The sequence below is a fragment of the Kribbella antiqua genome, from assembly GCF_004345665.1.
Classification (GTDB): Bacteria; Actinomycetota; Actinomycetes; order Propionibacteriales; family Kribbellaceae; genus Kribbella; species Kribbella antiqua.
The window spans coordinates 1148411-1206081 of sequence record NZ_SLWR01000001.1; the positions used below are offsets into that span (position 1 = coordinate 1148411).

At 68.3% G+C, this 57671-nt stretch carries 50 protein-coding genes and 1 pseudogene (1 of these 51 cut by a window edge); 20 read left to right on the plus strand and 31 right to left on the minus strand.

The window, feature by feature from the left end; genetic code table 11:
* Positions 1–163 precede the first annotated feature (163 nt).
* The 4 genes from EV646_RS05450 to gcvT all read right to left on the minus strand — a co-directional run bounded on the left by EV646_RS05450 (position 164) and on the right by gcvT (position 7425).
* The gene (locus EV646_RS05450; protein WP_132144441.1) at positions 164–1921 is read right to left on the minus strand and encodes an ABC transporter substrate-binding protein; all 1758 of its coding nucleotides are present in this window, start codon (positions 1919–1921) and stop codon (positions 164–166) included.
* A 41-nt stretch (positions 1922–1962) separates the two neighbouring features.
* A complete protein-coding gene (locus tag EV646_RS05455) occupies positions 1963–2970 on the minus strand; it encodes an ABC transporter permease (protein WP_132144443.1) in 1008 nt (335 codons plus the stop codon).
* A 366-nt stretch (positions 2971–3336) separates the two neighbouring features.
* Positions 3337–6177: an AfsR/SARP family transcriptional regulator gene (locus EV646_RS05460; RefSeq protein ID WP_132144445.1), complete on the minus strand. Its 2841-nt coding sequence runs from the start codon at positions 6175–6177 to the stop codon at positions 3337–3339.
* A gap of 141 nt (positions 6178–6318) precedes the next feature.
* Positions 6319–7425, minus strand: coding sequence for a glycine cleavage system aminomethyltransferase GcvT (gcvT, locus tag EV646_RS05465; RefSeq protein WP_132144447.1), 1107 nt, complete (start codon positions 7423–7425; stop codon positions 6319–6321).
* A gap of 98 nt (positions 7426–7523) precedes the next feature.
* Here gcvT and EV646_RS05470 point away from each other — a divergent pair, with 98 nt between their 5' ends.
* Positions 7524–9023 carry a leucyl aminopeptidase gene (locus EV646_RS05470; protein WP_132144449.1) on the plus strand — a complete coding sequence of 500 codons (1500 nt, stop codon included), beginning with the start codon at positions 7524–7526 and terminating at the stop codon, positions 9021–9023.
* On the opposite strand, the gene EV646_RS05475 is transcribed toward EV646_RS05470, so the two are convergent.
* Both EV646_RS05475 and EV646_RS05480 read right to left on the minus strand, forming a co-directional pair.
* Entirely contained in the window at positions 9012–9344 is a 333-nt protein-coding gene (locus tag EV646_RS05475) for a cupin domain-containing protein (RefSeq protein ID WP_132144451.1), read from the minus strand. The two genes, EV646_RS05470 and EV646_RS05475, sit on opposite strands and share 12 nt — an antisense overlap.
* A gap of 4 nt (positions 9345–9348) precedes the next feature.
* Positions 9349–10026 (minus strand): DUF2848 domain-containing protein, encoded by a 678-nt coding sequence (locus tag EV646_RS05480; protein WP_132144453.1) that lies wholly within the window; start codon positions 10024–10026, stop codon positions 9349–9351.
* Positions 10027–10120: 94 nt separating this feature from the next.
* Here EV646_RS05480 and EV646_RS05485 point away from each other — a divergent pair, with 94 nt between their 5' ends.
* Positions 10121–11413, plus strand: coding sequence for an MFS transporter (locus EV646_RS05485; RefSeq protein ID WP_132144455.1), 1293 nt, complete (start codon positions 10121–10123; stop codon positions 11411–11413).
* On the opposite strand, the gene EV646_RS05490 is transcribed toward EV646_RS05485, so the two are convergent.
* Positions 11400–12038, minus strand: a complete 639-nt coding sequence (locus EV646_RS05490; protein ID WP_132144457.1) for a GntR family transcriptional regulator — start codon at positions 12036–12038, stop codon at positions 11400–11402. The two genes, EV646_RS05485 and EV646_RS05490, sit on opposite strands and share 14 nt — an antisense overlap.
* Before the next feature lie 28 nt (positions 12039–12066).
* On the opposite strand from EV646_RS05490, the gene EV646_RS05495 reads away from it, so the two are divergent.
* Positions 12067–12837, plus strand: a complete 771-nt coding sequence (locus EV646_RS05495; RefSeq protein ID WP_132144459.1) for a carbon-nitrogen hydrolase family protein — start codon at positions 12067–12069, stop codon at positions 12835–12837.
* A gap of 21 nt (positions 12838–12858) precedes the next feature.
* Here EV646_RS05495 and EV646_RS05500 read toward each other — a convergent pair whose 3' ends face one another.
* Positions 12859–13176 carry a hypothetical protein gene (locus tag EV646_RS05500; RefSeq protein ID WP_132144461.1) on the minus strand — a complete coding sequence of 106 codons (318 nt, stop codon included), beginning with the start codon at positions 13174–13176 and terminating at the stop codon, positions 12859–12861.
* A gap of 185 nt (positions 13177–13361) precedes the next feature.
* Between EV646_RS05500 and lpdA the strand changes: the two genes are divergently transcribed.
* The 3 genes from lpdA (at position 13362) to EV646_RS05515 (ending at position 17869) form a co-directional block, all read left to right on the plus strand.
* Positions 13362–14735, plus strand: coding sequence for a dihydrolipoyl dehydrogenase (lpdA, locus tag EV646_RS05505; RefSeq protein WP_199236790.1), 1374 nt, complete (start codon positions 13362–13364; stop codon positions 14733–14735).
* 129 nt (positions 14736–14864) lie between these two features.
* Positions 14865–16856 carry a 2-oxoglutarate dehydrogenase, E2 component, dihydrolipoamide succinyltransferase gene (sucB, locus tag EV646_RS05510; RefSeq protein ID WP_132144465.1) on the plus strand — a complete coding sequence of 664 codons (1992 nt, stop codon included), beginning with the start codon at positions 14865–14867 and terminating at the stop codon, positions 16854–16856.
* A 125-nt stretch (positions 16857–16981) separates the two neighbouring features.
* On the plus strand, positions 16982–17869 hold the full coding sequence (locus tag EV646_RS05515; RefSeq protein WP_132144467.1) for a TIGR01777 family oxidoreductase: 888 nt from the start codon (positions 16982–16984) through the stop codon (positions 17867–17869).
* Positions 17870–18093: 224 nt separating this feature from the next.
* Here the strand turns inward: EV646_RS05515 and EV646_RS39870 are convergent, their stop codons facing one another.
* Together EV646_RS39870 and EV646_RS40910 are read right to left on the minus strand one after the other, a co-directional pair.
* Positions 18094–18849 carry a hypothetical protein gene (locus EV646_RS39870; protein WP_241995318.1) on the minus strand — a complete coding sequence of 252 codons (756 nt, stop codon included), beginning with the start codon at positions 18847–18849 and terminating at the stop codon, positions 18094–18096.
* Between the two features lie 1755 nt (positions 18850–20604).
* Positions 20605–21009 (minus strand): annotated as a pseudogene (locus tag EV646_RS40910) (protein kinase domain-containing protein); the annotation flags it as partial.
* 141 nt (positions 21010–21150) lie between these two features.
* Between EV646_RS40910 and lipB the strand changes: the two are divergent.
* Positions 21151–21864, plus strand: coding sequence for a lipoyl(octanoyl) transferase LipB (gene lipB / locus EV646_RS05525; protein WP_199236791.1), 714 nt, complete (start codon positions 21151–21153; stop codon positions 21862–21864).
* Between the two features lie 97 nt (positions 21865–21961).
* A complete protein-coding gene (locus tag EV646_RS05530) occupies positions 21962–23464 on the plus strand; it encodes an MGR2/ROMO1 family protein (RefSeq protein ID WP_132144470.1) in 1503 nt (500 codons plus the stop codon).
* Between the two features lie 100 nt (positions 23465–23564).
* Here EV646_RS05530 and EV646_RS05535 read toward each other — a convergent pair whose 3' ends face one another.
* From EV646_RS05535 to EV646_RS05555, 5 genes are all read right to left on the minus strand, one after another.
* Entirely contained in the window at positions 23565–24527 is a 963-nt protein-coding gene (locus tag EV646_RS05535) for a LysR family transcriptional regulator (protein WP_132144472.1), read from the minus strand.
* Positions 24528–24636: 109 nt separating this feature from the next.
* A complete protein-coding gene (locus tag EV646_RS05540) occupies positions 24637–25791 on the minus strand; it encodes an ABC transporter permease (RefSeq protein ID WP_132144474.1) in 1155 nt (384 codons plus the stop codon).
* The gene (locus EV646_RS05545; RefSeq protein WP_132144476.1) at positions 25788–26669 is read right to left on the minus strand and encodes an ABC transporter ATP-binding protein; all 882 of its coding nucleotides are present in this window, start codon (positions 26667–26669) and stop codon (positions 25788–25790) included. Before EV646_RS05545 ends, EV646_RS05540 begins: the two co-directional genes overlap by 4 nt.
* 272 nt (positions 26670–26941) lie before the next feature.
* Positions 26942–27613 carry a response regulator gene (locus EV646_RS05550; RefSeq protein WP_132144478.1) on the minus strand — a complete coding sequence of 224 codons (672 nt, stop codon included), beginning with the start codon at positions 27611–27613 and terminating at the stop codon, positions 26942–26944.
* Between the two features lie 76 nt (positions 27614–27689).
* The gene (locus EV646_RS05555) at positions 27690–29054 is read right to left on the minus strand and encodes a sensor histidine kinase (protein WP_132144480.1); all 1365 of its coding nucleotides are present in this window, start codon (positions 29052–29054) and stop codon (positions 27690–27692) included.
* Between the two features lie 57 nt (positions 29055–29111).
* Here EV646_RS05555 and lipA point away from each other — a divergent pair, with 57 nt between their 5' ends.
* From lipA to EV646_RS05570, 3 genes are all read left to right on the plus strand, one after another.
* Complete coding sequence (gene lipA, locus EV646_RS05560) at positions 29112–30050, plus strand: lipoyl synthase (RefSeq protein WP_132144482.1); 939 nt, start codon at positions 29112–29114, stop codon at positions 30048–30050.
* A 21-nt stretch (positions 30051–30071) separates the two neighbouring features.
* Positions 30072–30767 (plus strand): DUF4191 domain-containing protein, encoded by a 696-nt coding sequence (locus EV646_RS05565; RefSeq protein ID WP_132144484.1) that lies wholly within the window; start codon positions 30072–30074, stop codon positions 30765–30767.
* 155 nt (positions 30768–30922) lie between these two features.
* On the plus strand, positions 30923–32206 hold the full coding sequence (locus tag EV646_RS05570) for an SAM-dependent methyltransferase (RefSeq protein ID WP_132144486.1): 1284 nt from the start codon (positions 30923–30925) through the stop codon (positions 32204–32206).
* A 13-nt stretch (positions 32207–32219) separates the two neighbouring features.
* Here EV646_RS05570 and EV646_RS05575 read toward each other — a convergent pair whose 3' ends face one another.
* Positions 32220–32687 carry an RDD family protein gene (locus tag EV646_RS05575; protein WP_132144488.1) on the minus strand — a complete coding sequence of 156 codons (468 nt, stop codon included), beginning with the start codon at positions 32685–32687 and terminating at the stop codon, positions 32220–32222.
* Between the two features lie 196 nt (positions 32688–32883).
* Here EV646_RS05575 and glnA point away from each other — a divergent pair, with 196 nt between their 5' ends.
* The 6 genes from glnA (at position 32884) to EV646_RS05605 (ending at position 38425) form a co-directional block, all read left to right on the plus strand.
* Positions 32884–34308, plus strand: a complete 1425-nt coding sequence (gene glnA, locus EV646_RS05580; protein WP_132144490.1) for a type I glutamate--ammonia ligase — start codon at positions 32884–32886, stop codon at positions 34306–34308.
* A 273-nt stretch (positions 34309–34581) separates the two neighbouring features.
* Positions 34582–35001 carry a helix-turn-helix domain-containing protein gene (locus EV646_RS05585; RefSeq protein ID WP_132144492.1) on the plus strand — a complete coding sequence of 140 codons (420 nt, stop codon included), beginning with the start codon at positions 34582–34584 and terminating at the stop codon, positions 34999–35001.
* Positions 35002–35139: 138 nt separating this feature from the next.
* Complete coding sequence (locus tag EV646_RS05590) at positions 35140–35631, plus strand: cupin domain-containing protein (RefSeq protein ID WP_132144494.1); 492 nt, start codon at positions 35140–35142, stop codon at positions 35629–35631.
* 201 nt (positions 35632–35832) lie between these two features.
* Positions 35833–36897 (plus strand): LLM class flavin-dependent oxidoreductase, encoded by a 1065-nt coding sequence (locus EV646_RS05595; protein ID WP_132144496.1) that lies wholly within the window; start codon positions 35833–35835, stop codon positions 36895–36897.
* Between the two features lie 88 nt (positions 36898–36985).
* Positions 36986–37621 carry a hypothetical protein gene (locus tag EV646_RS05600; RefSeq protein ID WP_132144498.1) on the plus strand — a complete coding sequence of 212 codons (636 nt, stop codon included), beginning with the start codon at positions 36986–36988 and terminating at the stop codon, positions 37619–37621.
* A 48-nt stretch (positions 37622–37669) separates the two neighbouring features.
* Positions 37670–38425 carry a peptidoglycan recognition protein family protein gene (locus EV646_RS05605; protein WP_132144500.1) on the plus strand — a complete coding sequence of 252 codons (756 nt, stop codon included), beginning with the start codon at positions 37670–37672 and terminating at the stop codon, positions 38423–38425.
* A gap of 8 nt (positions 38426–38433) precedes the next feature.
* Here EV646_RS05605 and EV646_RS05610 read toward each other — a convergent pair whose 3' ends face one another.
* Entirely contained in the window at positions 38434–39342 is a 909-nt protein-coding gene (locus tag EV646_RS05610) for a hypothetical protein (RefSeq protein WP_132144502.1), read from the minus strand.
* Positions 39343–39382: 40 nt separating this feature from the next.
* Here EV646_RS05610 and EV646_RS05615 point away from each other — a divergent pair, with 40 nt between their 5' ends.
* Positions 39383–39688: a nucleoside triphosphate pyrophosphohydrolase family protein gene (locus EV646_RS05615; protein WP_132144504.1), complete on the plus strand. Its 306-nt coding sequence runs from the start codon at positions 39383–39385 to the stop codon at positions 39686–39688.
* Here EV646_RS05615 and EV646_RS05620 read toward each other — a convergent pair.
* Genes EV646_RS05620 through EV646_RS05630 form a run of 3 tightly spaced genes read right to left on the minus strand, consistent with a single transcriptional unit; the run spans position 39685 to position 42498 of the window.
* Complete coding sequence (locus EV646_RS05620) at positions 39685–41232, minus strand: DUF6297 family protein (protein ID WP_132144506.1); 1548 nt, start codon at positions 41230–41232, stop codon at positions 39685–39687. The genes EV646_RS05615 and EV646_RS05620 overlap by 4 nt on opposite strands.
* Positions 41229–41870, minus strand: a complete 642-nt coding sequence (locus EV646_RS05625) for an ABC transporter ATP-binding protein (protein WP_132144508.1) — start codon at positions 41868–41870, stop codon at positions 41229–41231. Before EV646_RS05625 ends, EV646_RS05620 begins: the two co-directional genes overlap by 4 nt.
* A 10-nt stretch (positions 41871–41880) precedes the next feature.
* Entirely contained in the window at positions 41881–42498 is a 618-nt protein-coding gene (locus tag EV646_RS05630; protein ID WP_241995321.1) for an O-methyltransferase, read from the minus strand.
* 110 nt (positions 42499–42608) lie between these two features.
* On the opposite strand from EV646_RS05630, the gene EV646_RS05635 reads away from it, so the two are divergent.
* Positions 42609–43589, plus strand: a complete 981-nt coding sequence (locus EV646_RS05635; RefSeq protein ID WP_132144512.1) for a carbohydrate kinase family protein — start codon at positions 42609–42611, stop codon at positions 43587–43589.
* Here the strand turns inward: EV646_RS05635 and EV646_RS05640 are convergent.
* Positions 43586–44002 (minus strand): ester cyclase, encoded by a 417-nt coding sequence (locus EV646_RS05640; protein ID WP_132144514.1) that lies wholly within the window; start codon positions 44000–44002, stop codon positions 43586–43588. The genes EV646_RS05635 and EV646_RS05640 overlap by 4 nt on opposite strands.
* A gap of 74 nt (positions 44003–44076) precedes the next feature.
* Here EV646_RS05640 and EV646_RS05645 point away from each other — a divergent pair, with 74 nt between their 5' ends.
* A complete protein-coding gene (locus EV646_RS05645; protein ID WP_132144516.1) occupies positions 44077–44670 on the plus strand; it encodes a TetR/AcrR family transcriptional regulator in 594 nt (197 codons plus the stop codon).
* 1 nt (position 44671) lies between these two features.
* On the opposite strand, the gene EV646_RS05650 is transcribed toward EV646_RS05645, so the two are convergent.
* The 10 genes from EV646_RS05650 to EV646_RS05695 all read right to left on the minus strand — a co-directional run.
* Positions 44672–45346: a GntR family transcriptional regulator gene (locus EV646_RS05650; RefSeq protein WP_132144518.1), complete on the minus strand. Its 675-nt coding sequence runs from the start codon at positions 45344–45346 to the stop codon at positions 44672–44674.
* Positions 45347–45406: 60 nt separating this feature from the next.
* Positions 45407–46687 (minus strand): alpha/beta fold hydrolase, encoded by a 1281-nt coding sequence (locus EV646_RS05655; RefSeq protein ID WP_132144520.1) that lies wholly within the window; start codon positions 46685–46687, stop codon positions 45407–45409.
* Positions 46684–47520: an ABC transporter ATP-binding protein gene (locus EV646_RS40555; RefSeq protein ID WP_132144522.1), complete on the minus strand. Its 837-nt coding sequence runs from the start codon at positions 47518–47520 to the stop codon at positions 46684–46686. The genes EV646_RS05655 and EV646_RS40555 overlap by 4 nt, the downstream gene beginning before the upstream one ends.
* Positions 47517–48320 carry an ABC transporter ATP-binding protein gene (locus EV646_RS05665; protein WP_132144524.1) on the minus strand — a complete coding sequence of 268 codons (804 nt, stop codon included), beginning with the start codon at positions 48318–48320 and terminating at the stop codon, positions 47517–47519. Before EV646_RS05665 ends, EV646_RS40555 begins: the two co-directional genes overlap by 4 nt.
* Entirely contained in the window at positions 48317–49300 is a 984-nt protein-coding gene (locus EV646_RS05670; protein WP_132144526.1) for an ABC transporter permease, read from the minus strand. Before EV646_RS05670 ends, EV646_RS05665 begins: the two co-directional genes overlap by 4 nt.
* Entirely contained in the window at positions 49297–50253 is a 957-nt protein-coding gene (locus EV646_RS05675) for an ABC transporter permease (protein ID WP_132144528.1), read from the minus strand. The genes EV646_RS05670 and EV646_RS05675 overlap by 4 nt, the downstream gene beginning before the upstream one ends.
* A gap of 3 nt (positions 50254–50256) precedes the next feature.
* On the minus strand, positions 50257–51951 hold the full coding sequence (locus EV646_RS05680; RefSeq protein WP_241995322.1) for an ABC transporter substrate-binding protein: 1695 nt from the start codon (positions 51949–51951) through the stop codon (positions 50257–50259).
* Positions 51952–51961: 10 nt separating this feature from the next.
* Positions 51962–53827 (minus strand): glycoside hydrolase family 127 protein, encoded by a 1866-nt coding sequence (locus EV646_RS05685; protein WP_132144530.1) that lies wholly within the window; start codon positions 53825–53827, stop codon positions 51962–51964.
* 118 nt (positions 53828–53945) lie between these two features.
* A complete protein-coding gene (locus EV646_RS05690; RefSeq protein ID WP_132144532.1) occupies positions 53946–56471 on the minus strand; it encodes a polynucleotide kinase-phosphatase in 2526 nt (841 codons plus the stop codon).
* On the minus strand, positions 56471–57671 hold the 3' portion of the coding sequence (locus EV646_RS05695; RefSeq protein WP_132144534.1) for a 3' terminal RNA ribose 2'-O-methyltransferase Hen1. It continues 230 nt past the right edge of the window; 1201 of the gene's 1431 nt are visible here — the last part of the coding sequence; its start codon lies beyond the right edge, outside the window — the gene reads right to left on this strand; the stop codon is at positions 56471–56473. The genes EV646_RS05690 and EV646_RS05695 overlap by 1 nt, the downstream gene beginning before the upstream one ends.

Sequence of the window (57671 nt, forward strand, 5' to 3'; positions counted from 1 at the left end):
TTTGCCCAAACCAGCCCTACCTCAACTAATTTGCCCGCCCTCCCCGGGGGCCCCGCCATAATTTAGACCTTTTTTTTTACCAACACTTTTTTGGGGGGGGGCCGGCCCCCCCCCCGCCCACCACCCCTGCCTTCAGATCAACTCAGATCCGTCAGCGAACCGATCACGGCTGCTTCAGGTACAACGAGGTGAACTCGGGCATGCCCTGGGTCACGTCGTTGACCGCGTGGCCGATGTTCTTCCCGACCGGGAAGGCGCTGGCCGAGTAGTACAGCGGAATCGCCGGCAGGTAGTCCTGCAGGATCTTCTTGTCGACCTTCGACCATTCCTTCAGCTGCTGGTCCGGGCTCATGTCCGCGACCTTGTCGATCTCCGCGTCCAGCGACTTGTCCTGCAGCTGGCCGATGCTGTTGCCCAGCGCGATCGCGTCGGACTTGAACAGGACCGGGAACCAGCTGGTGCCGGACGGCCAGTCGGAGCACCAGCCCGCCGGGGTCTTGCCGATGTTGACCGGAGCGTTCTGGTCACCGGTCAGCGTCCGGATCTTGGCCTTCGGCACACCGGTCGCCTTGACCTTGAAGCCGGCCGCGGTGAAGACCTGGGTCCGCAGCTGGTTGACCTGCTGCGCGATCGGGTCGTCGTTGGAGTAGTACCAGCTGAGCTCGAAGTTCGACTTGCCCAGCTTGGCCAGCTCCGACTTGACCTCGGCCGCGACGGCCGGGTCCTCCGCACCCTTACCGGTGCCGACCAGGCCCGGCAGTTCGTACTTCTCGTAGCCCGGGACGGCCGGCGGCAGGATCGTCGAGGCCGGGATCGAGCTGTCCGGAGCCTGGCCGGAGACCTTGCGCCAGGAGTCGAACGGGTAGGCCTTGGCGATCAGCTTGCGGACCTCGAAGGGGATCTTCCGGGTGTCCAGCGGCCAGGTGATCGTGCACGGCGCGAAGCCCTTCACGATCTGGCTCTGGTCCTTGACCTCCGGGTAAAGGCTGACGTCCAGGTTGCTGTAGTTCAGCGCGTTGGCGTCCGGGCCGGAGCTGGCCAGGACCTGCCGCTGCACCTTCAGGGTGTCCTGGGCGAACTTGAAGTCGAAGGCGTCCGGGTACTGGTAGCGCACCGGGTCGGTGTTCGGGTCCCAGTTCGGGTTCTTCGTCAGCTTGAGCTCCGAACCCGGGGTGTACGACGCGACCTGGTACGGGCCGGTCGTCATCGGCTTCTGCTCGTAATTCTTCTTGGTGTCCTTCGCCTGCGGGATCGGCGTGAACATCGGGAACGCCGCGTAGAACGGAAGGTCGTTGAACTTCTTCGCCAGGTGAATCACCAGCGTCGAGTCGTCCGGCGTCTCGACCCCGGCGTAGTTCGCGCCGTTCGGGCCGTACGGGCCCTTGTAGGTCTCGCCGTCCTTGAAGAACTGGATCTGGTACGTCGGTCCGGCGTCGTACAGGTCGTGCGCGAAGGAGCGCTTGATCGCGTACGCGTAGTCGACCGCCTTCACCGGCGTGCCGTCCATGTACTTGATGTTCTTCTTGAGCTTGAACGTCCAGGTCAAGCCGTCCGCGGACGGTGTACCGAGGTCTTCGGCCAGGTCCGGAACCAGGATCGGCTTGAGCGTCTTCGGGTCCAGCTTGTACTGGGTCAGCGCCCGGTACATCAGCTTGCCGATCTGGTTACCGTCGACGTAGTAGATGTTGGTCGGGTCGAAGGTGTCCGGCGTGACGTCGGACAGCACGGTGATGGTGCCGCCCTTCTTCGCGCCCTCCAGCTCCGCCGCCGGGCCCTTCGCGGTTGCGTCGGTGGCCTTCTCCTGCGCGCCGCCCGCACCAGCGGTATTGGTGCCGCTACCGCTGTTCGACGACGGGCTGCCGCAGGCCACGGCGGCCAGCATGACCGTCGCCGCTACCGCGGTGATCCGTTTCCACTGCATTGTCGTGTATCTCCTTTTCTGCCGCTCGGGGCAACGCCGGCTTACCGGCGGGTCTTGGGGTCGAAGGCGTCTCGTACCGAGTCGCCCAGGAGGGCCAATGCCAGGACCAGGGCAGTGATCCCCAGCACCGGAAGCCACAGGTAGATGGGATCCGCCTTGAACCAGTTGGTCGCGTTCGAGATCGTCTGGCCCCAGGACGGGACCGGCTCGATCAGGCCGACGCCCAGGAAGGACAGTCCCGCTTCGGCGGTCACATAGGCCGGTAGTGCCAGCGAGGCCGAGATCACGATCGGCGCGACCAGGTTCGGCAGCAGTTCCTTGAACAGCACCTGCCGCGTCGGCACCCCGATCGCCTTGGCGGCCAGCACGAATTCACGTTCGCGCAGGGACAGCACCTCGCCCCGGATGATCCGGGCCAGGCCGGCCCAGCCGAAGAACGAGAGCACGAAGATCAGCACGTAGAACCGGGTCGAGGCCTGCTGGTCCGGGCTGAGGTTGAAGGAGCCGCCCCGGAGCTGCTCGACGATCGGAACCATCGCGATCGCGAACAGCAGGTACGGCAGGCTGAGGACGAAGTCGACCACCCAGGAGATGACCCGGTCGACCCAGCCGCCGAGGAAGCCGGCCAGCAGGCCCATCACGACCCCGACCACAGTGCCGAACAGGGTGGCGACGAACGCGACGATCAGCGACGGCCGCGCGCCGTACACCCAGCGGGCGAAGTTGTCCCGGCCGGTCTTCGGCTCGACGCCGAACCAGTGCGAGGCGGTCGGCCCGCTGACCGGGAACCCGTACGCGTCCACCAGGTCCGGGTGGAAGGTGCGGATATCGGACCCCTCGATCTTGGTCAGCACGCCCGCGAAGATCGCGATCAGAATGAAGAACAGCACGATGCAGGCGCACACCACGGCGACCTTGTCCTTGCGGAGCCGGTCCATCGCGATCCTGGTCGGCGACTTGCCGTGGGCGATCGTCCCCGCACGTGCCGGTTCCGCCGACGCCGGGTGTTCCTCGACGCCGACCGCGGCATCCGGTTGACCAATTGTCATTCGCGCTCCGTCAGCTCTGTCAGCCAGATTCGGTTCGTGTGGTCCGGCCACGATCGGGTAGATCGGGCCGGGCCTATTGCTGGGGTGGAGGGCTCGGGTCAAATTCCCCTTGACACCGCGATCCCCCATCAACCGCGCGCTAGCCTGCCTGACACTGTGACACCAAACCAGCGGTGCCCGGCACCAGTGCACAAATCGTTACCGGAACGGGTACCAGACCGGAACATTTGCCCCCAGTCATCACTGAATGCGATCAATCCTTCGCAAAACGCGTCGGCACAGCACCGTCAGTGGCCTTTTTGTGCCAACTTATGACACAGGGTGAGTAAGTGTCACGAATCGCGACCGTTACACTTCGTAGCGCATTCAGGCCAGGCCCAGCAATTTCTGCTGGTGCTTCAGCTCGTACCGGATGTAGTCGATCGGTGGGGAATCGCCGAGCGCCGTGGCCAGGATCCGCCGGGCTTCGTCCGGCTTTCCGGTCGCCGCGGCAAGCCGGGCCCGGCCGATCGCGTTGGCGGACGCGCCGGACGCGTCCGGACGCCGTCCGAGGATCTCGGCCGCGTGCTCCAGGAGCCGTTCGGCGTTGTCCAGCTGACGGGTGAGGATCAGCAGCTGGGCCTCGATGTTGTCGACGTGCGCGATGCCGAGCTCGTCACCGATCCGCTCGACGATCTCCCGGGCCTCGCCGAGGATCGCGGTCAGCTCGGGCACGTGCGAGGCGCCCAGATCGATGTCGGCCAGCAACGTCTCGGCCAGCAGCACCGACCGGATGGCCCGAATCCGGGTGCCGGCCGCACCCAGCGCGCGCGCCTCCCTGCGGCGCGCCTGGCTTTCCCGGATCCGGCCGAGGAAGATCAGCGCCCCGCCGATCACGTCCAGGGCCCTGGGCCGGGACTCCTCGTTGCCGGGGTTCGCATCGACCAGTGCGAGCATCTCCTCGCCGAGCCGCAGCTGCTGCTCGTAGTCGCCGGCCGCGCCCGCGGCGAACCCGGCCTGGTTGAGCGCCGAGATGCGCTGCGGCAACGAACCGGAGCGCCTCGCCGAATCGAGGCATCGGTCCGCTTGCACCGCCAGGTCCTCCGCCGCGGCTCCGCCCTGGGCCATCGCCCCGAACAGACAGCGGTTCAGCTCTGCCTCGAGTTCCACCTCGCCGGCCCGTACGGCGGCTTCGATGGCCGCTCGGAGGACGGATTCGCGGACCTCCCGCTCGTCGCGAACCGTCAGGTATCCGTTGAAGCGCACCGCCAGCATGCCGGCCAGGCGCGGGTTGCGCCGGACTGCCAGCTCGACGGCCCCGCGAACCACTGGCGCCTCCACATCGAGCCACGCCGCGCCTTCGGCGGCCGAGGCCGCGGCCACCGGCAGGTCGATGCCGCCGCCACTGTCGAGCTCCATGGTCGGGGGCATTTGGCCGATCTCCTCGTCGGCGATCGTCACCAGGCGCAGGACTGTGTCCAGGTAGCGGTGCTCGACGTCGGCTGTCTCGCTCTGGCCTGACAACTCAGCGGCGCGGGACCGGACCAGGCCGTGGAGGCCGTAGCGGGGTGGATGCAGTCGGCGTTGCTGGACCAGGCCCAGCGAGACGAGGCCCTCGAAGACGTGTGCGGCGGTCGACTCGTCGGTGTCGAGCAGCGGCGCCGAGACCCAGGCGCCGAACTCGTCGGCGCCGACCAGCGCCAGCCGGGCGAAGAGCTGTCGGGCGTCAGGTGAGGCGACGCTGAGGCTCAGGTCGAGACTCGCCCGTACGGCGCGATCGCCGGCCACCAGGTAGTCGAGCCGCCGTGACTCGTCGGCCAGCGTCCTGACCACATCGCCGACGTCCTCGCGGATCAGCGCCAGCCGGGCACCGACGATGCGCAACGCCAGCGGCAGCCCAGCACAGTGTGGGACGACCTCCGTCACCTTGTCTGCGCCCAGGCCCGAGAGCGCGCCCAGCAACTCCGCACTCGTCTCATCGGGCAACGGCCGAAGCTCGCGATGTACGGCGTCCTCGAGCCCCAGAAGCGGCTGCCGCGACGTCACGATGACTCCACAGCCGCCGCCGGCCGGTAGCAGCGGCCGGAGCTGTCCAGCGTCCAGAGCGTCGTCGAACACCAGCAGCACGTTCTTGTCCGCCAGGCGGCTCCGCAGCATCGCCGACCGCGCCTCCACGGACTCTGGGAGCTCCGACCCGTCGACACCGAGCGACCGCAGCAGCTGCCCGAGAACTGTCCGGGCCGCCAGCCCCTGCCCGTTGACGTCCTGCAGCCTGGCGAACAGCTGCCCGTCCGGGTACTTGCCGGCCAACTGATGCGCCAGCCGCACAGCCGCCGCCGACTTCCCCGTCCCGGCAGCGCCGTACAGACAGACAACTGCCGGCACACCGGGCGGCCGCACCTTGGTGAGCAGTTCCTCGGCCAGCTCGACCAGTACGTCGTCCCGTCCGACCAGGACGCTCACATCCGCCGGGAGCTCACGGGGCACCGGCGTCTCGGCTACGACGTCAAGAGAAGGGTCCTGCCGCAGGATCGCAACCTGGAGCTCGCGCACCTCAGCACCCGGCTCGACGCCAAGCTCCTCGTCGAGATGCCGGACCAGCTCGGCGTACGCCGTAAGTGCGTCCGCCTGGCGCCCGGACCGGTACAGGGCGAGCATCGAGGCGGCCGCGAACGTCTCCCGTGCCGGCTGTGCAGCGGTCAACCGGGCCAGGTCGGGCAGTAGGTCCAGATGGTGGCCAAGCGCCAGCTCGGTGGATACCCGCAGCTCCTCGGCCGCCCAGCGCGACTCCTCGAGCCCGGCGCACAACCGGCGTCGTACGTCCTCGGTCGTGACGTCCGCCAGGGCCGGGCCGCGCCACAGCGCCAGTGCGTCCGTGAGGAGCTTGGAGCGGTGCTCCAGGTCGTCCGTACGACGGGCCTGCGCGACGAGAGCGGTGAACTCCTCGATGTCGGTCCGCCCGAGTACGGCGTACCCCTCTGAACCGCTGGTGAGTCGTACATCCGGCGCGAGCACCGAGCGCAGCCGGGAGACATAGACCTGCAGAGCCCGCTTTGGGTTGTCCGGCATCGCCTCGGGCCACAGCAGGTCGACGAGGCGTTCGGCGGGCACCGCCTTACCCGGCTCCAGCAACAACACCGCGAGCAGCAGCCGCTCCTGCCGGCGCCGCAGCCCCACCGGCTTGCCGCCCGACCAGATCTGCACGGGACCCAGCAGCCGGAACTCCACGCACCGCAGCTTAGTGGTAGGCGCTGGGTAACAGGTCTCGTCCACGATCTGGTCTCCGCCCAACCTGAGCTGAGGAGTGCCGATGATCCGGACGTGGGACTGGGGTTAAGGCTGTGCTGGGCGGCGTCTGCCGCCCAGTCTTCAGCTTTCCCTGACGTGCACGGTGACGAACGGCGGCTTCACGACGTCGAACAGCTCCTGGCGGCCACGGATGTCGACAGCCACCTGCTCGCCTTCCTTCACGGTCGCGTCGAGCAGAGCCAGCGCGATGCCCTTCTTCAGCGTCGGCGAGAAGGTCCCGGAGGTGACCTCGCCGAGCGCCGTGCCGGACTGGTCCAGCACGGTCATGTGCGGCCGCGGAATGCCCCGGCCGGCAGCTCGCAGACCGCGCAGGATCCGGGCCGGGCCGCGCTCCTTCTCTGCCCGCAGCGCCTCGTCACCCCAGAAGTGCTCCTTCTTCCAGCCCACAGCCCAGCCGGACCGCGCCTGCACCGGCGTGATGTCCGGAGAGATGTCCTGACCATGCAGCGGGTACCCCATCTCGGTCCGCAGCGTGTCCCGTGCCCCCAGCCCGGCCGGGACGATCCCGTACGACGCTCCGGCCTCCAGCAACGCGTCGAACACCGCCACCGCGGCCTGGTTCGGTACGACGAGCTCGTACCCCCGCTCGCCGGTGTAGCCGGTGCGGCAGACCACTACCGGCGTACCGGCGAACTCGGCTGTGGCGAAGGCCATGTAGTCGTGCCCGGTCGGCAGGCCGATCGCTGCCACCACGTCGTCGCTGTTGGTGCCCTGGACCGCGAGAATCGCGTAGTCGTCGTGGGTGTTCGTCACCACCACGCCGTCGGGCGCCTGGGCCTGGAGCAGCCGGACCACCTCGGCCGTGTTGGCCGCGTTCGGGATCAGGAAGACGTCGTCGTCGGCGTGCAGGTAGGCGATCAAGTCGTCGACCACTCCCCCGCGCTCGTTGCAGCACAGCGTGTACTGCGCCTGGCCCGGGCCGATCTTGCCGAGGTCGTTGGTCAGGCAGGAGTTGACGTACGCCGCCGCGCCCGGACCCTTGACGGTCGCCTTGCCGAGGTGGCTGACGTCGAAGACGCCGACCGACGTCCGTACGGCGGTGTGCTCGGCGACGACGCCGCCGTACTCCAGGGGCATCTCCCAGCCGCCGAACTCGGCGAACTTGGCGCCAAGGGCGACGTGGCGCTCGTGCAGTGGCGACTTCTTCAGAACAGGCGACTCGGTCATGGAGCGGAACTTACCCGACGCGTAGCATGCGGAGGCAGCATTCACGTACTGTCACGACCGGCCGTGTGCCCTGCCGGTCAAGGAGGACTGAGGTTTTCGTGAGCACCATCACCCTGAGCAAGTCCGATGCGGCCGGTGTCAGGACCGACGCCGTGGTCATCGGCGTGGTCAAACTCGGCGGCGGCGTCACCCTGCCGGCCGGCACCGAGTCGCTGAACGCCGCGTACGGCGGGAAGCTGGTGGAGGTGCTGTCCGGCCTCGGCGCCACCGGGAAGACCGGTGAGGTGACCAAGGTGCCCGGGCCGAAGCCGGGCAAGTCGGCCAACCTGATCGCGGTCGGTCTCGGTGCGGCGCCCGACGGTGCGCTGAAGACCGAGGACCTGCGCACCGCGGCGGGCACCGGCGTCCGCGCCGCCAAGACCACGCAGTCGGTCGCCTTCGCGCTGCCGACTCCGGACGCCGAGTGCATCCGGGCGATCGCCGAGGGCGCCCTGCTCGGCCGCTACTCGTTCACGGCGTACAAGTCCTCCTCGGACGGCTCCACTGACGCGCCCGGCGACCTGGCGGTGCTGACCGACCTGGCCCGGACCAAGGAGGCCAAGGCCGCGCTCGAGCGGGCCGAGGTGACCGCCGACGCGGTGCGCCAGGTGCGGGACTGGGTGAACACGCCCCCGTCGGACCTGAACCCGGCCGACTTCGCCGCGCACGCGCTCAAGCTCGGCAAGGAGTACGGCGTCAAGGTCGAGGTGCTGGACGAGAAGGCCCTGACCAAGGGCGGGTACGGCGGCATCCTCGGCGTCGGGCAGGGGTCGTCGAACCCGCCGCGGCTGATCCGGATCAGCTACGCACCGAAGAAGCCGGTCACCCACCTGGCGTTCGTCGGCAAGGGCATCACCTTCGACTCCGGCGGTCTGTCGCTCAAGACTGCCAGCGGGATGATCAGCATGAAGGCCGACATGGCCGGCGCCGCCGCGGTGATCGGCGCGACCGTCGCCATCGCCCGGCTCGGCCTGCCGGTCCAGGTGACGACGTACGCCGCGATGGCCGAGAACATGCCGTCCGGCTCCGCGGCCCGCCCGTCCGACGTACTGACCATGTACGGCGGGAAGACGGTCGAGGTGCTGAACACGGACGCCGAGGGCCGGCTCGTCCTGGGTGACGCGCTGGTCCGGGCGTCGGAGGACCAGCCGGACCTGATCGTCGACGTGGCGACGCTGACCGGAGCGTGTGTCGTTGCCCTGGGCACCAAGGTGGCCGGCGCGTTCGCGAACACCGACACGGCCCGGGACCGGGTGGTCGACGCCGCCATCGCCGCGGGTGAGGCGATGTGGCCGCTGCCGATTCCGGCCGAAATGCTGGAGAAACTGCGCTCGCACTCGAAGGTCGCGGACCTGGCCAACATCACCGGTGAACCGTGGGGCGGCGCTCTGGCCGCGGCCGCGTTCCTCGGCGACTTCGTTGCTGACGGCATCGATTGGGTCCACCTCGACGTGGCCGGCCCGGCCTTCAACGAAGGCGGAGCCAGCGGCTACACCCCGGCCGGCGGTACCGGTTACGCCGTACGCACCCTGGTGGAGCTGGCCGCCTCAGCGAGCTGAGTAGCGAATCTCCAGCATCGTGCAGCCGCTGGTCGTGAGGTACGGACCGTGCGGCATGCCCGGCGGCCGGCACGCGTAGTCGCCGGGGCCGAACGTCTGCCCGAGGGTGAGATCGGTCAGCTCGCCCTCGAGCAGGTAGACCTCTTCGACGTACTCGTGCCGGATGACGTCGGGCGCTGTCGTGCCGGGCGCCCAGCGGGCGAGCCGGGTCAGCAGCGTGCCGTCGCCGGGATCCTGGCTCAGGATCTTTTCGGCGATCCCATCGCCGACCTCGGCCCACGGCAGACCTTCTGTGCCGATGAACTCTCTCTGCTGCTTCATGTTGTCAGTCCCACGCCGGCGCGAGTTGTTCGACATTGTAGACAATCCGACTGCTGACACCACGCGGATCCGTGAGCTCAACCCGCCACGCGTCGGCGAACTGGTCGACGCCTGGAATCATCGGGATCGTGCCGCTGAGGAGCACCGTGCCGGGGACGAGGCGCTCACCGAGTTGGGTGAGCCAGTACGACGGCGGCAGGAGCTGCGCGAGGGTGCCGTCCTGGATCAGCTGCTCGGTCTCGCCGTGCTGGACCCATGCCTTCAGCGTGAACTGGTCCAGCTCGTGCTCGATCTCGCTGAGCGGCCAGGCGACGTCGCCCAGCAGGTCCGGCGCGGATTGCTTGCTCCAGGCAACACCATGCACCTCGAGCGCGCGGTCGGTGTGATCGCACGCCGCGGTCAGCAACAAGTCGTCTGCGCCGACGACGAGCGCCCACTCCGCCTCACCCGACGTCTTGGCGTGCGCCACCTGGACGACCTCGGGCCGCCCGACGAGTGATGCGGACAGCGGGTAGAGCGTCGGGATCCGCTGCGGAGCCGCTACGCCGAGCTCGGCCAGCTCGTCCACGTGATGCTGCACCTGCTCGGTGTCGCGGCCTGCGTAGCCCGCGTTCAAGGCGTAGCGGACCGCGACCTCTCGCTCACTGCCGTCGGGAAGGGTGAAGCGCAGGGTCTGGGTCATCGGTGGGATTCCTCCGGATTTGTTCGAGTCAGCGCTTGCGTGAACACGTCGTATACAACGAGTATGGAGCATCCCCCCAAGGAGGTCCACCCCGATGTCCACGAATCCACCCGAACGCCGAGGGCTCTACAAGGCCTTCGCCGCCAGCCTGTCCGGCACGTCGCTGGAGTGGTACGACTTCGCCGTTTACAGCTCCGCGGCCGCGCTCGTCTTCGGCGATCTGTTCTTCCCCGGCAGCGATCCACTGACCGGCACGCTGCAGGCCTTCGCGACGTACGCCGTCGGGTACGTCGCCCGGCCCCTCGGCGGTATCTTCTTCGGCCGGCTCGGTGACGTGATCGGCCGCAAGCGCGTCCTGGTCGCCACGCTGCTGCTGATCGGTGTGGCCACGTTCTTCATCGGTCTCCTGCCCACGCACGCGTCCGCCGGTGCGCTCGCGCCGACGCTGCTGGTCGCACTCCGCTTCGCGCAGGGAGTCGGTGTTGGTGGCGAGTGGGGTGGAGCCGTGCTGCTGAGCAGTGAGTTCAGCAAGGAGGGTGAGCGAGGCTTCTGGGCTTCAGCCGCGCAGGTCGGGCCGCCCCTGGGCACGCTCATGGCGAACGGCGTACTGGCCGTGCTCGCCGGTGCGTTGTCCGAGGACGCGTTCCTGAGCTGGGGCTGGCGGGTCGCCTTCCTGCTGTCCGCCGTACTCGTGGCGTTCGGTCTGCTGATCCGGACGAAGCTCGAGGAGACGCCGGTGTTCCGGGAGCTGGAAGCGCGCGGCGATCGGCCGACGGCGCCGGTGTCGGAGGTGCTGCGGACGCAGACCCGGCCGCTGATCGCGGCGATCCTGGCTCGGGTCGGGCCGGATGTGCTGTACGCGATGTTCGCGGTGTTCGTGCTGACGTACGCGACCAAGGAGCTGGACATGAGCCGCGGCCAGGCGGTGACCGCCGTACTGGTCGGGTCTGCGTTCCAGGTCGGGCTGATTCCCTTGTCCGGTTGGCTTTCCGATCGGTACGGGCGCCGTACGGTCTATGCCATCGGTGCGGTCGGGGGCGCGGTGTGGAGCGTGGTGTTCTTCGCGATGGCGTCGTCGTTCGCGACCGTGTTGCCGGGCGTGATCATCGGGCTGGTGTTCCACTCGCTGATGTACGGGCCGCAGGCGGCGTTCGTGTCCGAGCAGTTCACCGCGCGGCTGCGGTACACCGGGTCGTCGCTGGCCTACACCTTCGCTGGGGTGATCGGTGGTGCGCTGGCTCCGTTGGCGTTCACGTACTTCCTGGCGAAGGCCGGGACGGGTTATGTGATCGCGGCGTACATCGTGGTGGCGTGCTCGATCACCTTGGTGGGCTTGCGACTTGGCCGCGCCGTTCGTGATGAGGCTCTTGCGGTCAGCCCTGCATGAGCAGCGAGCCGGTGGAGTCGAGGTGGCTGAGGATCGCTTTCTCGGCCACCTCCGGCCGTCCCGAACCGAGACCGTCGACGATGGCCTGGTGCTCGTCGAGGACCTCTTGCCGCCGGGTCGCGCTGCGCTGCAGAGCCACGACACCGAGGAGCACGTGCTTGGCCCGCAGGTTGTCGTACAGCCGGCCGAGCACCGAGTTGCCGGCCGCCTCGACCAGGAGCGCGTGGAACTGGCTGTCCAGCTCGATGAATTCCTTCGCGTCGCCCTTGTCGACAATCGACCGCTGCTGCTCCAGTACGGCGGACATCGCCTCGACCGGAGCATCGCCGGCGGCGAGAGAGGTGGTCGCGGCCCAGCACTCGATCACGCCGCGGGCCTGCATCATCTCCGCGATCTCCCGCCCCGGCACCGGCGCGACGAACGCACCCCGATGCGGCACCAACTGGACCAGGTCCTCCGCGGCGAGCATCAGCAGCGCCTCGCGGACCGGCGTCCGGGAGATCCCGACCTCGTTCGCGACCGCCTGCTCGTTGATGAACGTGCCCGACACCGCGGGATCGCTGAGTACAGTCCCCCGCAGGTATTGGTAGGCGCGATCCCGGCCGGAGTCCCCACTCAATCGCATACCTTATGTATACATCTTGGAGGCTGTGATGACACTTCTGCGAGTCGCCGCCGCGCAGCTCAGCGCCGGTCCTTCCCCTGACGCCAACCTTGCCGCCGCCGTGGACGCCGTACGACGTGCGGCCGAGGGCGGAGCCGAGTTGGTCGCGCTGCCCGAGGCAACGCTGGCTTGCTTCGGCAGCGACCTCCGCGCCGTGGCCGAACCGCTCGACGGGCCGTTCGCAACCGGGCTGCGCAAGGTCGCCGCGGATCTCGGCGTCGTCGTCATCGCTGGGCTGTTCGAGCCGGCTGACGATGGGCGGGTCCACAACACGTTGCTGGCGACCGGGCCGGGCGTCGAAGCGTCGTACCGGAAGATCCATCTGTACGACGCCTTCGGCTCGCGCGAATCGGATCTGGTTGCTCCCGGCAACGAGCTGGTCAGCTTCGGCTTCGGTGGGGTGACCGTCGGCTTGGCGACCTGTTACGACCTGCGGTTCGCCGATCAGTTCACGTCGCTGGGACGGCTCGGCGCGGAACTGGTCGTCGTACCGGCGTCATGGGGTGCCGGCCCCGGGAAGGAGGAGCAGTGGGATCTGCTGACGCGCGCACGGGCCGCGGACGCGCAGGCCTGGCTGCTGGCGTGCGACCAGGCCTATGTGCCGCCGGTCGGCACCGATCCGCTCGGCATCGGCCGGAGCAGCCTCACCACTCCCCTGGGCCAGACCCACACCAGGCTGTCGGCGCTGCCCGAGATCCTGCACGGCACGATCGACACCGAGCTCGTTGCCGCTGTCCGCGCCCGGGTGCCCATCCTTTAGATCACGCAGCCTCTAAGGCTCTTAGGCGAGGCCGTTCTTCTTCAGGCGGGCGTTGTACTCGCGCATGCGTGGCGGGTAGCCGACCACGGCGGCGTCGTACGAGGGGATGCCCAGGTTATTCGCGAACTTGTGCGCCCACGCGACCGAGGGGACGCGGCGGCGGGTCCATTCGCCGTCGATGGCGACCAGCAGCAGCGTGTAGTCCGTGACCGCTGTCTTCGGCTCGACGAACCCCTCGACGCCCTGGCGGGTCTGGGCGAACTCCCGCAGGTGCGCCTGGTCAGGAGTGTCCGACCGGCGCATCGTGCCCGGCTTCTGCCGGCTACCGAACCACTTCATGGAAGTAAGTGTCCCCTATGCGGGCAACTCCCGGCAGAAAGCGCTGATAACGAACGAGGCCGGGCCGAGGGGCCGCGTCCAACCGGCCCGGGGGCTTGCATCGCGCGGTGGCGGTGAAAAGATGACGCCGGGCCGGCACTCCGCGATCCGGAGCCGCCTACCGATCACTGTCCACGGAGGAACCTGTGACTGATACGACGTACGACCTGGTGATTCTTGGCGGCGGCAGCGGTGGATACGCCGCCGCGCTGCGAGCCGCGACCCTCGGCCTGTCCGTCGCCCTGGTGGAGAAGGACAAGGTCGGCGGGACCTGCCTGCACCGCGGCTGCATCCCGACCAAAGCGCTGCTGCACGCCGCCGAGGTGGCCGACTCGGCCCGCGAGGGTGAGCAGTTCGGCGTCCGTACGACGCTCGAGGGCGTCGACATGGGCGGGGTGAACAAGTACAAGGACGGCGTCGTCGACCGGCTGTTCAAAGGTCTGCAGGGCCAGCTCAAGGCACGCGGCATCACCGTGATCGAGGGCGAGGGCCGCCTCAGCTCTCCGACCACAGTGGACGTCGGCGGTACGTCGTACACCGGCAAGAACGTCATCCTTGCCTCCGGCTCGTACTCGCGGTCGCTGCCCGGGCTGGAGCTCGACGGGCACCGGGTGATCGCCAGCGAGCATGCGCTGACCCTGGACCGGGTGCCGGAGTCGGCCGTGGTTCTGGGCGGTGGCGTGATCGGCGTGGAGTTCGCCAGCGCGTGGACGTCGTTCGGCACCAAGGTGACCATCGTCGAGGCGCTGCCCCGGCTGGTGCCGTCCGAGGACGCGGACTGCAGCAAGACGCTGGAGCGGGCGTTCCGGAAGCGGAAGATCGCCTTCAAGACCGGTACGCCGTTCGAATCGGTCACTGCGACCGATTCCGGCGTGCGCGTCACTGTCGCCGGTGGTGAGGTGATCGAGGCCGAGGTGCTGCTGGTCGCGGTCGGCCGCGGCCCGAACACGACCGGTCTGGGCTACGAGGAGGTCGGGGTCGCACTCGACCGCGGGTTCGTCACCGTCGACTCGACGCTGCAGACCAGCGTGCCGGGGGTGTACGCCGTCGGCGACATCGTGCCGGGGCTGCAGCTCGCACACCGCGGGTTCCAGCAGGGCATCTTCGTCGCCGAACACCTCGCGGGTCTCAACCCGACCCCGATCGACGAGGCCGGGATCCCGCGGGTCACCTACTCCGAGCCGGAGGTCGCGTCCGTCGGTCTCACCGAGGAGCAGGCGCGGGCGAAGTACGGCGAGGTCGAGGTGTTGAATTACAACCTCGGCGGCAATGGGAAGAGCCAGATCTTGAAGACGGCCGGCTTCGTCAAGCTGGTCCGGGCCAAGGACGGCGCGGTGGTCGGGCTGCACATGGTCGGGTCGCGCGTCGGCGAGCTGATCGGCGAGGCGCAACTGATCTACAACTGGGAGGCGTACCCGGCCGACGTGGCGCCGCTGGTCCACGCCCACCCCACCCAGAACGAAGCCCTCGGCGAAGCCCACCTGGCCCTCGCCGGCAAGCCCTTGCACTTCCACGACTGAGACTGCCGGACCCACGGTGGTGGGTCCGAGTAAGTTTGAGCCGTCGGAGCGCTGTGACCCGCGTCCCGCTCGTTCCGGCGGCACCGTAGGCTGACACTCGACCGATCAGACGAAGGAGCAACGACCGTCATGCCGACCTCTGTATCCCTGCCGGCCCTCGGGGAGAGCGTCACCGAAGGAACCGTCACCCGCTGGCTCAAGCAGGTCGGTGACACGGTTGCCGTCGACGAGCCCCTGCTGGAGGTCTCGACCGACAAGGTCGACACCGAGATCCCATCGCCGGTCGCCGGCACCCTGCTGGAGATCAAGGCCGCCGAGGACGAAACCGTAGAGGTAGGCGCCGAACTGGCCGTCATCGGCGACGCCGGCGAATCCTCCGGCTCCGCCCCCGCCCAGGAAGCCCCCGCCGAACAGGCTCCCGCCGCCGAGGCCGCCCCAGCCCAGGAAGCACCTGCCCCGGCAGCCGCTGCTGAGACCCCCACCACTGCTCCGGCGCCTTCAGAACCTTCTCCGGCCGCCGCGGCCTCAGCCCCCGCAACCTCTCCGGCCGCATCCGAGCCGGCCCCAGCCGCGGACCAGGCTCAGGCTCCTTCCGACTCCTCTCCGGCCGCATCGGCACCTGCCGGCGGTGCATCTGGTACGCCGGTCACCCTCCCGGCTCTGGGCGAGAGCGTCACCGAGGGAACCGTCACCCGCTGGCTGAAGCAGGTAGGGGACGACGTAGCAGTAGACGAGCCTCTCCTCGAGGTCTCCACCGACAAGGTAGACACCGAGATCCCCTCCCCCGTCGCCGGCAAGCTCCTCGAAATCAAGGTCGCCGAAGACGAAACCGTCGAGGTAGGCGCCGAACTAGCCATCGTCGGCTCCGGCGACGCAGCCCCCGCTGCCTCCACCCCCGCCCCTTCCGCAGCCCCAGCTGAAGCACCCGCCGAGACCCCGGCGCCAGCCGCTCAGGCCCCGGCACCCGCCTCAGCTCCGGCGCAGGCCCCGGCCGCCGCCCCCGCACCGGCTGCAGCGCCAGCACCGGCAGCAGCTCCGGCGCCGGCCGCCGCGCCCGCCGCCTCGGCCGCTGCCCCAGCCCCCTCCACTCCGGCTCAGGCACCTTCCACTTCTTCTCCGGCCGCCGCGGCCCCAGCCCCCGCGACCTCTCCGGCCGCATCGGCACCCACCCAGGCTCCATCACCCAATGGCGCCTCCTCCGAGGGCCCGAACTACGTCACCCCGCTCGTCCGGAAGCTGGCCGCCGAGCACCAGGTCGACCTCAACGCCGTACAGGGAACCGGTGTAGGCGGCCGCATCCGCAAGCAGGACGTCATCGCCGCCGCCGAGGCCCAGAAGGCCGCCGCAGCAGCACCCGCGCAGGCCCCGGCAGCTGCCGCTCCCGCCGCGAAGGCCGCGACGATCAGCCCGCTGCGCGGCACCACCGAGAAGATGAGCCGGATCCGCAAGGCGATCGCGACCCACATGGTCAACTCGCTGAAGGTCTCGGCCCAGCTGACCACCGTGGTCGAGGTCGACGTCACCGAGATCGCCAAGCTGCGGAACGCGAAGAAGGCCGAGTTCGAGGCCCGCGAGGGCGTCAAGCTGTCCTTCCTGCCGTTCTTCGCGCAGGCCGCGGTCGACGCGCTGAAGCAGTACCCGAAGCTGAACGCGTCGATCGACGAGGAGGCCGGCGAGATCACGTACCACGCCGCCGAGCACCTCGGTATCGCCGTGGACGTGGAGAAGGGCCTGATGGTCCCGGTCGTGCACAACGCCGGCGACCTGAACATCGCCGGCCTGGCGAAGAAGATCGCCGACCTGGCCGAGCGAACCCGCACCAACAAGGTCCTCCCGGACGAGATGGCGGGCGGCACCTTCACCATCACCAACACCGGCAGCCGCGGGGCCCTGTTCGACACGCCGATCCTGAACCAGCCGCAGGTCGGCATGCTCGGCACCGGCGCGGTCGTGAAGCGCCCGGTCGTCATCACCCACCCCGAGCTCGGCGAGACGATCGCGATCCGGCAGATGGTCTACCTCGCGCTCACCTACGACCACCGCCTGGTCGACGGCGCCGACGCGGCCCGCTACCTGACGGCCGTCAAGCAGCGTCTGGAAGAAGCCCAGTTCGACGTCTGAGCCTGAGCTGATCCTGGTGTTCTGCCCCGTCCGGATCTCCGGCGGGGCAGAACTCTTTGTCGAGGTCCTTCGCGGGCACTGGCGGGATCGTCGTACGACCAAACCTTCTGTCAAGGAGTAGCTGGATGAAGTACGTGCTGGCCGGTGCCTCCGGCTTCCTCGGTACGGCGCTCGCGCGAGACCTCGAGGCGGACGGTCATGAGGTCCTGCGGCTGGTCCGTCGTGGGCCGACCCAGCCCGGCGAACTCCGCTGGGACCCGGCGCGTGGCGAACTCGACCTGTCCGCGCTCGGCGATCCTGACGTACTGGTCAACCTGGCCGGCGCTAACATCGGCCGCCCGTGGACCCCGTCGTACAAGAAGGTGCTCCGCGAAAGCCGCGTCAGTACGACGGCCACACTGGCGGCCGCGGCTGCGCAACTTGAGCGACGGCCGGTGCTGATCACGCAGAGCGGCATCGGCGGCTACGGGCTGGACTGCGGCGATCGCATCCTCACCGAGGACTCCGAACTCGGCGACGGCTTCCTCGCCGACGTCGTCCGCCTCTGGGAAGGCGCACTCGAACCGGCCCGCGCCGCCGGCTGCCGCGTCGCGTCCCTCCGCACCGGCGTCGTCTTGGCCCGCAAGGCCCCGGCCTTCCAGCTGCTGTCTCTCCCGTTCCGCCTCGGCGTCGGCGGGCGCTTTGGCTCTGGCACGCAGTACTTCCCTGTCGTCTCCCTCACCGACTGGCTCCGCGCCGTCCGCTTCGTCGCCGAAAACGACACCCTCAGCGGCCCGGTCAACGTCACCCTCCCCAACCCAGTCACCAACGCCGAGTTCGCCAAGCACCTCGCCACCGCCCTCCACCGCCCAGCCCTCATCCCCGTCCCCGCCTTCCTCATGAGGGCAGTCCTCGGCGAATTCGCCTGGGAACTCCTAGGCAGCAACCGAGCCCTCCCCACCCGCCTCCAATCCGCCAACTTCACCTTCCACCACCCCACCGCCCCCACAGCCCTAGCCGCCGCCCTCACCTGACCCCGGCCACCCCGACACCGCCAACACAGGCCGCCCGGGAGAGCCGTCGAGTTGCCCGCGCATCCCACAGCACCGTCAACTCAGCAGCCTCGCATCGCCGAGTCGTGGATTTTCGTCGATCGCCTCAACACCAATCCACGACTCGACGATCACCACGACGCACGACAGCGTGCTTGAGGGCTCGCACTGCCGGACCCCTCGGTACCGGCGTCGACGACGGCTGCTCAGGCTGAGGTGATGGTGGTGATGCGCCAGCTTGGGGTGGAGGGCGTGGTGCTCAGGGTGATGAGTCGGGTGGTGGCGGTGCCCGGCGGAAGTGGAGTTCGGTTGCCGTTGCGGTCGACTACCTCACCGCCGACGAGGTGATCGACTGTGCGAAGCGTGATGCTGCTCGCAGTGCGGCGCTCGATGGTCGTCGTCTCGATGCGAATCCGGAGGCCGTGCACCCGGACCTGTTGCCGGCGGTACGCCGCGACGAGCTCACGGTCCGCGGACCACGGCGCGCTCCCGGGCACGTAGATCCTGTCGAGCACACCGACATCGAGCGTCCAAAAAGCCTGTGCCCGTTGAGCATCCAGTGCCTGCAAAGTCCGCACCCACTCCTCCACCCCAGCCGAACCTTCCCCACCCGGAGTCCCCACGCCCGCGCTCGGCGTTCCCACTCCTGGCCCCCCGGTTGTTCCCGCGCCCGGCGTACGCGTGGTCGGAGCTTCGGCGGTCGGGCTGTGAGTGCTGAGGTTCTGGGCGGTCGGGTCAGCGGTCTCCGTGCGAGCTGGTGTCGCACCGGTGGATTGGTCGACGGCGGCCGCTTGGTTCACTGGGTCGTCGAGGGCACCGACCGCCACCAGGCCAACCACCAGCACAATCACCGCCGCAGCTCCGGCCGCAACCAGTACGCCGTACGCGGGGTGCCCGAACCTCCGCCCCCACCCACCTACCCGCGCCGAACCCCCAGCCCGCCCCGACTCTCGCCGCGACATGCCCCACCCATCCCTCCGCGACGAAATCCCCAGGCCCAACGACCCTCGCCGCGACAGTCTCCACCACCTGCTCGCCCCCGACGACGACCCCACGTCCGCCGACCCTCGCCGCGACAAGCTCCACCATCTGCTCGTCCCCGACGATGGCCCCGGGTCTGCCGGCTCTCGCTGGAACAGGGTCCGCCCTCCCGGCCGCGTGGATGAGCCGGGGTCTGTCGGCTCTCGCCACGACAGGCCCCACCCTTGGGCTTGCGACGATGATCCGGAGCCCGCTGGCTCTTGCTGCGATGGGCCTTGCCCGCTGGTCTGCGACGGCGACCCCGGGTGGGCTAGCTCCCGCTGCGTTGTGCTCCACCCGCTTGTCCGCGATGAAGACGACGCCCGGGCCTGCCTTCGTCGGGACAGCTTCCACATGAGGCTGCCCCGGCGACTCCGTCGGCGTCTGGAGCTCGGTTGGCCCCAGACCATGCGATCGCTTGCGGCTGCCCAGCCGCTGCGGGCGGGCTCGGCGGACGGCGGCGGGGAGTCCGATTGAGGTGGGGCGGTGCTCGATGCGGTCGCGACGAGTGTCGGGGTGGAGTCGAGCACATGAAGCTGCGCCTCCGGCTCCTGGCCGGTCGGGCGCGGGTCGGCGCCGAAGTCGATGGTGACTTCGCCTGACGAGTCGATGGTGATTTCGGGTCGCGAGGCGGGAGTGGCCGCTGGCGAGGTGGGGGTGGTGGCTGGCGAGGTGGGAGTGGTGGCTGGCGGGCTGAAGGATGTGGGCCTGGGGGTGAGGCGATCCAGTGGGTTGATGGGAGGCGTGGATGTACGGCGGGTGAGTTTGGCGCGGAGGGATTGGCGGCGCGGCTTGGGCTTGGTGGGCTTGCGGATCGGTTTCGGTGGGGGTGGAGGCGACAGGGTGTTTGCTTGCGGAGTTTCTGCGGGTGCCGGGTCCTTCGGGGCGGGGGCGAGCGGGCCGCGGGAGCGTTGTTGTGGATCGTCGGTGGTCGGCCTGGGCTTGGCGCGCGGACGAGTCGGCGGCGTACCTACGCCACCGGCGGCTGACCCCACCGCCCCAGATACGCCATCAGCTGGGTCGACCAACCCGGATGCCTCGTCGGCTGAACCAAGCGGCCCGGACGTGGCGTCGGCTGCGGCCGGAGCAGAAGCTGTGTCAGCGGTTCCAGCAGACTCCGGCGCGGCGTCGGTTGTAGCCGACCCCGGTGCGGCGTCGGTTGTAGCTGAGCCAGCGGCGGCACCGGTCGTAGCCGAGCCAGCAGCGGCACCGGACGTAACCGAGCCAGCAGCGGCACCGGACGTAACCGAGCCAGCAGCGGCACCGGACGTAACCGAGCCAGCAGCGGCACCGGACGAGCCAGCGGCGGCACCGGACGTAACCGAGCCAGCAGCGGCACCGGACGAGCCAGCGGCGGCACCGGACGTAACCGAGCCTGGGGCGGCGTCGGTCGTAGCCGAGTCTGGGGCGGCGTCGGCTGTGGCAGAGGGTGTGGCGGTGTCGGCTGAGGTGGGGCTGGATGTATTGGTCGGCGGGTCTTTTGTGAAGGCGAGGTTGATTGGGGTGGGGTCGGCGAGGGTCAGGAGGTGGCGGGATAGGCCTTTGGTGGTGGTGAACACGTCCGGGGCGAAGACGGAGGGATGGCCGCCGGATTGGTGGGCGAGGGTGCCGAGCGAGGTCAGGTCGTCGGCGGGGGTTGCGGATTGGTTGTAGAGGGCGGTGTCGGTCAGGACCGGGCGGCCGTCGGCGTCGAACATGACGTTGTCGGGGGTGACGCGGCCGTGGGTCAGGCCGCTGCGGTGGAGGTAGTCGAGGGCGTCCGCGAGAGGGCTCAGCAGGGTGACGAGCTCGCCGGGGGTGAGGGGGCCGCGGCGGTCTAGGAGGCCGCTGAGGGTTCCGGCGATGATGTGCTGGCTGAACAGGAGCCATTCGGTTCCGCTCTCGCGGATCTCGAGGAGGCGGGCGAGGTGGGGATGGTCGATGCGTTGCAGGACGGTGAGGTTTTCACGGAGCTCCTCGGTCAGTGGAATCGCGGCGGTGGGGACGCGTTTGAGCACGGCGTTGCGGCCGGAAGCGCGATTCCGGACCAGCCAGACGGTGCCGGCCGATCCGGACCCGAGCCTCCGGCGCAGGCTGTAGCCGGCGATGTCTTCGAGTGCCATGCCTTAAAGGTGCACGAATCGCCGCCTGCCCCGCGGAAGTTATCCACAGCCCCGGCGGTGCGACGGTCTGCGGATGACGTCGTACGGCAGCCTGTGGATGGCGGCGTACGGCGGGAAACGTGGCGGCATAGACTCGAGGGTGTGAGGGCTATCAGGTATGTGGAGGCCGGGTTCGGTGCCGGCGCGGTGGATTACGAGGCCGCGTGGGCCGAGCAGCGGCGCCTGCACGCGGAAGTTGCCGAGGGCACCGGTTCGGACACGGTCATCCTGCTCGAGCATCCGCCGGTGTACACGGCGGGCAAGCGGACCGAGCCGCATGAGCGGCCGCTGGACGGGACGCCGGTGGTCGACGTCGACCGCGGCGGGAAGATCACCTGGCACGGCCCGGGGCAACTCGTCGGGTATCCGATCGTCAAGCTGGCCTCACATGTGTACGTCGTGGACTACGTCCGGCGGCTGGAGGAGGCGCTGATCTCGGTCTGTGCCGAGCTCGGGGTGAAGACCGGGCGGGTCAAGGGGCGCAGCGGCGTCTGGGTGGCGGCGGATGACCGCGGCCGGGAGCGGAAGATCGCGGCGATCGGGATCCGGGTGGCGCAGGGCGTGACCATGCACGGGTTCGCGCTGAACTGCGACAACGACCTGGCCTGGTTCGACCGGATCGTGCCGTGCGGGATCTCCGACGCGGACGTGACCACGCTGTCGCGCGAACTCGGCCGGGATGTGGCGGTGACAGAGGTGCTCGAGCCGGTACGGCGGCACCTCGATCGGCTGCTGGCTTGGGAAGAGTACGAGCGGTCGCCAGACATCGGGCACGAGGAGTCGCCGACGGCTATCACCTATGGACTGACTGTCTGAGGTCCGCCGTTGTCGATGCAGGCAGGAAGCGTTTGCCCTTTGGGGTGTTGCGAAGTGTCTGCGGGGTGTGTGGCGGAAACGTCGCTACCTTGGTGGTGTGTCCAAGTTTCTAGGGTTCTTGCTCGGGGTAGCCGTCGCGCTGGCCGGGCCGGCCGTGTTCGGTGTGATGGCGGCGCCGGGCGGCATCGAGCTGAATGCGAAGGGGATGGCGCTTGCCTACGGCATCGGCGCGCTGATCTTCTGGACCGTGGTGTCGTACTTCTCCGGCGCCGGCGCGCTCGGTGCCTTTGTGGCCTTCGGCACCCTCATCTACTGCTGGCACTGGATCCCGAACCGGACGACGAACTTCCTGAACGACGTCCCCGGCGTGACCACCGGGATGATCGACGGGTCGAAGCAGTACACGCTGAACGGCGTCGTACCGATTCTGACCGTGATCTCCCTGGTCTATGCGATCCAGTTGATCGTGCGGAGTGTGCAGACCCGGCGGCGGGAGCGCACGGAGGCGGAGCGGCTGCAGCGCGAGCAGGAGGCGGCGCAGGCGCAGCAGGAGGCGGATGCCGCGGCCCTGTACCCGGTTGCCGGTAGCACCTATCCGGCGAGTGGCCAGTACGGCGGTTCGTTCGGGAACAGCAGCCGGTACGACGATCTGTTCGACGACGAGGAGCCGACACCGATGCCGCCGCGGAGTCAGGCGGACGAGCAGACGGCGATGTTCCCGACGTCCGGGCCGGACCAGACCGCGCAGTTCCCGGCCGCGGGTGACGATGCCGAGGGCAACGATGAGACAGTCTTGGTGCCGAGCGATCGCGATGAGACCACCCAGGTGCCCGTTGCCGACGAGCCGGAGGAGGAGCAGACAGTCGTAGCACCCGCTCCGGCTTCCGCACCCGTGGCGGAGGATGCGGGTCAGCCGCAGTCTCAGGAGCCCAAGGCAGCTCAGCAAGAGAAGCCGGACGGTGGGGCCGCCACACCGCAGGCGTCGGTCGCCGCGCCGGCGGACCCCAAGCCGCAGGTCACCCCAGCGGCCGCGGGTGCAACCGCAGCGGGGGTAGCAGCCGCCGCCGGTGGAGTAGCCGCCGAGACGATGCACCAGGTTGCGCCGGAGCCTCACCCGGCGGAGCAGGTCGCAGCGGAACCACAGTCGCAACCAGACCAGCAGGTCACGCCGCAGGCGGAGCCCGAGCACACTCAGCCCGTCGCGACGCAGCCGCAACCCACGCAGCAGGTCACGCCGGAGCAGGTGGAGGCGGAGCAGGTGCAGGCGGAGCCCGAGCAGGCGCAGCCCGAGGTGAAGGAGTCGCCGAGTGCGGAGGGCGCGCAAGGCGTGAGCGAGCAGGCGGCGCAGGGTGAGGTGAAGCCGTCTTTAACAGCTGAGCCGGAGCCGACGGTTCCGGTGTCTGAGGTGATGGAGCCGGCCAAGGTGAGCCAGCCGGTGTCTGAGGTGATGGAGCCGACTGCGGTGAGCCAGCCGGCGACAGTCATGCGGGAGCAGATGGGGCAGCAGTATCGGGAGCGGATGGAGGACCCTGAGGACACCGGGGAGCTCTACCTCAGTGCGTTCGAGACGCAGCCGATGCCCCGCCCCGCCGGAGCGTAGATCCCGACAACGAAAAGCCCGCGCCACCGGAGCGTAACGACGAAAAGCCCGGCCGGAGCCTGTCCAACAGGCACCCGGCCGGGCTTTCCCCTGAACATGATCACGCCACATGCATGCGGTGGGTCTCTCGCCGAGCGTGCTCGGTGAAGGCTTCGTCGTACGCCGCGGTCGCCATCTGAAGCACGTCAGGCGCCATCTGGGCGCGGGGCGATTCGGTGCTCCACGCCAGCAGCAGGCGGCGGTGGATGGGGTCGCCGGCCAGGGTGCGGGTGGTGACGTCGGTGGAGAGCATCCGGTACGACGTCGGTGAGATCAGCGCGACGCCCTGACCGCTCGTCACGAAGCCCATCAGCACCGAGGTGTCCACCGAGTGGTGCTCCACCTTCGGCTGGAACCCGGCCTGCTCGCACGCCGACCGGAAGAGCACGTGGAACCCGCTGTCGTCCGGCGGTTCCCCGATCCACTCCTCCCCCGACAACGCGGACAGCTCGATCTCGCCGCGGACTCGGGTCGCCACCGCCAATGGGTGGTCCGACGCCATCACGACGTACGCCGACTCCCGCTCGACCACGGTGCATGCTTCGACCCCGCTGGGCAGCCGCAGCTCGAACCCGGGGAACTCCCGCAACAGCGCGAAGTCGAGCCGCCCGCTCTCCAGCTGCTGCAACAGCACGCTGGTGGACCACTCGACCTCGATGCTCACCTGCTCGATCTCGCCGTGCTCGCGCAACCGCGAAGCGATCCCCGACATCGGCGCGGTCGGGAACCCGCCGAGCCGTACGGCGCTCGACTCGACCGCCGTCATAGCGGACACGGTTGCGGACAGGTGGTCCACGTCGACCAGGATCGCCCGGGCCCGGTCGACGGCGTACCGGCCGAGAGCTGTCGGGGTGACGCCGGTGCGGGAGCGCTCGAACAGCTCACCGCCGAACGCCGACTCGATCCGCTTGAGCTGCGCGGTCAGGCTGGGCTGGCTCACCTTCAGCCAGCGGGCCGCCCGTCCGACGGAACCCGCCTCAGCCACCAAGACGACCACCCGCAAGTGGCGCAGCTCGACGTTCATGCCCTGAGACCGTAGTCGAGGTCGAGGCGCAGCACACAGTTATCAACCATTGCGGTTTCGTCACAGCCCCCGCAATTCTTGTAACGCTGACCAGGGCCTCAACGATAGGTCATGCCCGCAGTGCCTCGCGATAGCTGAGCCGCCGCCCGGTCTGCAGCAGCGTCCGCTCGTAGAGCCGGGCTCCGAGCCGGATGATCAGCACGGTTGCGGCGAGCAGGATCGCGATCGCCAGCAGCGGCTGCCAGACCGGCACCTTCTCGGTCAGCATCCGCCCCGGCATCGCCATCGACGACGCGATCGGTACGAACGAGGCCACCGTCTTGGCCGACGACCCCGCGAACACCGAGAAGAAGAACGGGATCATCAGGATCATCTGCCCCGGCAGCGTGGTCGACCCGAGGTCCTCCTGCCGCGTCGCCAGCGAACCCGCGACCGCCCACAGCCCGGCCAGCGCGACGAACCCGAGCACGAAGAAGACCACGAACCACCCGGCCACCGGCGCGATCACGGAAAGGATGGCGAGCTGATCGGTCGCGGCCAGCCCGACCATCGAGGCACCCGCGATCACCACGATCTGCCCCAGCGCCAGCGCGGTGTTGCCGAGCACCTTCCCCCACAGCAGCGACCGGATCGGCACCGCGGCGGCGAGGATCTCGACGACCCGGCTCTCTTTCTCCTGTACGACGCTCTGCGCGATCATCATGCCGAAGCCGAGCGCGGTCATGTAGAACACCAGCGCCAGCCCGATGTTGACGAAGTCGGCGACGATGTCGGGCAACGGCCCCGGCTTCAGCAGCTCCAGCTTCACCGATGTCCCGGCATGCAGCTCCGACGGCGACAGACCGGCCCGCGCCGCGTTCGTCTCCATCCCGAGGGTCGCCGCGGCCTCCCGTAATGCTCCCTCGAGCCCGGAATCGACCCGGTCCTTGCCGAGTACGACGTACCCGTCGTCCCCCGGCAGCAGAGCCGCCTTCACCTCTCCCTCGGCCACGAGAGCCGACGCCGATGCCCGGTCCGCCGTACGGACGGCCTCGAAACCGTCATCGTGACGCGCTTGCTGGACGATCTTCGCGCCGGCGTCGTCCACCACCGCGATCTTGTCCGGGCCTCCGCTACCCGCCAGGAGCGCCGGCACGATCACCGCCACCAGGACGAGGAGCAGCATCACCGCGGTCGAGCCGATGAACGTCTTGTCCCGCAGCTTGGTGCTGATCTCGCGCTCGGCGATCAGCACCCACGGACGATCCAGGGTCCGGTCGTTCATCGGGTCGCCTCCCGGAAGACGTCGCTCAGCGCCACCCGCTCCGGCCCGAACTCGAGCACCCGCCCGCGCCCAACGGCCTGCTCCAAGACGCTTTGCTCCACGGCAGCGTCCTCGACGTCGAAGAGCGCCGTACCGCCGGCCACGTCGCGCACCCGGATCCCCTCGACATCACGCAACCAGCCCGCGTCGCCGTCCACCACCAGCCGGTACGTCATCGTCGGCCCGGCGGCAAGTTCCGCAACGGGGCCTGCGGCAACCACTTTTCCTCTGGACAGTACGACGAGGTCGTCGCAGAGCCGCTCGACCAAGTCCAGCTGGTGGCTCGAGAACAGCACCGGCACCTCCGGTGTCACCTCTTCACGCAGCAGGTCCACCATCGCGTCGACGGCCAGCGGGTCGAGACCGCTGAACGGCTCGTCCAGTACGAGCGCGCTCGGCTCGTGCACCAGCGCCGCCGCGATCTGTACCCGCTGCTGGTTTCCGAGCGACAGCGTCTCCAGTACGTCGGTCGCACGCTCAGCGAGGCCGAGTCGCTCGAGCAGCTTGTCCGTCCGCTCGGCCGCTCTCAGCGGTTCCAGCCCGTGCAGCCTGCCGAAAAACACCAGCTGGTCGCGGATCTTCATCTTCGGGTACAGCCCGCGCTCCTCCGGCATATAGCCGAAGTCCCGCCGTACGTCCTGAGTCAGCGGCCGGTCGTTCCAGCACACCTCACCCGCGGTCGCCGCCAGCACGCCGAGGATGATCCGCATCGCGGTCGTCTTCCCGGCCCCGTTGGCCCCGACGAACCCGGTCATCCGCCCCGGCACGACGTCGAAACTCACGTCGTCCAGCGCCAGCTGTTCCCCGAACCGCCGAGTCAGCCCAGCCACGCTCAGCATCCGTCACCGTTCCTCTACTACGTCAGCCCCCGCTGGACGCCCGCCCAGCCACTCCACCCGGGAGTGGTTCAAACCTAGTGATCCCCGCCCCAGCCGCACGTCGGTCCCACGGGTGATCACCGCCGTCATCCGCACGACGGACTGACCACCGCCGCGATCGACTGGGGAGTCTGACCTGTCGATTCAGGTGGGTAGGGCTCCCCAAACCCGCGGGGGCGTGGGCGTGGGGCCGCCAGGCGGGCCAGAGGCGGGCGGGGTGGGGCGGGGCGGGGTCAGGCGGAGGTGTCGTCGCCGGGGGTGACCAGGCCGCATTCGTAGGCGAAGACGACGGCTTGGACGCGGTCGCGGAGGCCCAGCTTGAGGAGGACGCGGGAGACGTGGGTCTTGACCGTGGCCTCGCCGACGTGGAGCTGGTTGGCGATCTCGGTGTTGGTCAGGCCGCGGGCGATCAGGCCGAGGACCTCGCGCTCGCGGTCGGTGAGCTCGGCCAGCAGGTCGGGGCGGTAGACGCGTTCGCCGCCGCCGGTGAAGCGCTTGATGACGCGGCGGGTCACCTCGGGCGCGAGCAGCGCGTGGCCGGAGTGGACCACCTGAATGGCGTCGACCAGGTCCTCTGGTGCGGTGTTCTTCAGCAGGAAGCCGCTCGCGCCCGCGCCGAGCGACTCGAACAGGTAGTCGTCACGGTCGAACGTGGTCAGGATGACGACCTTGCCGGCGTCCGCGGCGACGATCCGCTGGGTCGCGGTGATCCCGTCCATGCCGGGCATCTGGACATCCATCAGTACGACGTCCGGCCGCAGCGCCTCGGCGAGTTCGATCGCCTTCTCACCGTCCGAGGCCTCGCCGACCACCTCGATGTCGGGCTCGACCGACAGGATCATCCGGAAGCCGGCACGCACGAGATCCTGATCGTCCACCAACAGGACCCGCATCGGCTCACTCATTGGCGTCCTCGCTTCGCTCCGGGCGCCAATGAGGCACAAGTCACACTGTGTTTGATGGTGAACTCGCTTCGCTCCTTCACGGTTTCTCCTTCACCAGCGGGCGGTTCTGGGGGTCGAGCGGGATCCGGACGCGAACGCGGAAGCCACCGACCGGGCGGGGCCCGATCTCGCTCTCGCCGCCGAGCAGGCCGACCCTCTCACGGATCCCGACATGCCCGAGCCGGCTCCCGACCGGCGCGTGCTTCGGCCGGCCGTCGTCGAGTACCTCGAGCTCGACGGAATCGCCGAGGTAGCGCAGGGTGATGTGAGCGCTGCGAGCCGTCGAATGGCGTCGTACGTTCGTCAGAGCTTCCTGGGCGATCCGGTAGACCGACACCGAGACGGTCTCCGGCAGCTGGACCGGCTGGCCGATCTGGTGGAAGCCCACCGACAGGCCTTCACCGTTCACGTCCGCGATCAGCGCGGGCAGCCGGTCTGCGCCGGCCTGTGGCGCCTTTGGGTCCGGAGCGGCGACGTCGAGGTCGGGATCCGCCGCGCGGAGCATGCCGAGCAGCTGGCGCATCTCGTTCACGGCGGTCCGGCTGGAGTTCTCGATGACGGCCAGTGCACTCTTGGCGGCCTCCGGGTCGGTCTCCATCACCCGGCGGGCGCCGCCGGCCTGGACGCCGATGCTGCTGATGTGGTGCGCGACGACGTCGTGGAGCTCACGCGAGATCCGCAGCCGCTCGTCGATCACCGCGCGGTGGGCGTTCGCCTGCTGCTGCGCGGCCAACTCGACCGCCTGCTGCTCCAGCTCGTGCTTCTGCCGCGCGATCCCCCAGGCCGTCCGGCCCCAGAAATAGGCACCGAAGAAATAGAGCACGTTCAGCGCGAGCGCCAGTACGACGCCTGAGACGTATGGCGACAGGAGGCCGTCGTTCAGCCCTTTGTACTGGTCGTTCGCCACGGCGCGGACGAAGCCGATCACCAGCCAGCTGAACATCGCGACGAAGACCACACTGACGGCCGCCTTCATCAGCCGCCGGTCCCGCGCCCAGGCGACCGCGGCGTAGATCGCCATGAACTGCGACGCCTGGATGACCAGGTTGCCGGCGAACGCGAAGCTTGCCCGCTCCCCGGTGACGATGAACAGCACCGAGTTGACCAGCAGCACCGGGATCGGCCAGCGGCGCCGGAAACAGAGCGGCAGCGCGACCGCCGCGCTCAGCACGTACGGCTCGATCCCACCGATGCCGAGGTCGACCCGGTCCGGGGCGACGCCGCGGGCCAGCTCGGTCGCGAACACTCCGGCCACGGCCATCCCCAGCCCGAGCAGGACGTCATTCCGGCGCTGCCGCGCGGTCGGCCCCGGCCGCACCCAGCCCCGCACAGTGGTCCCCGTCGCGGGCGGGGTGCCAGGTTCGGCGTCGGCGGACGCCGTACCCAGTTCGACCTTGGACATGTCTCAGGAGCCTACGGGCTGATAGGCCCTGTCGGTGGAACGCGTAGGCTGGGGGGCGTGACGATCGCCCCAGAAGGACGGAAACTACTCAGGCTCGAGGTGCGCAACGCGGAGACCCCGATCGAGCGCAAACCCGAGTGGATCAAGACCCGGGCGAAGATGGGCCCGGAATACACGAAGCTGCAGCAGCTGGTGAAATCCGAGCAGCTGCACACGGTGTGTCAGGAAGCCGGCTGCCCGAACATCTTCGAATGCTGGGAAGACCGCGAGGCGACCTTTCTGATCGGCGGCGACCAGTGCACCCGGCGCTGCGACTTCTGCCAGATCGACACCGGCAAGCCGGAGGCGCTGGACCGTGACGAGCCGCGCCGCGTGGCCGAGTCGGTCCGGACTATGGGCCTGCGGTACGCGACCGTCACCGGAGTGGCCCGCGACGACCTCGAGGATGGCGGCGCCTGGCTGTACGCCGAGACGATCCGGCAGATCCACGAGCTCAACCCCGGCACCGGGGTGGAAATGCTGGCGCCCGACTTCAACGCCGTACCGGAGCAGCTGGCCGAGGTGTTCTCGTCCCGGCCCGAGGTGTTCGCGCACAACGTCGAGACGGTGCCGCGGATCTTCCGCCGGATCCGGCCCGGCTTCCGCTACGACCGGTCCCTGAACGTGATCACCCAGGCCCGCGACTACGGCCTGGTCACCAAGTCGAACCTGATCCTCGGCATGGGCGAGACCCGCGACGAGGTCAGCCAGGCGCTCCGCGACCTGCACGGCGCCGGCTGCGAGATCATCACCATCACCCAGTACTTGCGCCCGTCGGTCCGGCACCACCCGGTCGAGCGCTGGGTGAAGCCGGAAGAGTTCGTCGAACTGAAGGACGAGGCCGAGGAGATCGGTTTCGCCGGTGTCATGTCCGGGCCACTCGTGCGTTCGTCGTACCGGGCCGGTCGGCTGTACCGTCAGGCTGTGGAGTCGCGCACCGCGACTCAGGTGAGTTGAGAACAACAGGACATAGGTGAGATGGCCAAGAACGACGCGCCCGCGGAGAAGACCAGTAGGCTCAAGCAGATCAGGTCGGCGTACCAGCTGACCAAGAAGTCCGACCCCACGGTCGGGCTGGTGCTCGCCGGGATCTTCCTCGGCTTCGTCGCCGTGTCCGCTCTGGGCGGCTGGCTGATCGGGCCGCTGCTGGTCTGGATTCCGCTGGGTGTCGCGGCCGGGTTCCTGGTCGCCACGATCGTCTTCGGCCGCAAGGTGGAGAAGGCGGCGTACAGCCAGATCGAGGGGCAGGCCGGCGCGGCCGCGTCCGCGCTGCAGACGCTGCGCCGCGGCTGGAACGTGACGCCCGCGGTCGCGGTCACCAAGAACGCCGACATCGTGCACCGGGTCGTCGGCCGGCCGGGCATCGTGCTGGTCGGCGAGGGACAGCCGAGCCGGGTGAAGAACCTGCTGGCCGCCGAGGGCAAGAAGCACACCCGGGTGGCTGGTGGCGCCCCGGTGATCCAGATCGTCGCCGGTCAGGGCGAGGGCGAGATCGACATCCGCAAGCTGACCAAGCACGTGATGAAGCTGCCGGCCACGCTGCAGCCGTCCGAGATCACCGACCTGCTGCAGCGGCTGAAGGCGCTGGACGCCGTCCGGCCGCAGGTGCCGATGCCGAAGGGCCCGGTCCCGACCAGCCTCAAGGGCGCCCGTCAGGCCATGAAGGGCCGCTGAGCGTTCTCTCTGAGTGAAACGTCGGTAACCCGGCGCTGGCTCGGCAGTTGATCTGTTCGTGACGTGGCACGAGTGTGCCCTCGTGTCGCGCGGTGGGGCGGAGTCGCGGCCTTAAGGTGCGACCAGGACGGATCGAGGACACGAGGTTGACGACGATGACGGATCTTCTGCCGGCGCGGGTGCACCAGCCGGTGGCCAAGGCGTGGCCGACGCTGGCCCGCCCGCGCTCCAGCCCGGTCCGCCGGGCCGGCGCCGCGGCTGCGATCCGTCTGATCGCCAGGGACTTGCCGGCCACGATCCACTTGGACAGAAACCGGTCGTACGGCCTCGGCGGCCCGGCCATGCGCGTGCACCGGACGTCAGCCTTCCTGGACCGGCTCGGGCACGACGCCGGCTCCGGATTCGGCGAGGCGTATCTGGCCGGCGACTGGGATCCCGAGCCGGGGACGGACCTGGCCGACCTGCTGGTCCCCTTCGCCGAGCGGTTCAGCAACGACGAGACCCGGCACCTGCTGCCCAAGTGGGCCCAATCGCTGCGCTGGCTGGTGACTCGCTCACAGCCGGGCGACCAGGAGAACGACCGGGCCGGCGCCCGCGAGAACGTCAGCCGGCACTACGACCTGAGCAACGCGATGTTCTCCGAGTTCCTCGACCCCACGCTGACGTACTCGGCGGCGTACTTCGGCGGCGACCCCACCGCTGATCTGGCCACAGCGTCGTACGACGAACTGAACCAGGCGCAGCTGAACAAGCTGGACGCGATCCTCGATGCGGCCGGGGTCGTCTCGGGGTCACGGGTGCTCGACATCGGCTGCGGCTGGGCGAGTCTGGCGATCCGCGCGGCGCAGCGCGGTGCGTGGGTCACGGCCATCACGATCGCATCGCAGCAGGCGTTGCTGGCTCAGCGTCGTACGGCCGAGGCTGGGGTGAGTGACCGGGTCCAGGTGGCGCTGCGGGACTACCGGGATCAGATCGGCGAGTTCGACGCCGTACTGAGTGTGGAGATGATCGAGGCGGTCGGCGAGAAGTACTGGCCGGTCTACTTCGACGCGATCGAGCGGCGGCTCGCGCCGGGCGGGGTCGCGGTGGTGCAGGCGATCGTGATGCCGCACGAGCGGATGCTGGCGACCCGGAACACCTTCACCTGGGTGCAGAAGTACATCTTTCCCGGCGGCCTGATCCCGTCGATCAAGGTGATCGAGGACGTCACCGCCGAACACACCGGCCTGCGCACCGAGGTCCTCCGGCACCTCGGCCCGGACTACGCGCGCACGCTGCGGATCTGGCGCAACCGCTTCATCGAGCAGTGGCCCGCCATCGCCGACCTCGGCTTCGACGACACCTTCCGCCGCATGTGGGAGTTCTACCTCGCCTACTCCGAAGCCGGCTTCCGCACCCACTACCTGGACGACGTCCAACTCCGCCTCACCAAACGCTGACTCCAGTACGGCGTCAGCGGCGTACGACTACGGTGTTGGCGGCTCGGTCGTGGAGGCCCCGGCGGTCGCGGTCGTAGATAACGGCGGGGATGACCAGGCACAGGAGGAGCGCGCGAATGGTGCCGCTGAGCAGGCCGACCTGGGCGGCGTAGCCGGAGGTCGCTCCGGGGCGGAGCGTCATCACGCGGAGGCCGCAGAGGCGGTGGCCGATCGTCGCGCCGGCGAGACCGGTCAGGATGGCGGTGATCGCGAAGAAGGTGACCAACTGGGCGGTGTTGTAGTCATTGCCGCCGGCCCACATGGGCTTCGAGGTGACCGCGGACGCGACCAGCCCGGCGATCAGCCAGTCGACGAACAGCGCCAGGATGCGGCGGCCCCAGCCGGCGACCGATCCCGGACCGTCCTCGGGCAGTCCCAGCCGGTTGCCCGGGAACCGGAATTCTTCGGAGGGCCCTGTGCCGGGCTTTGCCGATGATGCCATGTTGGCTAGCCTACGGAAGCGGGCATGCCCGGCTCACAGCGGATCACAGCCGCTGAGATCTCAGGGCGTGACCGGCGTACACCAGTGGGTCAGCGCGGACACGCTGGGCGTAACATCCGCGAAACATCAGGGTCACGACCGAGTAATCGGCGGGCTCTACGTTCAGAACAATCTCTGAGCCACCCTAGGAGTACGTATGTTTTCCAGCGCGGAGGAGCTGCTCGCCTACGTCAAGGACGAAGGCATCGAAATCATCGATGTCCGGTTCTCTGACCTTCCGGGCATCATGCAGCACTTCACCGTCCCGGTGTCGTCGTTCGGTCCCGAGGTCTTCGAAGAAGGCCTGATGTTCGACGGTTCGTCGGTGCGCGGCTTCCAGCAGATCCACGAATCGGACATGAAGCTGCTGCCCGACCCGACCACCGCCTTCCTCGACACGTTCCGCGGGACGAAGACGCTGGCGATCAACTTCTTCGTGCACGACCCGCTCACCGGCGAGGCATACAGCCGCGACCCGCGCAACATCGCCCGGAAGGCTCAGGAGTACCTGAAGTCGACCGGTATCGCGGACACCGCGTTTTTCGCCCCGGAGGCCGAGTTCTACGTCTTCGACGACGTCCGGTTCGAGACCAAGCAGAACTCCGGCTACTACTCGATCGACTCCGTCGCCGGCGCCTGGAACACCGGCCGGGTCGAGGACGGCGGCAACCGCGGCTACAAGGTCCGCTACAAGGGTGGCTATTTCCCGGTCGCGCCGACCGACCACTTCGGCGACCTGCGTGACCAGATCACGCTGAACCTCGAGGCGGCCGGCCTGCTCGTCGAGCGCGCCCACCACGAGGTCGGTACGGCGGGTCAGGCGGAGATCAACTTCCGCTTCGACGAGCTGCTGAAGACGGCCGACAACCTGCAGAAGTTCAAGTACATCGTCAAGAACACCGCCTGGGCGGCCGGCAAGACCGCGACCTTCATGCCGAAGCCGATCTTCGGTGACAACGGCTCCGGTATGCACTGCCACCAGTCGCTGTTCTCGAACGGCGACGCGCTGTTCTACGACGAGGCCGGCTACGGCGGCCTGTCCGACGTCGCCCGCTGGTACATCGGCGGTCTGCTCAAGCACGCCCCGTCGCTGCTGGCCTTCACCAACCCGACGGTGAACTCCTACCACCGCCTGGTCCCGGGCTTCGAGGCGCCGGTCAACCTGGTCTACTCGCAGCGCAACCGGTCCGCCTGCATCCGGATCCCGATCACCGGGTCGAACCCGAAGGCGAAGCGGATCGAGTTCCGCTGCCCCGACCCGTCGGCGAACCCGTACCTGGCCTTCTCGGCCCAGCTGCTGGCCGGCCTGGACGGTATCCGGAACAAGATCGAGCCGGCCGACCCGGTCGACAAGGACCTCTACGAGCTGCCGCCGGAGGAGCACGCGGGCATCGCCCAGGTGCCGACCTCGCTGCCGGCCGTGATCGACTCCCTCGAGGCCGACCACGCCTTCCTGCTCGAGGGTGACGTCTTCACCGAGGACCTGATCGAGACCTGGATCGACCTCAAGCGCGAGCAGGAAATCGCCCCGATCCAGCTCCGCCCCCACCCGCACGAGTTCGAGCTCTACTACGACGTGTGAGCCGCGTAGCCCGCTGACACGCGGGTAGTGGCCGAAAACGGCGGCTGACCTGGGAAAACGTCCTTCCGACGTCTCTCATGGTTTGCCGCCGTTTTCCGGTGGTCTGTGTACCGGGTGTGTACTGCCCCAGCCCCTGACTTGAAGGCATTCCCTCCCGCGTTCGTCGTACCTGCTACGGACGGCCCTGCACGATCCTGGTTCGACGCCAGCATCGCCTACGCCCTCGAGCAAGCTCCCGGTGGCGGGGGGATTCGACGGACGAAGCTGCCCGAGATGCTGATCATCGAGGTGCTGCGCCTCTACCTGTCAACCGCGCCCGGGGCTGACCGGGGCTGGCTCGCGGCCGTGCGTGACCCGGTACTCGCCCCCGCGATGAAGGCTATCCACGGGCACCCTGGACGCAGGTGGACCGTCGAGGACCTCGCCAGGGAAACGGCGGTCTCGCGGTCATCGCTCGACGCTCGCTTCCGCGAGGTCCTTGGCCTATCGCCGATCCGCTACGTCAACGAGTGGCGCATGCGCGTCGCTCAGGACCTGCTCGCCACCACCGAAATGACGGTCGCCGCGATCGCGAGGCGCATCGAGTACGAGTCCGAGGAAGCGTTCAGCCGAGCGTTCAAGCAGGCCACTGCACAATCGCCCAGTGTTTGGCGGACAAGACGATCGGCTAGCCGGCCGTCCGTGTCCAGCTAGCCGCGGCTAGACGGTGCCAGCCCGATTGCCGCGCTATGGACACGCCGCGCGAACGGGCGGATGGTGATTGATGGGGTTTGGGCTGGGGCACCTAGGCCGGGGGACACGCCCTCGGTCTCATAGCACCAGGGGGTTCTGATGAAATTCAGTCGCGTTCGCCTGCTCGCCGCAGGGGTGGTACTCGTGGGGTCCGCTGTTCTCGTACCAGGGGCCTTCGCATCGGCCCCGTCCGGGTTCACCGCGACCACGCTCGTGACGGCAGACCTCGATCAGACGGTCAAGATCAACAGCGATCGGGTCAAGCTGCAGACCAAGGAGCCGACCGATGTCCGCGTCCAGCGGATCGTCATCGCGGCCGGCGGCTCAAGCGGCTGGCACCATCATCCGGGTGTGGTGATCATCGCCATCGACTCGGGTTCATTGACGTTCTGGGACTCCGAGTGCAACGCCACGACGTACGGGCCGGGACTTCCGAATGGCTCAGTGCTAACCGAAAGCGGCGACGAGCCGGGGCAGGTCACGAGCGTCAACGGGGGGACGTCCTACACGACCTTCATTGCGCCGAGCGCGGATCCGCCGGTCTTCCGGATCGAGGACAACCCGCCGCCGTGCGCGACCCGTGTGGGCTGAGTCGATCCCTACCGAAGCGCGGGGGATATCCGCGTCAAAGCGAGGTTGGAAACGTTTCACCAGGCTCTAGAGGACGTATCGTCGTCGCCCTAGACAACGATGCCGATGCCTCAGTATCCGGCTGACGAGACAGCAGATGTCGAGTAAATCAGGTGGATTACAGTGCTTTGAAAGAGCGCGTCCGCCTGGAGGGTTCACATCATGAGTCTCGAGTTTCTTTGGTATGTCCCGAATCAGGTCGATCCCGGCCATCGCGGCGATGACGCCGTTGACGGGCACAACAGCTTGGAGCGGCTCACGGAGCTGGCTCGGCTGACCGAGGACCATGGGTGGGGCGGGGCGTTGATCGGGACCGGGTGGGGGCGGCCGGACACGTTCACGGTGGCGACGGCGTTGGCCGCGCGTACGACGACCTTCCAGCCGCTGATCGCGATCCGGCCCGGCTACTGGCGGCCCGCGCACTTCGCGTCGGCGGCGAGCACGCTCGACCAGCTGACCAATGGCCGGGTGCTGATCAACATCGTGTCCGGGCAGGACAACCTGGCGGCGTACGGCGACAGCGAGGGCGACCAGCCGCAGCGCTACGCCCGCACCAAGGAGTTTCTTCAGCTGGTACGGCGATTGTGGACCGACGAGGAGGTGACGTTCGCCGGCGAGTACTTCTCGGTCACGGGGTCGACCGTCGCGACGCGGCCCGTCGTACGGGAAGGCCGGCCGCACCCGCGGTTGTACTTCGGCGGCGCATCCGACGCTGCACAACGCGTCGCGGCCACGGAAGCCGACGTACAGCTGTTCTGGGGTGAGCCGCTGGACGGGATCGCCGAGCGGATCAGCAAGCTGCGTGAGCTGGAGAACGAGCTCGGCCGCGAGCACCCGCGGCTCGAATTCGGGCTGCGGATCACCACGCTCGTCCGCGACACGACCGAGGAGGCGTGGGCCGACGCGGAGGCGAAGGTCGCGAAGATGGCGGAGGCGCAAGGCTCGAAAGATCGCCGCTGGTTCAAGGCCGTCGGTCAGCAGCGCCTGCTGGACCTGGCCGAACGCGGCGAGGTGCTCGACGACAACCTGTACACCGCTCCAGGCAAGTACGGCGGCGGCGGCGCCGGTACGACATGGCTCGTCGGCTCGGCCGAAGACGTGGCAAAGTCACTCCGCAAGTACCACGACCTCGGCATCACCCACTTCGTTCTGTCGGATACGCCGTACCGCGAAGAGATCGTCCGAATCGGCGACCAGCTCCTCCCCCTCCTGAGCACGACCGGCTAGTTGCCCATAGCATCAATCTCTACGGTGCTATCAGCCTTTGCCGGGCAGCAGCCGGCTATTGATGGATTGTGGATAAGTTGGCAGGAAGTTGCCAATCTCGGAATCCCTTACAGATAAGGGCTTTTCGGCTCGAAAACTGTCGGCGGGTGTGTCTATCGTCTTCTGCATGGAACTGCTGGATGAGCGACCGGTCTGGTCGATGAGCGGCGCCGAGATGCTGACCGCTCTCGACGCGCTGCAGGCTGAACTCACCCGCATCCAGGTCCGCCGGCTCGAGCTGCTCGCCGGGCTCGACGCGAACGGACATGCCAAGGACATCGGCGCCCGCGACACGGTCCACCTGCTGTCGATGCGCCACCGCCTCGACCCTGTCGACGCACGACGAGACCTTCGCCTCGCAACAGCACCGCAACCGGCTAACCCAGCCCCACCACGCCGAGCACCCGGGCCGGCCCTCAACCGTGCCCACCACACGATCCTGCCCGCCAAACCTGTTCGCTTTCCTCAGCCCTTCACCTCAATGAGAGGAGGCGGCGCGAGTTCCCCTCGGCCATCTGCGGTTCCGGCACCCAGCACGTCAGCAACTGGCTTCGACGCCTGGCGAAACTGTCAGGCTCGCCCAGCCCACCCGGGCCAGCGAGCCTCCGTGCCGGTGGCCCTTTGCGCTGATGAGATGAAGCCGGCGCGTTCCCTTGACGCCCGGATTCCGTCTGTGATCAATTGATCACCGAGTGCCAAGGGGACTCAGTGAGGCACGTGAGGGAGTTCTTGCATGGTCGAATATCTGCCGCGCTCCGCCTGGAACGCGCGGCCGCCGAACGGTGGGCCGGGAAGCCTCACCGTTTCGAGGGTCGAAGGCGCGGTGATCCACTGGCCCGGCACCGGGTCGACGAGTGTCATCCACTCCTACGCCGCGGTCGCGTCGGCGCTGCGCGGGTGGCAGAACTACCACATGGACGAGCGCGGCTGGTCGGACATCGCGTACCAGGTCGCGGTTGACCAGGCCGGCCGGGCTTGGACGCTGCGCGGCCTGCGCACCCAGTCCGGCGCCAACGGCAACAACGACCTGAACGAGCGGTACGGCGCGATCCTGCTGGTGCTTGTCACCGGCGAGCAGCCGACCGCCGCGATGAAGGCGACCACCCGCGCGGTGATCGCCGATTTCCGGAAGATCTTTCCCCGAGGTACGGCGATCCGCCCGCACAGCGCGGTCCGTCCCGCCGGAACCGACTGCCCAGGCGACGCCGCCCGGGCCGCTATCGCGCGCGGTGACTTCACCCCCCGCGCACCCGAGGAGGACTACATGTCAACACCCGAAGCCAAAGCGCAGCTGGACCGGATCGAGAAGCTGCTGGCCGCCCTGGCCACCGCCGAAGCCGGGCGCTACAGCGACCTGGCTCGCCGCGTCGACGGCCTCACCGACCAGGAGGCGGGCCGGTACCAGTACTACGCCGGCAAGTTCCAGGCCATCCTCGCCGAACTAGCCGACGACCCAGCCAGCCCAGTCACTGCAGAACCACCCCAGTAAGCAACCCTTCAGCGCCCTGCGGCCCTCAACACTCGCAGGGCGTTGAGGGTGAGCATCTCGTTCGGACCGCTGCGCCCCCAGTCGACGACCTCCGCCATCCGGCTACTGCCCGGCGGATTCCACCACTGCGCCCCCGCATGCCACCGCCCGTCCGGCTGCCGCCGCCGCTCCAACTCGTCCAGCGCATCATCCGCCCGCTCATCCGGCAACAACCCGAGCCGCGACAACACCAGCAGCGCTTGCAGAATGTCGTAGTGCCAGTACGGCGGATAACTCGGCCGCAGCCACCTTCCATTGATCACCTCACCGGTCGACAGGCTGCGGAACACCCCGTGCTCCAGGAACAACTCACCAGCCCGTACGGCGGCATCCCGCGCCGCAGCGTCTCCGGTCGCCCGCGAGTACTCGTGCAGCCCCCACGCCGCCGCGTGTGTCTCGTGGAACGACGACCGCTTGCCGGACGCCTTCCGGTCGCAGTTCCAGCCCCCGTCCGGCCACTGCCAGTCCAGCAGACCTTCCGCCAGCTGTTGCACGCGTCGATCGTGTGTCATGCCCAGCCGGCTACAGGCCGCGAGCGTGTTCCCTTCGATCGAGCCACACCGCCGTACGAGCCCATCGACGACCGCTACGCCGTACCGCAGAGATCGCATCAACTCCTGCAGGTCGTACTCCGCGGCCTCCACCGCGCGTGGCTCTCCCGCGGGCACCTCCAGCTCTGCCAGCGACACGATCCGCCAGTGAGCGCCAGTCCACTTCTTGTACGCGCGTTTGTCCGCGCACGCGTCGGTGAGCAGCGCCTGCATCTTCGGCCCGCGCAGTACATCTTCTGCTGGTTGCTCCCCCAGCAGGTCGCGGCGGGTCATCCCACGGATAGCCGGCTCCTCGGACTGCAGTAACCACTCGACCGCCTTGTCCATCCGCTCATTCTCTGTCGGTGGCTGCTGGTTGGGTAAGTGGGTGGATATCGAAGAGTTGTCGGAGCGGTTGGAGAAGATCTCGGTCCGGTATGGCGAACTGCTCGACTTCGAGCGGGACGCCGACTGGTTTCTGCTCAAGTTGCAGGAGGAGCTGGGTGAGCTGACCCAGGCCTACCTGCAGCACACCGGCCGCGCCCGCACCAAGGGGCAAACCGCCGAGCAGATCCGCGACACCCTTCACCAGGAGTTCGCCGACGTCTTCTGCCAGCTGCTCCTGCTCGCCCGCCAGCACAACGTCGATCTGCCGGGAGAGATCGAGCGCAAGTGGCTCGTCCGCGAGGTCTAGTCGGTTTTCGGCCGTACGGCGAACATCACCGCGAGCACGAAGCCAGGGATCACCAGCACCCAGGTGGAGCTGAGGCCGAGTAGGACAGGGGCCAGGCAGACCAGCAACAGGTCGAAGCCGCGGATGGGCTGGGAGAAGAGACCTGGTGGGATTGCGCCCATCGGCGAGGCGACCAGAGGCCCGGCGTACGACGGTGGGCGGGCAGACGCCTGGCGTACGGCGCCGGACAGCATGCCCGCGGCAACGGCGAAGGCTGCCGCACCATCACCGAGCGCGGGCAAAGCAGCCAGGACCCACAGCGCGGCGAACAGTCCCGGTACGACGGCCATGACCACGCGGAGCTCCCGCAGATCCATGCCGAGCGCCCGGACGAGGCCAGTCGAGCGGCACACGGACCGCAGCCCATCCATGAGCGGGCGTACGGCGAAGAACCCGGCGAACCCGGCAACGGCGGGAACCAGAGCGTGAAAGCCAGTACCGGCGACGGCGTACGGGACGACGAGCAGCGCGAAGCCGATCACGAGGCGACGCGGCCAGCGCAGGATCCGGAGGAACTCCCGATGGACGATGGCCGCGCCCTGGGAGCCACGGCCTCGCCGCGTCGTCCGCCGGCCGACCAACCGCCAGTGCCGCGCGGAGACGACGTCCGCGAGCATGCTGATGTCCAGACTGCTAGCCGCACCGGCTAGCCCGGCGAGAAGCTCCCCACCGGCGATCACGCTCGTACGACTCAGTTTGCTGAGCGTCCGCGCGGTGACAATCACCAACGCGAGGACAACGACGAGGCAAGCCAATCCCACGATCAGGAGACGCGTCTGCTCAGGCGTCAGGCCCGACTCTGGCCCCGAGAACTGGATGATGACAGCAGTCGCGGTCTGGACCTCCGAGTCAGGTCCTGACCGCGTCGCCAGCCACAGCGCCGGGACAGCGGCGGCGATCAGCAGCAGATCAGCGACGCGCAGCGTCCACTTGGTGCGCACCAAGGATTGCTGAGCCCAAACAGTCACACACGCAGCACACACGAGCAGCGCGCTGAGCACCACGGCCGCCTCGCCGACCACGCCCCATGGCGCGCCGAGCAACGCCCAAGCGATCACCGAAGCCAGCGAACCAACGACCGCCACCGTCGCCATCACAGACCAGTACGCCGGTCGCAGCAGAGCGGCCCGACTGACCGGAGTAGCGAGCAGCCAAAAGCCAGCGGCGCGTGATGCGGACACCGGCCCGACGCTCAGCAGTATCCGCAACGTCGTTGCCAGTAGCAACGGCATCAGGATCAACGGGATCCAGTACGCCAGCTCCATGCATGACCACGACGTACACCGGTTCGACGTCTCGTTGAGCTGCCGCAGTACGTTGCCGCCCGTCGCCCCGGCCATGGCGAGGGTGAAGACGACCAGGTAGACGTCTTCGAACATCTGCCAGAACGAGCGATCCGCCCGGCGCCGCCGGGTTGTGCGCATCCAGCGCCGCAGCCCGCGCGCCGACGGAATCGCCCCGAAATCAGCCGGATCGAAGACGACCGGCCCGTCCGCGGCGCTCATGGCAGCGGGGTGAGGGTGACGATGGAATCGGCGACGACTTCGACCAGGGCCGGATCGTGGCTGGCGAAGAGGATCGAGGTGCCGGACTTCTTCTCCTCGAGCAGCCGATCCGACAGCCACTGGACGCCGCCGGTGTCGAGCCGGGCCTCCGGCTCGTCCAGAACCAGGAGCTTCCTCGGCCGGACCAGCGCCGTCGCCAAGGCGAGGCGACGGCGCTGACCCGAGGACAGCGATCCCGGTAGTTGATCAGCCGCCGCGAGCAGGCCGATGTCGTCCAGCAACGTGTCCACGAGGTCTTCCGGCGTCGGGTTGCCGTGTGCGCGGGCGAGCAGGTCGAGGTGCTCGGCCGCGGTCAGGTCCGGGAAGAAGTCGAGGTCGTCGAGCAGCGTGGCGACATCGCGTCGTACCGCATCGGCGCGTTCGTCGATCGGCAGGCCGTCGAGCAGGATCTGCCCGGCCGCCGGATCCGCCGAGCCGACGATGCATTTGAGTACGGTCGTCTTGCCGGCGCCGTTCGGCCCGACCAGCGCGATCGCCTGGCCGGCCGGCAGGCTGAACGTGAGGCCTTCGATCACCGGGCGATCGCCGTACTTGTGCTGCAGGCCTTTGACGGCCAGCCGCGCGGCAGCTGTGCTCAATTCTTGGGGCTCACTTCTTCCGAACCAGAGTCAGACCGTCGCCGATGCCGAGCATGACCACGTCGACCCGGTCGTCCTTCGCGATGTGCGCGTTGAACTCCCTGCGGTCCGCCGGTCCATCGGAATTGACCACGCGACCGCCGGCCAGCGTGTTGTCGAACAGAATCAGCCCGTTCGGCCGGATGAGCTCCACCAGCCGCTCGAAGTAGTCGATGTACCCGGGCTTGTCCGCGTCCACGAAGGCCAGGTCGAACGAGCCGTCCAGCGCGGCCGCCAGCTCGTGCCCGTCGCCGATCCGGAGCTCGATGCGGGACGACACGCCCGCCCGCTCCCAGTACTTCCGGCCGATCGACGTCCACTCCTCGCTCGCGTCGAGGCAGATCAGCTGCCCGTCCTCCGGCAGCCCGCGCGAGATCGCCAGCGCCGAGAACCCGGTGAAGGTGCCGATCTCGACCGCCCGGCGGGCCGAGATCAGCCGGGTCAGCGTGGTCAGCAGCGCCGCCTGGTCCGCGGTGGTCAGCATCCCGGCCGCGTCGCCCAGCTGCTGGGTCTCCGCGACCAGGTCGGCGGCAATGTCGTCCAGCGGCATCCCGTGCGCGACCATGTAGTCATGCAGTTGCTCGGTCACCTGTACTTGATGTCCCATCGAATCCCGCCCTCTGTGTATTAGACCGGTCGCCTGTAGTCTCTATGGGCCGTCAAAACGTCGTACACCGACCCCACCGAGGAGCACCCCGTATGCGCATCGCCGTCGCCGGATCGATCGCGACCGACATCCTGATGACGTTCCCGGGACGGTTCAAGGACCAGTTCCTCGAGGAACAAATGCACAAGGTCTCCTTGTCCTTCCTGGTCGACGAGCTGGTCGTCCACCGTGGCGGCGTCGGCGCGAACATCTGCTACGGAATGGCCCAGCTCGGCAAGCCGTCGATCCTGGTCGGCTCGGTCGGTGCCGACTTCGCCGAGTACGGCGCCGCGCTGGCCGCGGCCGGTGTCGACGTGTCTCACGTCCGTATCTGCGAGAACGTACACACCGCCCGGTTCACCTGTACGACGGACCTCGACGCCAACCAGATCGCGTCCTTCTACGCCGGCGCGATGGCCGAGGCGCGCGAGCTCGACCTGGGCGCGATCCACGCCGCGACCGGCGGGATCGACTTGGTGCTGATCGGCGCCGACGACCCCGAGGGCATGCTCAAGCACACCGAGCTGGCCAAGGCGGCCGGCATCGCGGTGGCCGCGGACCCGTCGCAGCAGATGGCCCGGATGGGCGGCGACGACATCCGCACGCTGATCGACGGAGCGACGTACCTGTTCAGCAACGAGTACGAAGCCGGCCTGATGGTGCAGAAGACCGGCTGGAGCCATGGCGAGATCCTGGAGCGGGTCGGCGTCCGGGTCACCACGCACGGCGGCGACGGTGTGGTGATCGAGAACGCCAGCGGCATCCTGGCCAAGATCCCAGCCGTCCCGGCGGCGAAGGTGGTCGACCCGACCGGTGGCGGCGACGCCTTCCGGGCCGGCTACCTGAGCGGCCGCGCCGCGGGCCTCGACCACGAAGCCGCCGCGCAGATCGGCTGCACCCTGGCCACCACGGTCCTCGAGACGGTCGGCACCCAGGAATACACCCTCGACCACGCCACCTTCCTGGAGCGCCTCGCCACCGCGTACGGCGCTCCGGCGGCGGCTACCGCCAAGCAGGCCCTCGACCTGGGCTAACCAAGACGAGCCAGCGCGCCCGTCTGAGCCAGCAGGGCGAACCGGTCGGGGCACCCCCAGTGCTCGACAATCCGGCCGTCGACGACGCGCGCCATCTCGAACAAGGCGATGTCGATCGGGGCGTTGCTGGGTGGGCCGAAGAAGCTACCCGTGGCCGTGCCCTTGGCACGGCCACGCGCCCACACCAGGTCGCCGACGACGACCGAATCCTCCAGCGTGTACACGATGTCCGGCATGAGCTGGTGCACCTGGCGGATCGCCGCCTTCACCTGCTCCCGCGCCTGCGCGCCCGTACCCGCCAGACCGAACTGGTGCTCGATCAGGTCCGGCGCACACACCTCGTCGACGATGTCGGCGTTCCCGGTCGCGAACCCCTCGTGCAGGATCCGCTCCAGCGCTGCCAGCGGTGTCATGATGCCCCCTTGATTACATTAGTCGTGCACTCGATGCAGTGTCACTGCACTCAACACACTGATAGTGTGATCACATGCCCGAGGCTGTCAAGACCTATCGCCAGGTCCAGGCGGAGGAGACGCGGATCCGGATCGCGCAGGCGGCACGCCGGCTGTTCGCCGATCAGGGGTACGGCGCCACGAGTATCGACGCGATCGCGAAGGCCGCCGGCGTCGCGACCCGGACGGTGTACTCCGCCTTCGGCACCAAGCGGGAGATCCTGTCGCTGATCTGCGACCTCTGGCTGCGCGAGGCGAACGCGATCGAAAGCGCCCAGCGGGTGTTCGCCATCGAGGACCCCATCGAGCGGCTCCGCGGCGCCGCCGGCTGGCTGACGAACCTGTACGCCGCCGGCTTCGACGTCGTACTGATCTTCGATGCGGCCACCGACGAGAGCGCCGAGACCAGGGCACTGCTGCGGTCGAAGCTGGCCGGGCGCAACGAAGTGATGGACGCGATGATCGCCTCCCTCGAGGCAGAGCTCAAGATCCCGCTGAAGCAGGCGCAGGCCGTCTATCGCGCGCTCGCCGCGCCCGGCGTCTACCAGGAACTCGTCGACGAATCAGGCTGGACGCCCGAGGAGTTCGAGCGGTTCGTCGCCGACTCGCTGCAGCGCCAGCTCCTCTGAATCACCTGGCCCAGAGGCCGCGGACATGGCCGATGTGGCGACGCATCAGCTGCTCGGCGCCCTCGGCATCACGGGCTGCGACCAACTCCATAAGGTCGCGGTGCTCGGCGGCCGACTGAACCAGTCGGCCGCTCTCCACCAGCGGCGTCAGCCCGAGCAGTCGCGTCTGTGACCGGAGGTCCGACACCACGTCGACCAGCTTCTGGTTGCCGGAGTAGGCCAGCAGGGTGACATGGAAAACCCGGTCCGCCTCGATGTAGGCGATCAGGTCACCGGCCTCGGCCGCGACCACGATGTCCTCGGCCAGCGCCCGCAGCCTCGGAAAGTCCTCGGCGGGAATCACCGGTACGACGTCGCGGATCGTCGGCGGCTCGATCAGCTGCCGCAGCGACGCCAGGTTGTCCAGATCGTCGTCGGACATCTCCGTGACCCGGAAGCCCTTGTTCCGCAGCGAGATCACCAGGCCCTCGCGGACCAGGTCCAGCATCGCCTCCCGCACCGGCGTCGCGGACACGCCGAACCGCGCGCCCAGCATCGGCGCCGAGTACACCTCCCCCGGCACCAGCTCGCCGGAGATCACCGCCGCCCGGAGCGCGTTCGCCACGCTGTCGCGCAGGTTCTCCCGCTGCTTCAGCCGCCGCACACTCGGCAACGGCCCGGCAGAATCGGCCGACATCCGCTCACCTCCCTCGCCGCATCGGCCCCATTGTGAGGCACGCACCTGGCAACAAACCGGTCAACTCGCCCGGACGCCGCCACCCACGGACCGCACCAGCTCCGTCAGCCGGCTGAACACCCGCTCCGACCCGAGCCCGTCGTGCTCGTACTCGTTCGTCACCCACGCCTGCACATTCCCCACCCGCGACGCCGTGTCCAGTTGCAGCCCGGAGTCGACGTACATGTCGTCGTAGTAGACAGCCGCGGCCACCGGTACGTCGTTGGCCGCCAGCCGCTCCACGTCGTACAGCTTCGACCACTCCGAGCGAGCGGCGAGTACGTCGACCGCAGCCTGGAACGGGCGCAGTACCCGGATCTCCTCGAACATCCAGGGGTACATCATCTCCCCCGTGAACAGCAGCGGCCGCGCGTCCTCAGCGAACTCCGGATGCCGCGCCCGCTCCGCCTCGGCCGCCCAGCCCGAGACGCCGGAGCTGGACGGGTAGATGCTCTCCTGCAAGGCCGCGAACAAGGGCCCGTGCGCGTACGACGACCGCTCCATCACCTGAGTCAGGAAAGTGTCCGACAGTTCGCCCCCGTCGAACGCCTCGTCGATCAGCCAGTGCATCCGCTCGTACCCGGGCTTCATCCCGAAGTCGATCCCGAGCGACTGCAACCGCCGTACGGTCAGACGATCACCGTCAGGCAGCCGTACGTCGTCCGCCGCCAACCGATCGGCAATGGCGCCGATCCGCTCCACGTTGTGCGGGTAGCGCCGGTAGAACTCGCGGTTCTTCGCGGCCACCCGGGGATAGGTACGGCGATACACCTCCGCAGCGTCGGGCGTGATCGACGGCAGTCCGCCGGTCACGTAGCACGCGGTCAAGCCTTCTGGCGCTTGCGACAGATATGTCATCGTGAGGAAGCCGCCATAGCTCTGGCCGAGCGTCGACCACTTGCCGCCGCCGAAGACCGTCGTACGCAAGTATTCGGCGTCGCGCACGATCGAGTCTCCACGGAAGCAGGCCAGATAGTCCGCGCCTTCCTCGGCTGTCGTGAACGAGGCCATCCGCCGGCCGGAAATCGGCGTACTGCGTCCTGTCCCACGCTGGTCGAGCAGGATCACCCGGTAGGTCTTCAGCGCCTGCCCGATCCAGCCCGACGGCTCGACCGGCCGCGGGCCCTTGCCACCCGGCCCGCCCTGAAGGAAGAGCAGACACGGGAGGTCCTCGTCCTGCCGGACCGGGTCGATCAGCTCCCGGGCGAATACGGTGATCGTCTCGCCTGGGTTCGACCAGTCCAGCGGGACCTCGACGGTGTGCTCGCGGACGTGCATGCCCGGAATCGTGTAGCTGATCATGAGGCCTCCCTGGCTCGGCCCAGGGATCGACGCCGCCGATCCCATTCCGGGTTGATCCGCGGTACGGCGGCCAGCAGCGTCTTCGTGTACTCGTCCTGGGGATCGCTAAAGATTTGATCACGCGACCCGAGCTCCACGATCTTCCCCTTGTTCATCACCGCGACCCGCTGCGAGATCTGCCGTACGACGGCCAGGTCGTGCGCGATGAAGATGTAGCTGAACCCGCTCTCCCGCTGCAGCCGCATCAGCAGCTTCAGCACCTGGGCCTGGATCGACACGTCCAGCGCGGACACCGCTTCGTCGCAGATCACCAGCTTCGGGTTCACCGCGAGCGCCCGGGCGATTCCGATCCGCTGTGCCTGACCGCCGGAGAACTGCGCCGGGTAGCGCTGGCAGTGGTCCGGGTTCAGCCCGACGCGCTCCATCAGCTCCTGCGCGAAGGCGCGACGACCACCTTTAGGCGCGATGCCCTGGTACGTCAGCGGCGCGGTCACGATCCGCTCGATTGTGTATCGCGGGTTCAGCGACGAGAACGGATCCTGGAACACCACCTGCACGTTGTTCCGGAACCGGGCCAGATCCTTCCCCGTCGCCCGGGTCACGTCCTGCCCGTCGAATTCGACCGTCCCGCTCGTCGGCTCCAGCAACCGCGCCGCGATCCGCGCCGTGGTCGACTTCCCGCTGCCCGACTCCCCCACGATCGCAAGGGTTTCGCCCAGCTCGACCTCGAAGCTCACGTTGTCGACCGCGGTGAACGTCGCCTTCGGCGCCAGCACCCCTTCACCTCGGGTGACGAACTGCTTGGTCACCCCGTTGATTGTCAGCAAACTCATGACGCCACCTCGTCGTCGATTCGCGGTACGGCGTCCAGCAACGTCCGGGTGTAGTCGTGGTGCGGATCCGAGAACACCTGCTCCGCCGTCCCGTACTCCACCGGGTCGCCCGCACACATCACCAGCACCCGCTTGGCGATCGAGCTGATCACCGCCAGGTCGTGGGTGATGAAGATCATCCCGGTCCCGGTCGTCGACTGCAGCTCGGCCATCAGCTCCAGGATCTGTGCCTGGACGGTGACGTCGAGCGCGGTCGTCGGCTCGTCGGCGATCAGCAGCGACGGCGAACAGCACAACGCCATCGCGATCATGATTCGTTGCCGCTGGCCACCACTGAACTGGTGCGGATAGTGGTCGATCCGCCGGCCGGCGTCCGGGATGTGCACCCGCTCCAGCGCCTCGATCGCCACCTTCCGGGCGTCCCGCCGCGAGCCGCCGCGATGCGCCCGGTACATCTCCTCGATCTGCAGACCCACGGTGTAGTAGGGGTTCAGCGACGACAACGGATCCTGGAACACCATCGAGATCGCGTTGCCCCGGATCGACTGCAACTCCCGCTCCGACCGCCCGAGCAACTCCTTGCCCTCGAGCCGGATGCTCCCGGACGTCTCCGCACCACGCGGCAACAACCCCAGTACGGCGAGCGCCGTCATCGACTTGCCGGACCCGGACTCGCCCACGATGCCGAGCGTGTCGTCCCGGCCGACGGTGAACGACACGTTCTTCACCACGTCCACCGGACCACGTCCGGTCGGCAACGTGACCGTCAGGTCCTCCACTACGAACAAGTCAGCTGTCATGAGGAGGTCACTCTCACGCGAGGGTCCAAGGTCGTGTAGACGAGGTCGACCACGACGTTGCCGATGACAACGAAGAACGCGGCCAGCAGGGTGACCGCCATGATCACCGGCTGGTCGTTCTTCGCGATCGAGTCGGCCGCCATCTTGCCGATCCCGTTCAGCCCGAACACGGTCTCGGTGATCAGCGCACCGCCGAGCAGCCCGGCGAAGTCCATCCCGAAGATCGTGGTGATCGGCGTGAGCGCCGGCCGCAGCGCGTGCCGCCGGAGTACGAGCGATCGGCTCAGTCCCTTGGCGCGCGCCGTACGGAAGTAGTTCTCCTGGAGCGTGTCGATCACGTTGGCCCGGGTGAGGCGCGCGTACAGACAGGCGTAGCCGACGGCCAGCACGGTCCACGGCATGATGTACGACTCGAACCACAGCAACGGGTTGTCCGCGAACGCCGGTGCCGACGGGAACGGCAGCACCTGCAGCTTCACGACCAGCACGAACTGGAGAACCAGCGCCAGCACGTAGTTCGGCACACTCACTCCGCCGAGCGCGAGGGCCATCGCCGTACGGTCCCACCAGGTGCCCTGTTTGATCGCGCTGATCAGACCGCCGATCACACCGGCCAGCAGCCACAGTACGGCGGCTCCGACAGCAACCGTGATGCTGACCGGGAGGCGGGCGGTGATCATGCTCCAGACCGACTCGTTGGTCTGGAAGCTGTAGCCGAGACAGGGCGCCGAGCAGTGCACGGAGCCGTAGTCCCGGCCGGCGAAGATGCCCTGGAGGAACTCCCAGAACTGGGTCAGGATCGGCTGGTTCAACCCGAGCACGTCCCGGATCGAGTCGATCCGCTCCGGCGTACAGGTCTTGCCGCAGATCATCACCGCGGGATCCGGGGACAGCTTGAAGAAGATCAGATAGGTGAACAGGCAGACCGCGAGCAGGATCACCACGACCCCGCCGAGGCGGCCGATGACATAGCGCGTCACGCGGCCTCCCCCTGGTCAACGACCGAGCGGATCTTGTCGCCCAGGACCGTCAGCGACAGGACGGTGAGGAACAGGAACGTGCCGGGGATGACGAAGAACATCGGGTCGACCGAGTACCAGCTCACCGAACTGGAGATCATCTGGCCCCAGGACGCGGTCGGCGGCGAGACCCCGACGCCGAGGAACGACAGGCCGGCCTCGGTACCGATGTAGCCGGGGATCGCCAGCGTCGTCATCACGATGATCGAGCCGCGCAGGTTCGGCAGGATCTCCCGGAACACCACCTGGACGTCCTTCGCCCCCGATGCCCGGGCCGCCTCGACGAACTCGCGGTTGGCCAGCGTCATCGTCTGGCCGCGAATCACCCGGGCCAGGTACGGCCAGCCGAACGCGCTGATCACCACCACCAGCAGGACAGGGCGGTTCCCGGCCGGCAGTGAGGACAGGATCGCGATCATGAAGATCAGCGCGGGGAACGCCATCAGGAAGTCCATCAGCCGCGAGATCACCGTGTCGACCCAGCCGCGATAGAACCCGGCCAGCATGCCGAGCACCACCCCGAGCACGCCGGTCAGCAACGTGGCCGACAAGGAGATCGTGATCGAGACCCGAGCGCCGTACACGATCCGGGCGAAGAGGTCCCGGCCGTTCTGTGGCTCGACGCCGAACCAGTGGTTGCCGCTGATCCCGCCAAGCGAGCCGTGCGGTACGCCGCCTAGGTCGGAGTTGATCGCCGCCGAGTCGAACTGGTACGGCCCCCAGCCGCTGAGCTTGGTGATCAGCGGCGCGGCCACCGCCATCAGGACGACGATCACGATGAACAGCACGCAGGCCAGGGCGCCCTTGTCCTTGGTAATCGTGGTGAGGATCCGCCGGGTCGAGGTCGGGGGACCGCCGGCCGGAGCCGGGGTCCCCACCTCCTCGACCTCGAGCAAAGCCGGAGTTGCGGTCATCGGCTACTTCCCGGCGTCCGCGAGGCCGACCGAGACCAGGTCGATGCCGCCGGAGAACCCGTCGTGCAGGTAGGCGCCGGCGATGTTGCTGCCGACCAGCATCAGCACCTTCTCGTACAGCAGCGGGACGACCGGCGCGAGCGCCATGATCTGCTTGTCCAGCTCGCCGTACGCCTTGTTCGCGGCGGTCACGTCGGTCAGGTTCGCGATCTCGTCGATCTTCGCGTTGACGCCCTTGTCGTTCAGCTGGGACAGGTTCGAGTTGCCCTTCGCGGTGATGTTGCGGCCGTCGAACAGCGGCGGCAGGAAGGTCGCACCGGACGGCCAGTCCGGGCACCAGCCGGTGATCGCCATGTCCTTCTGCTGCGACGGCGTACCGATCACCTCGTAGTACGTCGAGGTGTCGATCGGGTTGATCTTGACGGTGATCTTCAGCGGCTCCAGCGCCTGCTGGATCGCCACCGCCATCGCCTGCATCTTCGGCTGCGTCCGGCTGTCGAGCGTCAGCGTGAAGCCTCCTTGGTAGCCCGCCTCGGTGAGCAGCGCACGGGCCTTGTCGAGGTCGCCCTTGTGGTCGGTGCTCGGGTACAGGTCGTAGTCCACCCGCCCCGCCACCGTCGGCGGCTGGATGCTGGTCGCGATGTCGGCCAGGGTCGAGCCGCCTACCGCGTCGCGGACAGTCTGCTTGTTGACCGCGTACTCGATCGCCTGCCGGACCTTGAGGTCGTTCAGCGGCTTCTTGGTGGTGTTCAGACCCATGTACGTCGTGCAGCCGCCGAGGCCGGACATCGTGCGCTGCTTGAGTTGCGGGGTCTGGATCCGGGCCACCGTGGCCGCCTGGACGGTGCCCGCGATCGCGTCGGCGTCAGTGCCCTGGCCGGCGATCATCCGCTCGTCGATGGTGGCGGGGTCGAGGCCGAAGGTCCACTGGAAGCCGTCCGGCTTTGCCGCACGGACCGCGTCACTCGACTTGTCCCACTTGTCGTTGCGGACCAGCTTCAGCGTGGCGCCCGGCTTGTACTCCGAGATCTTGTACGGACCCGACGCGATCGGCTTGCTGTCGAGCGAGTTGCCGGCGCCCTGGCCCTTCGGCACCGGGACGAAGGTGTTCTGCGCGACCACGCTGCCGAAGTCGGCGTACGGCTTCTTCAGGTGGAACACGATCGTCTTCGCGTCCGGCGTCTCGATTGTCGACAGGTCACCCGACTTGTACGGCCCCTGGTAGCTCGCCGGCGCGGCGATGATCTGCTTCGCGTACGGCGATCCGATGCCGAGCTCCGGGTCCCACGCGCGGGACACGCCCCACTTGACGTCCGCGCTCGTGATCGGCGCGCCGGTCTCGAAGAACAGCTTGTCCTTCAGCGTGAAGGTCCAGGTCTTGCCACCGTCGGACGGCGTACCGGTAGTGGTGGCAAGGTCGGGGACGATCTTGGTGCCCTCGGCGCCGGGCGCGGCGCCCTGCGTGGTCAGGGTCCGGTAGATCAGCCGGTAGAAGTTGTTCACGCCACCGTCGAAGCCCCGGGCGGGGTCGAGGTGACTGAAGGCTGCGTTCGCGAGCACCTGGACGGTACCGCCGTCCGCGGCCGGGCCGCCCGGCCCGGCGGAGGCTTGCGAGCTGCCGGTCGCATTGCCCGAGCACGCGCTGAGCGCCAGCGCCGCGGACGCCGCGAGCCCCACCAGCATTGTCGACTTCTTCATCTGCCTACTTTCAGTTCGCGGCGCGCAGCCATACACGCATGGCCAGGGCCTGACGGTTCCCCCAGAGGAAGTACGGGACGAACGTCGCCGTCACTTCGCTGATGGCGGTCTGGGTCTGTTGATCGGTGATCACGGGATAGAGCTCTTGCGGTGGTACCGGTGCGACCCCGGCGGTGAGCTCGAGAACGACTGCACTGTCCTGCTCACGTGCGATGGCAGTGGCGACCGCGGCAGGCGCCAGCAGCAGGTCGTCGACCGGCGCGGCCACGTCTTGTTGCTCAACGCAATACACAAGCGGGCCCCGGGCAACGGCAATCGAGCCACGCGTCGCGTCTTGGTGGGGGTGCGAACCATGTGCTCTCGGTGCCATCGGCAACGTCAGCCGAAGAGTCTCCCCGGCCACGAACTGCCGTCGGACGACCGCCCAGCCGTCGGTCACTTCAGCGCCATCGATCTCGGCATCCGTGCACCAGCCCGGGATCCGCAGCGCGATGGATTGTTCAGCCGAAGACGCCTTGTCGACGGTGATGGTGACTTCGCCGTCCCACGGGTAGTTGGTCTGCACGGTGACGGCGACTTCACCTGCGTCGATGCGCGCGTCGGCGTACAGGCCGATGTAGATGGTGTCGTCTTTCTGTGCCGCAACGTAGTCCTGGAGTTCCGACATCCAGCGGATGATGTTGGGCGGGCAGCAAGGGCAGCCGAACCAGGAGCGCCGGAGCGGATCGCCGCCTGCCTCGGCGCCGGAGCGCTGCTCGTGATCGGGCCGGCGCTGCAACGGGTTGTCGTAGAAGAACGCCGTACCATCGGCCGAAAGCCCAACGGCGTAAGCGTTGTAGAGCACGGTCTCGAACACATCGAGGTACGACGCCTTGCCCGTCGCGAGGAACATCCGCCAGGCCCACTGCATCGTCGCGATCGCCGCACACGTCTCGGCGTACGCGCGCTCCGACGGCAGCTCGTATCGGTCCCCGATCGCCTCGTCCGAATGCCGGCTCCCCAGCCCGCCGGTCAGATACAGCTTCGTGGCGACCATGTCGTCCCAGAGCCGCTCCAGCGCCTGCAGCAGCGTCGGATCGCCCGTCTCCAGGTGAACATCCGCCGCCCCGGCCGCCAGGTAGGCCATCCGTACGGCGTGGCCGGTGACCGACGCCAGTTCGCGGAACGGCGCGTTGTCCTGGAAGTACTCGGCCGGGAAGATCGTGTGTTTCAGCTTCCCCTGACCGCGCCGGTCGACGAACAGCCGCGCCTGGGTCAGGTAGTCCTCGTTCCCGGTTTCTCGATACAGCTCGACCAGCGCCATCTCGACCTCGGGATGGCCGTCGACGACCTCCTCCCCGTCCTTGCCGAACTTCCGTACGACGAGGTCCGCGAACCGGATGGCGATTGTCAACAATCGACTGTCGTTGAGCCGACGGTTGGCGGCGACCGCAGCCTGGATCAGGTGGCCGAGGTTGTAGAGCTCGTGTCCCCAGCCCAGGTCGGACCACGGCTGCTTGGGCTGGTCCGGGTCCTGGAAGAACGAGTTCAGGTAGCCGTCATCGGCCTGCGCCTGCTCGAGAAGTCCGATGACTTCGTCGAAGAACTCCCGCGCTCCGGCGGGCGCGTCATCCCGGCCGACCTCGTACGCGAGCCCTTCGAGGGTCTTGTAGAGGTCGGTGTCGAGGAACGGATACCTGCCTTGGTACTTGCCGACCGACGGGTCGGTCAGGCGGCGGAGGTTGTCGAGGTTGCCTGCCTTGCGCAGTTCGCTGATCGAATGCGGGATCGTCGCCGCCCGGTTCCGCTGCTGCCAGGACTCCAGCAACCCACCGGTCAGCTCCACCGCTTCCACCGGCGCGACAACTCCCGCGCTCGTCCGGACAGCTCCATTCATCGGACAACTCCAGTGCCGTGTGACATTGCACTGACCCTAGAGTGCCATTGCACTCCTTGCCAAGGGATTACGAACGACGTTTACACGCCGGATACATCTGACGGCGTCGTGGGCGGGGTCACAGCCGCGGGTCGACCGGCTCCGATTCCAGCGCGAGTACGGCAAAGACGCACTCGTGAATCCGCCACAGGGGCTCGCCGCGGGCGGCGCGCTCCAGCGCTTCCAGGCCGAGGGCGTACTCGCGCAGCGCCAGCGACCGTTTGTGGCCGAGGTTTCGGTCGCGGAGCCGGGAGAAGTTGGCCGGCTCGGTGTAGTCCGGGCCGTAGATGAGCCGCAGGTACTCCTGGCCGCGCACCTTCAATCCCGGCTGGGCGAGGCCCTTCGCCGTACGGGTCAGATTCGCGGCAGGCTTCACCACCATGCCCTCTCCCCCGGCAGCGGTGAGTTCCTCCCACCAAGTGACTCCGGCGTCCCAGTTGCCCGCGTCGACGACCAGCCGCCGCGTCACCTTCACCAGGTGCGGGTCGACGGCAACCATCTGGTCCAGCAGCTCGAAGTGCCACATGTGCGGCCGGTCGTGGTACGTCGCGCCCTCCGACGCGAGCACCTGGAACGGCGCCAACTGAACGCCGTCGATCCCAGCCGTCGGCCAGCAGTACCGCCGATAGGCCTCGGTGAACCGCGACGCGTTCGCCGTACGCCGCTGCATCCGCTCCAGTTGATCGCCCAGGTCGAGCCCCGCCGCGACCGCCGCCTCGAGAGCTGCGGTTGCCGCTGGCAACGACGTACGGGCGGCCGCGCCGACGGCGGCGTACTGGTTCCGGAGCAGGTCTTCGGCCTTGGCACTCCACGGTAGGAGTTCCGCGTCGAGGAGGACCCACGAGGTGTCGAGGTCGTCGAAGAGCCCCGAAGCCTTGGCGACGACGCGCAGCCGCTCCAGCAGTTCGTCCGTGAGCGGTCCGTCGAAGAAGGAGCGTCCGGTGCGCGTGTGGATCGCACCGCGGCCCGCCAGGCCGAAGCGCTTCTCGGCGACGTCGTCGTCACGCGTGAGCAGTACGACGGCGCGCGAGCCCATGTGCTTCTCCTCGCACACCAGCTCGGTCACACCTTGCACGCGGTAGGTCTCGAAGGCCTGCAACGGGTGCTCGAGGAGACCGGGTTCCTTCGAGGTGGCGACCGGGCTCATCGTCGGCGGCAGGTAGAGCAGGAAACGCGGGTCGATCGCGAACCGGCTCATCACCTCCAGCGCGGCCCCGGCCTGCTCCGCGCGGACGCTGAGCCGTCCGTGCGTCGAGGTCTCGATCACCCGGCGGCCGGTGACGTCGGTCAGCTCGAGTACATCGGGCTCGCGCGTCGGCGCGGTTGCCACGTGCAACGGTTTGGCCGGGGCGTAGTACTCCTCGGCCGCCTGGACCGAGACGAGCTCACGCTCCGGATAGCGCAGCGCGGTGAGTGAACCGCCGAAGACGCAGCCGGTGTCGAGGCAGATGGTGTTGTTGATCCACTCGGCTTCCGGCGTCGGCGTGTGGCCGTAGACAACCATTGCCCGGCCGCGGTATTCGTTCGCCCACGGGTAGCGAACCGGGAGGCCGAACTCGTCCGTCTCCCCCGTCGTTTCGCCGTACAGGCAGAAGGACCGGACCCGGCCGGAGGCACGGCCGTGCATCTTCTCGACCAGGCCGGCGTGCGAGACGACCAGCTTGCCGCCGTCGAAGACGTAGTGCGAGATCAGGCCGTCGATGAACTTCGCCACGGCTTCGCGGAACTCGGCCGGCTCGTCGGCCAGCTGCTCGAGCGTGGTCTCGAGGCCGTGGCTGACCTTCACGTTGCGGCCGTTGAGTGCCCTGAGCAACTTGTCCTCATGGTTGCCGGGAACACAGTAGGCGTGGCCTCCTGCAACCATCCCCATCACCAAGCGCAGCACCCCAGGCGTATCCGGACCGCGGTCGACCAGATCGCCGACGAACACCGCGCGCCGTGACGGGTGTACGGCGTCGACCGCCCGGCCGGCGCTGTCGCGAGTGAACGAGTAGCCGAGGTTGGTGAGGAGTTCCTCCAGCTCGGCGCGGCAGCCGTGGACGTCGCCGATGATGTCGAACGGGCCGGTCTGGTCGGTGAGGTCGTTGAACAGCTTCGTGCGTTCGATGCTGACGGCATCGATCTCTTCGACACTCGGCAACACATGGACGGTGCGGAAGCCCTCACGCTTGAGGCTGCGCAGGCCGCGTTTGAGCTGCGACCGCTGTCGCGTGATGACCTTGGCGCCGAACTGACGGTCCGGGCGTTGCTCGTTGCGCTCGACACACACCCGCTCGGGCGGATCGAGAACGATTGCCACCGGCAACACGTCGTGCGCCCGCGCCAGCGCGACGAGCTCCTTCCGCGCCTCCGGCTGGACATTCGTTGCGTCGATCACCGTCAGCCGCCCGGCAGCCAACCGCTTGGCCGCGATGAAGTTCAGTACCTCGAACGCGTCCTTCGAGGCTGCCTGGTCATTCTCGTCGTCGGACACCAACCCGCGGCAGAAGTCGCTGGAAATCACCTCCGTGCGTAGGAAGTGCTTCCGCGCAAACGTCGACTTCCCCGACCCACTCGCCCCAACCAGCACAACCAGAGAAAGACCTGGGATTTGGATCGAAGCCATCAGCGCGCCACCTCCCCCACAGCTTCCGCGCGACCGGCGGGGAGAACAAAGAGAGCGAGTTGGGTGGGTGATCCGACTACCGCATCCGATGGACCTACCGGTCTGAACTCCACCGTGTAGCCGTAGTCGCGTGCAACGCCAGTCGCCCACGCCTCGAATTCTGCGCGGGTCCACTCGAAGCGGTGGTCAGGGTGGCGGAAGTTCCTAGCCGGCAGAGACTCGAAGCGCACGTTGTATTCGCTGTTCGGAGTTGTCACCACAACCGCTCCAGGACGAGCAGCTTGGAAGACCGCCTTCGCCAGGGCCGGCAGGCGCGGCGGGTCGACGTGCTCGACGACCTCCATCAGTACGGCGGCGTCCAGCCCGGCCAACCGGTGGTCGGCGTACGTCACCGACGACTGCAAGAAACGCAACCGCTCCCGCTGGCGATCCGGCAGATCGTCGTAGTGCATCCGCCGCTTGGCCGCTATGAGCGCACGCGCCGACACGTCGGTCGCATAGATCTCGCCGATCATCGGATCCTTCAGCAGCTCACCCACCAGCGCGCCCTCACCGCAGCCGAGGTCGACGATCCGCCGCGCCCCGAGTTCCCGCAGTACGGCGGCAACCGTCGTACGGCGCTCGACAGCCAGCGACACCGGGCCTTCGGCGTCGTCCGGCACGTCCTCCGGCTCGGTCAGCCCATCGGCCTCAGCGAGGCGTTCGAGCGCGGAATCGGCGAGATAGCGGCGGTGGGCGAGGTAGCGGTGAGAGATCAGATCCTTCTCCGGATGCGCTCCAAGCCAGCCCTCGCCGGCCCTGACGAGCTTGTCCACCTCGTCGGACCCGACCCAGTAGTGCTTGGCGTCGTCCAGCACCGGGAGCATCACATACAAATGATTGAGTGCATCCGCCAGCCGCAGTACGCCGGTCAGCCGCAGATCGACGTACCGGGAATCACCCCAGGCCGGGATCTCCGGATCGAGCGGCACCGGGCGCGCGTCGACGGTCCAGCCGAGTGGTGTGAACATGCGCTCGGCAAGCTCCGCGCCGCCACTGCACGGAAGTGCGGGAACGTGAATCTCCAGCGGGAGCTGCGACGCCGCCAATGAAGGACGGGCGTCGCAGCGGCCGTGCATCGCCGTACGGAAGAGTTTGCCGAGTGCGACCGCGAGCAGGCTGGAGGCGGCATACGGGCGGTCGTTGACGTACTGCCCGAGG

Bases quoted from the DNA above. Each gene is read 5' to 3' on its own strand.
- glnA (WP_132144490.1), top strand. From the start codon at position 32,884: ATGTTTTCCAGCGCGGAGGAGCTGCTCGCCTACGTCAAGGACGAAGGC.
- EV646_RS05635 (WP_132144512.1), top strand. From the start codon at position 42,609: ATGCGCATCGCCGTCGCCGGATCGATCGCGACCGACATCCTGATGACG.
- EV646_RS05500 (WP_132144461.1), bottom strand. From the start codon at position 13,176: ATGAAGTGGTTCGGTAGCCGGCAGAAGCCGGGCACGATGCGCCGGTCG.
- EV646_RS05545 (WP_132144476.1), bottom strand. From the start codon at position 26,669: ATGCTGAGCGTGGCTGGGCTGACTCGGCGGTTCGGGGAACAGCTGGCG.
- EV646_RS05485 (WP_132144455.1), top strand. From the start codon at position 10,121: ATGTCCACGAATCCACCCGAACGCCGAGGGCTCTACAAGGCCTTCGCC.
- EV646_RS05540 (WP_132144474.1), bottom strand. From the start codon at position 25,791: ATGAACGACCGGACCCTGGATCGTCCGTGGGTGCTGATCGCCGAGCGC.
- EV646_RS05605 (WP_132144500.1), top strand. From the start codon at position 37,670: ATGGTCGAATATCTGCCGCGCTCCGCCTGGAACGCGCGGCCGCCGAAC.
- EV646_RS05645 (WP_132144516.1), top strand. From the start codon at position 44,077: ATGCCCGAGGCTGTCAAGACCTATCGCCAGGTCCAGGCGGAGGAGACG.
- EV646_RS05595 (WP_132144496.1), top strand. From the start codon at position 35,833: ATGAGTCTCGAGTTTCTTTGGTATGTCCCGAATCAGGTCGATCCCGGC.
- EV646_RS05550 (WP_132144478.1), bottom strand. From the start codon at position 27,613: ATGAGTGAGCCGATGCGGGTCCTGTTGGTGGACGATCAGGATCTCGTG.
- EV646_RS05455 (WP_132144443.1), bottom strand. From the start codon at position 2,970: ATGACAATTGGTCAACCGGATGCCGCGGTCGGCGTCGAGGAACACCCG.
- EV646_RS05570 (WP_132144486.1), top strand. From the start codon at position 30,923: ATGACGGATCTTCTGCCGGCGCGGGTGCACCAGCCGGTGGCCAAGGCG.
- EV646_RS05475 (WP_132144451.1), bottom strand. From the start codon at position 9,344: ATGAAGCAGCAGAGAGAGTTCATCGGCACAGAAGGTCTGCCGTGGGCC.
- EV646_RS05490 (WP_132144457.1), bottom strand. From the start codon at position 12,038: ATGCGATTGAGTGGGGACTCCGGCCGGGATCGCGCCTACCAATACCTG.
- EV646_RS05555 (WP_132144480.1), bottom strand. From the start codon at position 29,054: ATGTCCAAGGTCGAACTGGGTACGGCGTCCGCCGACGCCGAACCTGGC.
- EV646_RS05450 (WP_132144441.1), bottom strand. From the start codon at position 1,921: ATGCAGTGGAAACGGATCACCGCGGTAGCGGCGACGGTCATGCTGGCC.
- EV646_RS05610 (WP_132144502.1), bottom strand. From the start codon at position 39,342: ATGGACAAGGCGGTCGAGTGGTTACTGCAGTCCGAGGAGCCGGCTATC.
- EV646_RS39870 (WP_241995318.1), bottom strand. From the start codon at position 18,849: ATGTCGCGGCGAGAGTCGGGGCGGGCTGGGGGTTCGGCGCGGGTAGGT.
- EV646_RS05575 (WP_132144488.1), bottom strand. From the start codon at position 32,687: ATGGCATCATCGGCAAAGCCCGGCACAGGGCCCTCCGAAGAATTCCGG.
- EV646_RS05585 (WP_132144492.1), top strand. From the start codon at position 34,582: ATGCTGATCATCGAGGTGCTGCGCCTCTACCTGTCAACCGCGCCCGGG.
- EV646_RS05590 (WP_132144494.1), top strand. From the start codon at position 35,140: ATGAAATTCAGTCGCGTTCGCCTGCTCGCCGCAGGGGTGGTACTCGTG.
- EV646_RS05565 (WP_132144484.1), top strand. From the start codon at position 30,072: ATGGCCAAGAACGACGCGCCCGCGGAGAAGACCAGTAGGCTCAAGCAG.
- EV646_RS05650 (WP_132144518.1), bottom strand. From the start codon at position 45,346: ATGTCGGCCGATTCTGCCGGGCCGTTGCCGAGTGTGCGGCGGCTGAAG.
- EV646_RS05690 (WP_132144532.1), bottom strand. From the start codon at position 56,471: ATGGCTTCGATCCAAATCCCAGGTCTTTCTCTGGTTGTGCTGGTTGGG.
- gcvT (WP_132144447.1), bottom strand. From the start codon at position 7,425: ATGACCGAGTCGCCTGTTCTGAAGAAGTCGCCACTGCACGAGCGCCAC.
- EV646_RS05495 (WP_132144459.1), top strand. From the start codon at position 12,067: ATGACACTTCTGCGAGTCGCCGCCGCGCAGCTCAGCGCCGGTCCTTCC.
- EV646_RS05480 (WP_132144453.1), bottom strand. From the start codon at position 10,026: ATGACCCAGACCCTGCGCTTCACCCTTCCCGACGGCAGTGAGCGAGAG.
- EV646_RS05620 (WP_132144506.1), bottom strand. From the start codon at position 41,232: ATGAGCGCCGCGGACGGGCCGGTCGTCTTCGATCCGGCTGATTTCGGG.
- EV646_RS05655 (WP_132144520.1), bottom strand. From the start codon at position 46,687: ATGATCAGCTACACGATTCCGGGCATGCACGTCCGCGAGCACACCGTC.
- EV646_RS05515 (WP_132144467.1), top strand. From the start codon at position 16,982: ATGAAGTACGTGCTGGCCGGTGCCTCCGGCTTCCTCGGTACGGCGCTC.
- EV646_RS05640 (WP_132144514.1), bottom strand. From the start codon at position 44,002: ATGACACCGCTGGCAGCGCTGGAGCGGATCCTGCACGAGGGGTTCGCG.
- EV646_RS05680 (WP_241995322.1), bottom strand. From the start codon at position 51,951: ATGAAGAAGTCGACAATGCTGGTGGGGCTCGCGGCGTCCGCGGCGCTG.
- EV646_RS05535 (WP_132144472.1), bottom strand. From the start codon at position 24,527: ATGAACGTCGAGCTGCGCCACTTGCGGGTGGTCGTCTTGGTGGCTGAG.
- EV646_RS40555 (WP_132144522.1), bottom strand. From the start codon at position 47,520: ATGAGTTTGCTGACAATCAACGGGGTGACCAAGCAGTTCGTCACCCGA.
- sucB (WP_132144465.1), top strand. From the start codon at position 14,865: ATGCCGACCTCTGTATCCCTGCCGGCCCTCGGGGAGAGCGTCACCGAA.
- EV646_RS05685 (WP_132144530.1), bottom strand. From the start codon at position 53,827: ATGAATGGAGCTGTCCGGACGAGCGCGGGAGTTGTCGCGCCGGTGGAA.
- EV646_RS05665 (WP_132144524.1), bottom strand. From the start codon at position 48,320: ATGACAGCTGACTTGTTCGTAGTGGAGGACCTGACGGTCACGTTGCCG.
- EV646_RS05675 (WP_132144528.1), bottom strand. From the start codon at position 50,253: ATGACCGCAACTCCGGCTTTGCTCGAGGTCGAGGAGGTGGGGACCCCG.